55 protein-coding genes and 2 pseudogenes (2 of these 57 cut by a window edge) are annotated in these 57671 nt (G+C 46.5%); 23 read left to right on the forward strand and 34 right to left on the reverse strand.

Annotated features, from left to right (window positions below; all coding sequences use genetic code 11):
• The 4 genes in view from ACY3LV_RS14735 to ACY3LV_RS14750 are tightly spaced (at most 49 nt apart) and all read left to right on the forward strand, a layout consistent with a single transcriptional unit that may run on beyond the window.
• Window positions 1–576, forward strand: partial view of a hypothetical protein gene (locus ACY3LV_RS14735; protein WP_464864055.1) — the 3' end only. Its footprint begins 648 nt before the window's first position; only the last 576 of its 1224 coding nucleotides appear in the window; its start codon lies beyond the left edge, outside the window; the stop codon is at window positions 574–576.
• An 11-nt stretch (window positions 577–587) separates the two neighbouring features.
• The gene (locus ACY3LV_RS14740; protein ID WP_148963633.1) at window positions 588–1361 is read left to right on the forward strand and encodes a hypothetical protein; all 774 of its coding nucleotides are present in this window, start codon (window positions 588–590) and stop codon (window positions 1359–1361) included.
• Window positions 1362–1390: 29 nt separating this feature from the next.
• Complete coding sequence (locus tag ACY3LV_RS14745; protein WP_148963632.1) at window positions 1391–1948, forward strand: YfjD family protein; 558 nt, start codon at window positions 1391–1393, stop codon at window positions 1946–1948.
• Between the two features lie 49 nt (window positions 1949–1997).
• Window positions 1998–2327: a YnfA family protein gene (locus ACY3LV_RS14750; protein ID WP_087992577.1), complete on the forward strand. Its 330-nt coding sequence runs from the start codon at window positions 1998–2000 to the stop codon at window positions 2325–2327.
• A 35-nt stretch (window positions 2328–2362) separates the two neighbouring features.
• Here ACY3LV_RS14750 and ACY3LV_RS14755 read toward each other — a convergent pair whose 3' ends face one another.
• From ACY3LV_RS14755 to rlmD, 11 genes and pseudogenes are all read right to left on the reverse strand, one after another.
• A complete protein-coding gene (locus ACY3LV_RS14755; protein WP_087992576.1) occupies window positions 2363–2542 on the reverse strand; it encodes a small acid-soluble spore protein H in 180 nt (59 codons plus the stop codon).
• Window positions 2543–2594: 52 nt separating this feature from the next.
• Entirely contained in the window at window positions 2595–4412 is a 1818-nt protein-coding gene (locus tag ACY3LV_RS14760; RefSeq protein WP_464864056.1) for a sigma-54-dependent Fis family transcriptional regulator, read from the reverse strand.
• A gap of 116 nt (window positions 4413–4528) precedes the next feature.
• Window positions 4529–5905, reverse strand: coding sequence for an acetoin dehydrogenase complex dihydrolipoyl dehydrogenase (gene acoL, locus ACY3LV_RS14765; protein ID WP_464864057.1), 1377 nt, complete (start codon window positions 5903–5905; stop codon window positions 4529–4531).
• A gap of 20 nt (window positions 5906–5925) precedes the next feature.
• Complete coding sequence (locus tag ACY3LV_RS14770; RefSeq protein ID WP_464864059.1) at window positions 5926–7122, reverse strand: dihydrolipoamide acetyltransferase family protein; 1197 nt, start codon at window positions 7120–7122, stop codon at window positions 5926–5928.
• A gap of 14 nt (window positions 7123–7136) precedes the next feature.
• Window positions 7137–8165 (reverse strand): acetoin:2,6-dichlorophenolindophenol oxidoreductase subunit beta, encoded by a 1029-nt coding sequence (acoB, locus tag ACY3LV_RS14775; protein ID WP_458866821.1) that lies wholly within the window; start codon window positions 8163–8165, stop codon window positions 7137–7139.
• Between the two features lies 1 nt (window position 8166).
• Entirely contained in the window at window positions 8167–9168 is a 1002-nt protein-coding gene (gene acoA / locus ACY3LV_RS14780; protein ID WP_148963627.1) for an acetoin:2,6-dichlorophenolindophenol oxidoreductase subunit alpha, read from the reverse strand.
• Window positions 9169–9394: 226 nt separating this feature from the next.
• Window positions 9395–10082 (reverse strand): annotated as a pseudogene (locus ACY3LV_RS14785) (YfjL-like protein).
• A 28-nt stretch (window positions 10083–10110) separates the two neighbouring features.
• Entirely contained in the window at window positions 10111–10563 is a 453-nt protein-coding gene (locus ACY3LV_RS14790) for a DUF6884 domain-containing protein (protein WP_464864060.1), read from the reverse strand.
• Window positions 10564–10644: 81 nt separating this feature from the next.
• A complete protein-coding gene (locus ACY3LV_RS14795) occupies window positions 10645–11202 on the reverse strand; it encodes a GNAT family N-acetyltransferase (protein ID WP_187441534.1) in 558 nt (185 codons plus the stop codon).
• 263 nt (window positions 11203–11465) lie between these two features.
• On the reverse strand, window positions 11466–12446 hold the full coding sequence (locus ACY3LV_RS14800) for a tRNA dihydrouridine synthase (RefSeq protein ID WP_464864080.1): 981 nt from the start codon (window positions 12444–12446) through the stop codon (window positions 11466–11468).
• 361 nt (window positions 12447–12807) lie between these two features.
• Entirely contained in the window at window positions 12808–14208 is a 1401-nt protein-coding gene (rlmD, locus tag ACY3LV_RS14805; RefSeq protein WP_464864061.1) for a 23S rRNA (uracil(1939)-C(5))-methyltransferase RlmD, read from the reverse strand.
• 188 nt (window positions 14209–14396) lie between these two features.
• Between rlmD and ACY3LV_RS14810 the strand changes: the two genes are divergently transcribed.
• On the forward strand, window positions 14397–15401 hold the full coding sequence (locus tag ACY3LV_RS14810; RefSeq protein ID WP_464864062.1) for a hypothetical protein: 1005 nt from the start codon (window positions 14397–14399) through the stop codon (window positions 15399–15401).
• Between the two features lie 32 nt (window positions 15402–15433).
• Here the strand turns inward: ACY3LV_RS14810 and ACY3LV_RS14815 are convergent, their stop codons facing one another.
• Entirely contained in the window at window positions 15434–16297 is an 864-nt protein-coding gene (locus tag ACY3LV_RS14815; RefSeq protein ID WP_333562149.1) for a DNA-3-methyladenine glycosylase, read from the reverse strand.
• A gap of 116 nt (window positions 16298–16413) precedes the next feature.
• Between ACY3LV_RS14815 and corA the strand changes: the two genes are divergently transcribed.
• Window positions 16414–17373: a magnesium/cobalt transporter CorA gene (gene corA, locus ACY3LV_RS14820; RefSeq protein WP_464864064.1), complete on the forward strand. Its 960-nt coding sequence runs from the start codon at window positions 16414–16416 to the stop codon at window positions 17371–17373.
• A gap of 101 nt (window positions 17374–17474) precedes the next feature.
• Window positions 17475–18335, forward strand: a complete 861-nt coding sequence (locus tag ACY3LV_RS14825) for an NAD(P)-dependent oxidoreductase (protein ID WP_289346692.1) — start codon at window positions 17475–17477, stop codon at window positions 18333–18335.
• Window positions 18336–18370: 35 nt separating this feature from the next.
• On the opposite strand, the gene pdaA is transcribed toward ACY3LV_RS14825, so the two are convergent.
• Both pdaA and ACY3LV_RS14835 read right to left on the reverse strand, forming a co-directional pair.
• Window positions 18371–19162 carry a delta-lactam-biosynthetic de-N-acetylase gene (pdaA, locus tag ACY3LV_RS14830; RefSeq protein WP_464864065.1) on the reverse strand — a complete coding sequence of 264 codons (792 nt, stop codon included), beginning with the start codon at window positions 19160–19162 and terminating at the stop codon, window positions 18371–18373.
• Window positions 19163–19263: 101 nt separating this feature from the next.
• Entirely contained in the window at window positions 19264–19449 is a 186-nt protein-coding gene (locus ACY3LV_RS14835; RefSeq protein ID WP_087992562.1) for an SE1561 family protein, read from the reverse strand.
• A gap of 145 nt (window positions 19450–19594) precedes the next feature.
• On the opposite strand from ACY3LV_RS14835, the gene yfkAB reads away from it, so the two are divergent.
• Together yfkAB and mscC are read left to right on the forward strand one after the other, a co-directional pair.
• Window positions 19595–20716, forward strand: a complete 1122-nt coding sequence (gene yfkAB, locus ACY3LV_RS14840) for a radical SAM/CxCxxxxC motif protein YfkAB (protein ID WP_148963617.1) — start codon at window positions 19595–19597, stop codon at window positions 20714–20716.
• The gene (gene mscC, locus ACY3LV_RS14845; protein ID WP_148963616.1) at window positions 20717–21559 is read left to right on the forward strand and encodes a mechanosensitive ion channel protein MscC; all 843 of its coding nucleotides are present in this window, start codon (window positions 20717–20719) and stop codon (window positions 21557–21559) included. It begins immediately after the preceding gene.
• 42 nt (window positions 21560–21601) lie between these two features.
• On the opposite strand, the gene ACY3LV_RS14850 is transcribed toward mscC, so the two are convergent.
• Together ACY3LV_RS14850 and cax are read right to left on the reverse strand one after the other, a co-directional pair.
• Complete coding sequence (locus ACY3LV_RS14850) at window positions 21602–22396, reverse strand: YfkD famly protein (protein ID WP_202328286.1); 795 nt, start codon at window positions 22394–22396, stop codon at window positions 21602–21604.
• Between the two features lie 70 nt (window positions 22397–22466).
• Window positions 22467–23525 (reverse strand): calcium/proton exchanger, encoded by a 1059-nt coding sequence (cax, locus tag ACY3LV_RS14855; RefSeq protein WP_148963614.1) that lies wholly within the window; start codon window positions 23523–23525, stop codon window positions 22467–22469.
• Window positions 23526–23693: 168 nt separating this feature from the next.
• Here cax and ACY3LV_RS14860 point away from each other — a divergent pair, with 168 nt between their 5' ends.
• Window positions 23694–24869: an MFS transporter gene (locus tag ACY3LV_RS14860; RefSeq protein ID WP_333562106.1), complete on the forward strand. Its 1176-nt coding sequence runs from the start codon at window positions 23694–23696 to the stop codon at window positions 24867–24869.
• A 192-nt stretch (window positions 24870–25061) separates the two neighbouring features.
• Here ACY3LV_RS14860 and ACY3LV_RS14865 read toward each other — a convergent pair whose 3' ends face one another.
• The 3 genes from ACY3LV_RS14865 to yfkJ are packed head-to-tail and all read right to left on the reverse strand — an operon-like array spanning window position 25062 to window position 26721.
• Window positions 25062–25889 carry a YihY family inner membrane protein gene (locus ACY3LV_RS14865; RefSeq protein ID WP_333562105.1) on the reverse strand — a complete coding sequence of 276 codons (828 nt, stop codon included), beginning with the start codon at window positions 25887–25889 and terminating at the stop codon, window positions 25062–25064.
• Between the two features lie 23 nt (window positions 25890–25912).
• The gene (locus tag ACY3LV_RS14870) at window positions 25913–26233 is read right to left on the reverse strand and encodes a hypothetical protein (protein ID WP_087992555.1); all 321 of its coding nucleotides are present in this window, start codon (window positions 26231–26233) and stop codon (window positions 25913–25915) included.
• Between the two features lie 17 nt (window positions 26234–26250).
• Window positions 26251–26721, reverse strand: a complete 471-nt coding sequence (yfkJ, locus tag ACY3LV_RS14875; protein ID WP_148963611.1) for a protein-tyrosine-phosphatase — start codon at window positions 26719–26721, stop codon at window positions 26251–26253.
• A 203-nt stretch (window positions 26722–26924) separates the two neighbouring features.
• Here yfkJ and ACY3LV_RS14880 point away from each other — a divergent pair, with 203 nt between their 5' ends.
• Together ACY3LV_RS14880 and ACY3LV_RS14885 are read left to right on the forward strand one after the other, a co-directional pair.
• Complete coding sequence (locus ACY3LV_RS14880; protein ID WP_010330293.1) at window positions 26925–27140, forward strand: DUF1128 domain-containing protein; 216 nt, start codon at window positions 26925–26927, stop codon at window positions 27138–27140.
• A gap of 234 nt (window positions 27141–27374) precedes the next feature.
• A complete protein-coding gene (locus tag ACY3LV_RS14885) occupies window positions 27375–28577 on the forward strand; it encodes an MFS transporter (protein ID WP_464864066.1) in 1203 nt (400 codons plus the stop codon).
• 37 nt (window positions 28578–28614) lie between these two features.
• On the opposite strand, the gene yfkM is transcribed toward ACY3LV_RS14885, so the two are convergent.
• Entirely contained in the window at window positions 28615–29133 is a 519-nt protein-coding gene (gene yfkM / locus ACY3LV_RS14890) for a general stress protein 18 (RefSeq protein WP_464864067.1), read from the reverse strand.
• 243 nt (window positions 29134–29376) lie between these two features.
• Between yfkM and ACY3LV_RS14895 the strand changes: the two genes are divergently transcribed.
• Complete coding sequence (locus ACY3LV_RS14895) at window positions 29377–33756, forward strand: multifunctional 2',3'-cyclic-nucleotide 2'-phosphodiesterase/3'-nucleotidase/5'-nucleotidase (RefSeq protein WP_464864068.1); 4380 nt, start codon at window positions 29377–29379, stop codon at window positions 33754–33756.
• Between the two features lie 35 nt (window positions 33757–33791).
• Here ACY3LV_RS14895 and ACY3LV_RS14900 read toward each other — a convergent pair whose 3' ends face one another.
• The 4 genes from ACY3LV_RS14900 to treP form a co-directional block, all read right to left on the reverse strand.
• Window positions 33792–34457, reverse strand: coding sequence for an NAD(P)H-dependent oxidoreductase (locus ACY3LV_RS14900; RefSeq protein ID WP_464864069.1), 666 nt, complete (start codon window positions 34455–34457; stop codon window positions 33792–33794).
• Between the two features lie 139 nt (window positions 34458–34596).
• A complete protein-coding gene (gene treR, locus ACY3LV_RS14905) occupies window positions 34597–35313 on the reverse strand; it encodes a trehalose operon repressor (protein WP_464864070.1) in 717 nt (238 codons plus the stop codon).
• 20 nt (window positions 35314–35333) lie between these two features.
• Window positions 35334–37022, reverse strand: a complete 1689-nt coding sequence (gene treC, locus ACY3LV_RS14910; protein ID WP_464864071.1) for an alpha,alpha-phosphotrehalase — start codon at window positions 37020–37022, stop codon at window positions 35334–35336.
• A 71-nt stretch (window positions 37023–37093) separates the two neighbouring features.
• Window positions 37094–38506, reverse strand: a complete 1413-nt coding sequence (gene treP / locus ACY3LV_RS14915) for a PTS system trehalose-specific EIIBC component (protein ID WP_464864072.1) — start codon at window positions 38504–38506, stop codon at window positions 37094–37096.
• A 195-nt stretch (window positions 38507–38701) separates the two neighbouring features.
• Here treP and ACY3LV_RS14920 point away from each other — a divergent pair.
• Both ACY3LV_RS14920 and ACY3LV_RS14925 read left to right on the forward strand, forming a co-directional pair.
• Window positions 38702–39499, forward strand: a pseudogene (locus tag ACY3LV_RS14920) (spore germination protein); the annotation flags it as partial.
• A gap of 15 nt (window positions 39500–39514) precedes the next feature.
• Window positions 39515–39988, forward strand: coding sequence for a GerAB/ArcD/ProY family transporter (locus ACY3LV_RS14925; protein WP_464864081.1), 474 nt, complete (start codon window positions 39515–39517; stop codon window positions 39986–39988).
• Window positions 39989–40277: 289 nt separating this feature from the next.
• On the opposite strand, the gene ACY3LV_RS14930 is transcribed toward ACY3LV_RS14925, so the two are convergent.
• The gene (locus tag ACY3LV_RS14930) at window positions 40278–41693 is read right to left on the reverse strand and encodes an alanine/glycine:cation symporter family protein (protein WP_464864074.1); all 1416 of its coding nucleotides are present in this window, start codon (window positions 41691–41693) and stop codon (window positions 40278–40280) included.
• A 128-nt stretch (window positions 41694–41821) separates the two neighbouring features.
• The gene (locus ACY3LV_RS14935; protein ID WP_148963604.1) at window positions 41822–42214 is read right to left on the reverse strand and encodes a DnaJ family domain-containing protein; all 393 of its coding nucleotides are present in this window, start codon (window positions 42212–42214) and stop codon (window positions 41822–41824) included.
• Window positions 42215–42471: 257 nt separating this feature from the next.
• On the opposite strand from ACY3LV_RS14935, the gene ltaS reads away from it, so the two are divergent.
• Complete coding sequence (ltaS, locus tag ACY3LV_RS14940) at window positions 42472–44421, forward strand: lipoteichoic acid synthase (protein WP_148963603.1); 1950 nt, start codon at window positions 42472–42474, stop codon at window positions 44419–44421.
• A 233-nt stretch (window positions 44422–44654) separates the two neighbouring features.
• Here ltaS and nagE read toward each other — a convergent pair whose 3' ends face one another.
• Window positions 44655–46013 carry an N-acetylglucosamine-specific PTS transporter subunit IIBC gene (gene nagE / locus ACY3LV_RS14945; RefSeq protein WP_087992543.1) on the reverse strand — a complete coding sequence of 453 codons (1359 nt, stop codon included), beginning with the start codon at window positions 46011–46013 and terminating at the stop codon, window positions 44655–44657.
• Between the two features lie 170 nt (window positions 46014–46183).
• Between nagE and map the strand changes: the two genes are divergently transcribed.
• The 4 genes from map (at window position 46184) to ACY3LV_RS14965 (ending at window position 47899) form a co-directional block, all read left to right on the forward strand.
• The gene (gene map, locus ACY3LV_RS14950) at window positions 46184–46933 is read left to right on the forward strand and encodes a type I methionyl aminopeptidase (RefSeq protein WP_087992542.1); all 750 of its coding nucleotides are present in this window, start codon (window positions 46184–46186) and stop codon (window positions 46931–46933) included.
• An 81-nt stretch (window positions 46934–47014) separates the two neighbouring features.
• The gene (locus ACY3LV_RS14955) at window positions 47015–47329 is read left to right on the forward strand and encodes a DUF3243 domain-containing protein (protein WP_148963600.1); all 315 of its coding nucleotides are present in this window, start codon (window positions 47015–47017) and stop codon (window positions 47327–47329) included.
• A gap of 110 nt (window positions 47330–47439) precedes the next feature.
• Window positions 47440–47595: a hypothetical protein gene (locus ACY3LV_RS14960; RefSeq protein ID WP_148963599.1), complete on the forward strand. Its 156-nt coding sequence runs from the start codon at window positions 47440–47442 to the stop codon at window positions 47593–47595.
• Window positions 47596–47767: 172 nt separating this feature from the next.
• Window positions 47768–47899, forward strand: a complete 132-nt coding sequence (locus ACY3LV_RS14965; RefSeq protein ID WP_087992540.1) for a YflJ family protein — start codon at window positions 47768–47770, stop codon at window positions 47897–47899.
• A gap of 46 nt (window positions 47900–47945) precedes the next feature.
• On the opposite strand, the gene ACY3LV_RS14970 is transcribed toward ACY3LV_RS14965, so the two are convergent.
• Window positions 47946–48611, reverse strand: a complete 666-nt coding sequence (locus ACY3LV_RS14970) for an MOSC domain-containing protein (RefSeq protein WP_202328292.1) — start codon at window positions 48609–48611, stop codon at window positions 47946–47948.
• A gap of 66 nt (window positions 48612–48677) precedes the next feature.
• Here ACY3LV_RS14970 and ACY3LV_RS14975 point away from each other — a divergent pair, with 66 nt between their 5' ends.
• On the forward strand, window positions 48678–48953 hold the full coding sequence (locus ACY3LV_RS14975; RefSeq protein WP_087992538.1) for an acylphosphatase: 276 nt from the start codon (window positions 48678–48680) through the stop codon (window positions 48951–48953).
• Here ACY3LV_RS14975 and nosA read toward each other — a convergent pair.
• From nosA to ACY3LV_RS15005, 6 genes are all read right to left on the reverse strand, one after another.
• Window positions 48944–50035, reverse strand: a complete 1092-nt coding sequence (gene nosA, locus ACY3LV_RS14980) for a nitric oxide synthase (RefSeq protein WP_202328293.1) — start codon at window positions 50033–50035, stop codon at window positions 48944–48946. The genes ACY3LV_RS14975 and nosA overlap by 10 nt on opposite strands.
• A gap of 118 nt (window positions 50036–50153) precedes the next feature.
• Window positions 50154–50948 (reverse strand): MBL fold metallo-hydrolase, encoded by a 795-nt coding sequence (locus ACY3LV_RS14985; RefSeq protein ID WP_202328294.1) that lies wholly within the window; start codon window positions 50946–50948, stop codon window positions 50154–50156.
• Window positions 50949–51002: 54 nt separating this feature from the next.
• Window positions 51003–52304, reverse strand: coding sequence for a citrate transporter CitM (citM, locus tag ACY3LV_RS14990; RefSeq protein ID WP_087992535.1), 1302 nt, complete (start codon window positions 52302–52304; stop codon window positions 51003–51005).
• 379 nt (window positions 52305–52683) lie between these two features.
• Window positions 52684–53643: a tripartite tricarboxylate transporter substrate binding protein gene (locus tag ACY3LV_RS14995; RefSeq protein ID WP_087992534.1), complete on the reverse strand. Its 960-nt coding sequence runs from the start codon at window positions 53641–53643 to the stop codon at window positions 52684–52686.
• Between the two features lie 2 nt (window positions 53644–53645).
• The gene (locus ACY3LV_RS15000) at window positions 53646–54326 is read right to left on the reverse strand and encodes a response regulator (protein ID WP_202328295.1); all 681 of its coding nucleotides are present in this window, start codon (window positions 54324–54326) and stop codon (window positions 53646–53648) included.
• The gene (locus ACY3LV_RS15005) at window positions 54298–55926 is read right to left on the reverse strand and encodes a sensor histidine kinase (RefSeq protein WP_202328296.1); all 1629 of its coding nucleotides are present in this window, start codon (window positions 55924–55926) and stop codon (window positions 54298–54300) included. The genes ACY3LV_RS15000 and ACY3LV_RS15005 overlap by 29 nt, the downstream gene beginning before the upstream one ends.
• Window positions 55927–56132: 206 nt before the next feature.
• On the opposite strand from ACY3LV_RS15005, the gene ACY3LV_RS15010 reads away from it, so the two are divergent.
• The gene (locus ACY3LV_RS15010) at window positions 56133–57506 is read left to right on the forward strand and encodes a glycosyltransferase (protein ID WP_464864075.1); all 1374 of its coding nucleotides are present in this window, start codon (window positions 56133–56135) and stop codon (window positions 57504–57506) included.
• Window positions 57503–57671, forward strand: partial view of a tetratricopeptide repeat-containing glycosyltransferase family 2 protein gene (locus tag ACY3LV_RS15015; protein ID WP_464864076.1) — the beginning only. Its footprint extends 938 nt past the window's final position; only the first 169 of its 1107 coding nucleotides appear in the window; it begins with the start codon at window positions 57503–57505; its stop codon lies beyond the right edge, outside the window. Before ACY3LV_RS15010 ends, ACY3LV_RS15015 begins: the two co-directional genes overlap by 4 nt.

The raw sequence follows: 57671 nt of genomic DNA on the forward strand, positions 1-57671 counted from the left end.
GGAAAAACAGGCTTGAAATTCGCAAAAGGAAATGCCATTACCGCCACACTGATCACCGGAGCGACTGAAACGTTCGGAGCAGGCTTGAAAATTGCTGAAAATTACGCGAAATACCAAGACAAACCGGACGTTCTCAAGCGTGAAAACGCCAAGGCTGTCGGGAATGCTGTGAATAACACCATTTTTGTTGCCGGCGGAGCGACAGCAGGCGCTGTCATCGGCGGTGCGCTCGGAAGCTTTGCAGGACCTGTGGGCACTGTTCTTCTTGGGGCAGCCGGTTCATATGTTGGCGGAGTCGTCGGAGAACAAATCGCCAAATATACAGCCGGTTTCGCAGAAAAAGCAGCCTTAACGTTGAAGGAACCCATTCATGCTGTCGTTGATAAAGCCAAGAAAGGGCTGGAATCGGCCGGCAAAGTCGTGAAATCCGTGAATGACGGCATAGATGCTGCGAATGAAACGATACATAAAGGGATAGACAGCGCCAAAAAAGGAATGGAAAAAGCAAAGAAAACAGCGGATTCGCTTATACATGGCGCAACCCATTTCCTTAAAGGGAAATTTTCATTTGGATAGGAGAATAATCAATGAAGCAGTTTACAATCAGCATAGAAGAGCTTTTATTTTGTTTTTACAGCGAAGGATTTTTTGAACAAGGCATGGCCTTGAAGCAAGCCTATTTCCCCGAGATAGAAGATGAACAGCTCGGCGCTTTGTTTGAAGCCGCGTGCCGTTCACTCTTAGCCAAGGATGCGGCGGAATATCGGAATCATCAATATCGGTTGAAGGACGAGTATTGTCCGTTTATCCATGTATTAAACGACGCTGACTTTACAGTAAAGCTTTCTAAATTTGACGGACAAGGCGCCGAACTGAATGTTTCCTGCCATGTATCAAAGTTCGGTACCTACTCTCACGAACTCCTTTTTGACGAACAAGTCCACCGCATCACAAAAATGGAATCAAGTGAAGGACTGATTGCTAAGACCGATGAGTTTTTACGTATAATAGATACAGAGGATAAAAGAGACTCGATTGTGTCATTGACATCAAATGAATTTGAAAAACTCTTGGAGGGCGCTTCGGACAACCCTTCATACCTAAAAGAATTCCTTGAAAAACATGACCACCAAGAGGACGTTACCCGATTTGTAAATGATCTGGCTTTACGAAAAGGGAAAATGGATACACTGATGCGCCTGGCGTATGACAAAGATAACGCTCCTGAAGTAGCTGACATGGCATTTGTTCTGCCCGGAACCCTTCATACTTGGCTTGTTACAGGCATCACCCAGAATGAATTTTCTGTCCTCCCTGCTCATAAGGATGTTGTAAATCAAATCATTTCAAAAAGTGAATAAGAATCTGAATGGACAAAAGGAGAAAAGCATTGAAAAACCAAGAAATCGTTGAAGTCAATAGCAGAATGTTCCTCAGAATATGGGCTTTTGTCGGATCTGCCGGTATGGGATTCGCATGTTTGTGGCTCTTTTATATGGGTATTACCTTTCAAACGAAATATTACCTTTTAGCCATTCCTGCCGGCTTTCTGTTCACCTTGTTTTGTTTATATTTATTTATCATCTTCTTTCCGGCGTTCACCCCGCGGGGAAATACCATCTTCCGCATCAAAACAGGAAAAGATGGAGAGTTGTTCACTGACAAAGTGTCTGTGAAATTCATCGATATAAAGAAAATTGAGATGAGCCGGCATAAATTTAGCCTAAAAGGGCTTTTTCAGGAAGATGTAATGATTCAGACTGTTGATCGGAAAACCATTCGCATTCCCACTTGGAACATTATTCCGAACCCTCTGTTTTTTGAAGCGGTTGAACGCTATATCCTCCCCCATCTGAATGAAGAGGCGAAAAGCAATTGGATCAGCCAGTTTACGGAGATTCAGAGAAACGCGTATTTGAAGGAATTTGAGGATCATCCGAAGCTTTAACAGCACTCCTCCTTTATAATGAAAGAGAAAAGCAAGTTGAGGAGTGCGCGTGATGCTGATGACCATTCTTTTATTTCTCGCGGCGGGGCTTGCCGAAATTGGCGGCGGGTATTTGGTTTGGCTGTGGCTGAGAGAGGCAAAGCCAGTCGGCTACGGGATCGCCGGAGCGCTGATCCTGATTGTCTACGGCATTCTTCCGACGTTTCAGTCCTTCCCTTCCTTCGGCCGTGTATACGCCGCTTATGGCGGGGTATTCATCGTGCTTGCGGTCCTGTGGGGATGGCTTGTCGACCGGAAAACACCTGATCTGTATGACTGGGTCGGCGCATTGATTTGTCTCCTCGGCGTCTGTGTCATTTTATTTGCGCCGCGCGGATAACAAAATGGCCTGCTTATGAAGCGGGCCATTTTTGTTTAATCCTCTTTTAAGTTGGTCAGCTGCACTTCATGCTCCTCTTGCGGTTCATCAAGCGGATAAATTCTCGCTGTTCCGTCTTCTTCATTCACGTGCTGAATGTAAATAGGAACTCCGTTATATGTTACTTTCTTCATGTCGGGAGATTCTACAATTTCTTTCGCCCTTTGAATATTCATTCTAACACCCTCCTTCATACATAACGTTTCCATTTCTTGAAAGAAGTATGCTTTATGATTCAGCAGCCAAGTTGAATTTTTTCAGCCGTTTGTAGAAAGTGCTTCGGGGGATTCCGCTGATTTTGGCGGCTTGAGAGACGTTACCTTTTGCGGATTCAAGCGCTTTGATCATCATATCTTTTTGGATTTGCTCACGAAGGGTCAGCGCACCGGCCGCATCCGGCTTTTTTTCTGCCGGGCTGATCGGCAGTCCAGCGGCTTCCAGTAAAGCGGTGAGCGGCTCATCCCTCAGCCGGCCGTCCGGAAATCTGATGGAAAGACGTTCAAACACATTAAACAGCTCGCGAATATTCCCCGGCCACCTCCATTGTTTCAGCACATCCAACAAAGCAAGGGGAAGTTCGCCAGGCCAATGATTTTTCTGTTTGTAGTACTGAAAGAGGTCCGGAATATCCTCGGGGCGGTCGCGTAAAGGAGGAAGCTCGATTGGATAGACATGAAGGCGGTAAAACAAGTCCTCTCTGATTATCCCGCTTTCAGCAAGCTCGCGCAAATCACAATGTGTGGCGGCAATGACTCTAATATCAACCGGAATTTCTTTCGCCCCGCCGACCGGCGTAATCTTGCGTTCCTGAAGCACCCTTAAAAGCGCAACCTGCATCGAATGGGAGATTTCTCCGATCTCATCTAAAAATAAGGTCCCATGATTCGCTTTTTGAAAGGCGCCTTTGTAGCCGTTTCGTTTCGCTCCCGTAAAAGCGCCCTCCGCATAGCCGAATAGCTCGCTTTCAATCAAGTCAGATGGAATCGCTCCGCAATTGACAGCAACAAACGGGCCGTGCCGCCGCTCGCTGTTCTCATGAAGCGCGCGGGCAGCGACTTCCTTCCCCGTACCCGTTTCGCCCGACAGACAGACCGTTGCATCCGCCGCAGCCGCTCGTTCAAGGTTCTTCAGCATTCCTTGCGATCGGCCGCTTTGCCCGATCACTCCATTGAAACGAAATGCCGGCTTTTTCTTTTGTTCCGAGAGATAAAAACACGTGCCGCCATCTCCCATGGTGACTGCTTTTTCGATTGAAAAGCCCCGTTCTTTCAACTCATACAGGTGCCGGCCCTGCCAATCCGGTATTAAGGTTCGAATCGGTATGCTCGCGCTGATAATGTGCTGTTTGGTATTGCAGAGGACCACTGGCACACGGGATGCAGCCCTATCTCCAAAACGGCTGATCAGCTCCAGCTCTTTCTCGCGGCTTTTAGCTGCCAGTTCCCGTTCCGCGGCATAGGCGATCGCAGTGGCTATACCGAGCATGTGGGGATGCGCGCCTGCCGCCGGACACGATATGTCAATCACACCCGCAAGGCTGCCATCCTCATGGTGAATCGGAGCGGCTGAACAGTTCCAGTGATGGGAAGCGATGGAGTAATGTTCTGATCCTTGTATCGCAACCGGCTCAATCATGTGGAGCGCCGTACCAATCGCATTTGTTCCGACAGCCGTTTCCGTCCAGCATGCGCCCTTGACGAAGTTGATGCGTTTGGCTTCATAGAGCGCGCGGGGATGGCCGTCGAGTGCCTGAACAACACCCTCTGAATCAATTAACAGCGCCATCATTTCCATTTCTTTTATGGCAGGCAGCAGTTTTTCGAGGTAAGGCTGTGCGGTCTTCAGGAAAAATGAATGCTTTTTTGACTGCTGATCCAGCTCCGTTTGCTGTAAAACCTTTGGGCCTTTTTCTAAATATGGATTGACCTCAGCTTTTTTGCAGCGATGCCATGACTCGGCGATCCGTTTTCTTAACCGGGCTTCATCAAGTACACCGTCTTTCACAAAACGTTTCCAGGTTTGCAAATCGTTTGGGATCGAATTCATTTCCTTGATCGCTCCTCCCTTACACGCCGTTTTCATCTATTGTAGGGGAAAAATAAAGCGCTTTCAACAATAAAAAAGCAGGCGTCTTGTATTCCCCGCGCCTGCTTTTTCCCGTGTTATGCATGCACTGCAAGCCCAATTGTGCTTAACAGCGCCTCGTGTAATGTTTCCGACAGTGTCGGATGGGCGGCGATAAAATGCTCCGCCATATCAGCGGTCATCTCACCATTCATGATCGCAGCCGCCTGGCCGATGAGCTCGGTGACATCAGGACCAATCATCGAGACACCGACGATTTCCCCGAATTCAGGTTCCGCCACGATTTTGACCTTTCCTTCCGCTTGCTGTTTAATGAGCGCTTTGCCGTTTGCGGAAAAAGGAAATTCACCAATCTTCACATCCCCGTATTCGCTTCTTGCCTGTTGTTCTGTCATTCCGATACACGCGATTTCCGGTGATGTGTAAATGCAGCGGGGCACATGTTTCTCATTGATTTGGACATCCCTGCCGGAAGCATGAGAAGCAGCGATGATGCCCTCATGGAAAGCCGCATGCGCCAGCTGAATGCCTCCAATTGCGTCTCCGCACGCATAAATATGAGGTACGTTCGTCTGCATGTGCCCGTTCACCGGAATGCCTTTTGGAGAAAAATCTACTCCGGCCTGCTCCAGCTGTAATCCGTCAAGACGAGGTTTTCTGCCAATCGCCACGAGTACATAATCGGCTTTCGTTTTAAACTCCCGCTGCCCGCTTTTCCATATTGCCGTTTTGGCCGTTTGATCCACCCGCTCTAACCTTGATGAAGTATGCACTTCAACACCGTCTTTTTCGAGCTTCTCCTGAAAGAGACGAGCAATCTCTTCATCCTCAGCCGGGATCAGCTGGCCGGCTGTTTCAATGATGGTCACCTTCGATCCCAGTCTGGCAAACAGCCCGGCATACTCGCAGCCGATCACACCGCCGCCGACAATGACAAGTGAAGACGGAATCTCAGAAAGAGAAAGCGCGTCCTTGCTGTCGATGATCCATTCGCCGTCAAACGGGGCGAATGGCAGCTCGATCGGCTCTGATCCGGATGCAATCAATACTTGGTCCGCCTCTCTGATTTCTTTTCCATTCTCTCCTTCGATCAAGAGCTTTCTGTCAGAAAGAAAGGAGGCCGTCCCCTTCACAACCTGTATTTGATTTTTCTTCATCAAGTATTGAACGCCTTGGACAAGCTGACTGACAACCTGTTGTTTTCGGTTCTGCATTTTGCTCCAATCAACCGATATCGCACCGGGCGGAAGTTCGATTCCAAAGTGGCCGGCATGCTTGATTTTATCAAGAACGTTTGCGTTTTCTAATAAAGACTTTGTCGGGATGCAGCCTTCATTCAGGCAGGTTCCCCCAAGCGGGCCTTTGTCAATCAGCAGCACGTTTCTGCCCTGCTGTGCCGCGGAGACTGCAGCCGCATAGCCTGCAGGTCCGCCGCCGATAATGGCTAGTGTCATGTCGTTTTCACCTGCTTTTCCTATAAAATTAATGCTGCCGGTTCTTCTAAATATGTTTTAATCGCCTTCAGAAATGCAGCGGCAGGAGCGCCGTCACAAGCCCTGTGATCAAATGTCAGGCTAAGCGGCAGGATCGTGCTTCTCACAATCTCTTCCCCTTGATACACGGGCGTGTCATAGCTTGCTCCGATGCCGAGAATGCCTGTTTCCGGCGGATTTAATATCGGTGTGAAATGCTCGATTCCGAAAGCGCCAAGGTTTGTAATGGAGAAGGTTGAGCCTTGCAGTTCTTCGCTTCCCGCACGTCCCTCGCGCGCTTTTTTGGCATGTTCTGAGATGGATTGGGCCAGTTCAACCAGCGATTGCTTTTCAGCGTGGCGAATCACAGGCACAACTAATCCATTTTCCAAGGCCACAGCCATTCCGAGGTGCACATAAGGATGGGTGATGATGCGCTCATTTTGATAAAAGCTGTTCAGCATAGGATGAGCTTGCAGGGCGAGAACGGCGGCTCTCGACACAAAATGAGTCATCGTCAGCTTGGTGCCGTACCGTTCTTCCGCCGTGGGTGACAGCTGTTTTTGAAGGGCGGCCAGCTTGGTGATATCAGCCTTCAGCGTAATCGTCAGCTGCGCGCTGTTTGTCAGGCTTTCCTGCATTCGGGCCGCGATGACTTTTCTCATGCCTGTCACCGGTGTTTCTTGCGCCTTCTGCTCAGAAACCGGCTCTGGCCGATCTTTTTTCTGTTCAGCAAGCGCCTTTGTTACGTCGTCTTTTACGATTCGCCCGCCTGGCCCTGTGCCTTTCAGCTGTTTCAGGTCTAATCCCGCTTTTTCCGCTATTTTTCTGGCGACTGGAGATATTTTGATACGTTCTTTTTTGACGGCTCCGGTTTTGTTTTCGTATTTTACGGGCTGGGCGGCTGGCGGCTCACTGTCTTCTGCAGCAGGCGCTTTCGCCTCTTCCTGCGCCGATTCATTGGCATCCCCGATGTAGCAGATCGCTGTGCCGGGCGGAACCCCTTCTCCCTCTTTGACTTTGATATCGATCAGCGTTCCTTTTTGCGGCGCCTCAACATCCATTTCAATTTTCTCCGATTGAATGCTGGCAATGCTTTCTCCTTTTTCAACCGGATCGCCTACTTTTTTATTCCATATCGATACTTCCCCTTGTTTCATGGCCATTCCCAATTTTGGCATCACTACTTTTACCGCCATTTGTGTCCCCCCCATTAATTCATTGCCGGCTCGCCAAGCAATTCTAGCGTGACGCTGACAATTTGATCTGCTGTCGGCAAATATTGATCTTCAAGCACTGGTGAAAACGGCACCGGTGTATGCGGCGCTGTAATTCGTTTAATCGGCGCATCAAGCAAATCAAAGCCCTTGTCGGCTACTATCGCAGCAATATCCGTGGCAATGCTGCAGCGCGGATTGGCTTCGTCAATGATGATCAGCCGGTTTGTTTTTTCCAACGATGTGAAAATCGCTTCCTCATCCAGAGGAGACAGACTGCGGGGATCAAGCACCTCGGCTTCGATGCCTTTCTCTGAAAGCTGTGCAGCCGCTTCAAGTGCGGTATTTACCTGCTTGCCGACCGCAAACAGCGTGATATCGCCGCCTTCGCGTTTGATGTCCGCCTTTCCGAGCGGGATTGTATAATAATCTTCCGGCACCTCGCCCTTCATGTTGTAGGACGTTTTGTCTTCAAAAAAGAACACCGGATCATTGTCTTCGATTGCTGCAAGCAGCAGTCCTTTAGCGTCATACGGATTGGACGGAACAACCGTCTTCAGTCCCGGAATGCTGGTGAAAAGGCCATACAGCGTCTGTGAATGCTGGGCAGCGGCCCGAAAACCCGCTCCATATGTGGTGCGGACGGTAATCGGCACTTGCGCTTTTCCGCCGAACATATAGCGGAATTTCGCGCCTTGGTTGATGACCTGGTCAAAGCACGTGCCGATAAAATCATTAAACATCAGCTCGGCAATCGGTCTCAGCCCGGTTGATGCCGCAGCCATAGCCGCACCCATGTAGCCCGCCTCAGAAATCGGTGTATCCAGCACTCTTGTGCGCCCGAATTCCTGTACGAGCCCCTTTGTGACCCCTAATACACCGCCCCAAGCTTCATCATCCTGCAAATGATCGACCGCCGCTCCCCCGGCGACATCCTCGCCGATCAAAAGCACATTTTCGTCTCTTCTCATCGCAAGCTTCATTGCTTCATTGATCGCGTCTGACATGCTTATGACTCTCGCCATCTCACATTCCCCCTTTTTCATATGACACGTAGACGTCTGTCAGCAGTTCTGACTCTTTTGGATAAGGACTGTCTTCGCTGAACGAGACGGCTTTTTCAATTGATTCATTGACACGCTTTTCAATGTCTGACAGTTTATTGGCATCAGTTTCTTTTAAAAGGTAGTTTTTAAAGCCTTGAATGGCATCCTTTTCTTCAAGATGCTCAGCTCTTTCATTCTTCGTTTTATACGTTTGGGCATCCCCTTCGAAATGGCCGTAATTTCTGTAGGTCATACATTCAATCAAAGACGGGCCTCCGCCGTTTCTTGCTCTTTCTATCGCTTCCTCGGCTGCCTGGTAAACTGCTAAAATATCTTTTCCGTCCACCGTGACCCCAGGCATATTATAGGCAGCCGCCCGATCAGCGATTGAATTACAGGCCGACGCGTATTCAAATGGGGTGGCTTCGCCGTAGCCGTTGTTTTCATTGATAAACACGACAGGAAGGTTCCATACTGCCGCTAAGTTCAGCCCTTCATGGAAGGTGCCTTGGTTGTTTGCTCCATCTCCGAAAAAGCAAACGCTTACATTATTAGTCTGTTTATATTTAGCGGTGAGCGCTGATCCGCATGCGAGCGTAAATCCGCCCCCGACGATTCCATTTGCTCCTAACATGCCTTTATCGAGATCCGCAATGTGCATAGAACCGCCCTTGCCTTTGCACAGTCCTGTCGCTTTCCCGAAAATTTCCGCCATCATGCCGTCCAGATCACAGCCTTTGGCGATACAATGTCCATGTCCCCTGTGCGTGCTTGTAATGCTGTCGCCATTATCTAAATGAGCGCACACGCCTACCGCTACCGCTTCTTCACCGGCATACAAATGGACGAATCCGGGAAGCACTCCCTGTGCGAACAGTTCATGCACTTTGTCTTCAAAGCCCCTGATTTCCAGCATCTTTTGGTACATCCATAGCGCTTTCTCCTCAGTTAATGACAAGCCTTCTCGTTTTAACAATTCCATTTTGTGCGCCTCCTTCTATTTAGGGTTCACATTTATAAATGCAAGAAGTGTGCCAGTCTTTGATACCCGTAAAATCAGTCTTTTCATTTTTACACTAGAGACAGTTTGAGACAGGTGTCTCATTTTGTCTCGTTCTGATCCATTTGTCTCGTTTTATGGCATGCAAAAAAGACCGGGCACCCCGGTCTTTGACAATGATCGACGTATTTATTTCCTCGGAAATCTTTTAACTGCCTAATTCCTCTGCATCGCTTGGCTGAATAGCTGTTTCCGGAAGAAAATCAATTGAATATTTGACATATCCGATACCGCCGTCTCCATCCTCCTGCATACAGTCTATCACGCCGTTTGAGTATGTATATCCCTTTTCATTAAGTGTTTTTCTGACCGTTTCCGCCATCTTTGCAGCATCTGTTTTTGATAATCCGCTGGCATCTAACTGAATCGTCATGTTCATAGACACTTTTTCAGCCAGCTGCTTGTTCCATTTTGTATCTAATGTGAACTGGCCGTTTTCAATGATCAAAGCAGCGTCAGCTTTTATGATTTGCGGCACCTCTTTTTTCAGATCTGCTTCGATTTCCTTCGATGCTTCTTCATTTAAGTGTTGCTACTGATTCGGTATACGCTTCTTCAATTCCATCGCACGTGACTTTCGGATGGAGAAATCCCTTCGTACACATTGGATAGCGATGAGATTGGATGTTTGCTTGGAACACATATTCAGTGGTTTTAGCGCTATATACCCCATTCGTGATGTTGATTTCTTTTTTAGGATAGGTCTGTTTCACATATGATGTGAGCTTTTGCTCTGCGGCATTTTTCGAAAAAGGATCACCGAATAAAACATGATAGATATATAAGCCACATCCCAATACAGCAATGGCAAGGAAGCCGAACACAATTCTTTTCATTTTCACACTCTTTTCCGAAAATATACTTTTACAGTTCATGCTTTTCTTCAACCGCTCTGTTCAGTGCCTGAAGCATGTAGCCAATGCCTTTGTACGGTGACAGCGGCCAGCTGATGTGCTGGTGTTCACTGATGACGGCGTTAAGGACACTGCGATATTTTTTCCCGCCGAGCATGACGACCTCTTCTTTTTCGAAAAAGCCCTTTTCGCGAAATTGGCGGCTCAGCTCCTCCGCTGTCATGATCTCCGGATGACCGGTTCCAAAAGCCACATCGTAATTTTCGGGTACGATATCATCTGGGCGAAGGAATCCGTGCTTTGCAGACAAAATGACCCACTCGTCAAAAAACGCTTTTGCATACCGCTCGCACGCCTGATGAAACGGGCTGAGATAAGCGTCTTCCGCCCTTGTTGGACCCGCGTCAGGCCGGACGTCCCATATTTTTTCCTTGCCGCAGGGGATGATGCATAGTCGTTTCATTTTTCTCTTCCCCCTGTTTCATTTTTCATATCCCGGGCAGTTAGTTCCTCCCATTATTGTGAAAGAGGCATTAGTTAAAATTCATTTTCCCAAACCAGATGTAAAATCTTCTTTGATCATTGAATACATATATAAATCTTCAAATGTACCACAAGCAAATTCATAATGTCTCAGCAAGCCCTCTCTGCTAAAACCTTGTTTTTCCACTAGTTTTATCGATGAAATATTAGAAGGTTCAATAAGAGCTTCAATTCTTTCCAGCTGCAAGTGGTTATATCCATATTTGACAACAGCCTCTAGTGCTTCACTGACGATTCCTTTTCGCCAGTAATCTTTGCTTAATTCATACCCAACTTCAGCTCGATAATGTTTTGCAAGTCTATTAAGAAATCCACAGCTTCCTATGACGATGCCAGAATCTTTAAGTGTAATGCCCCATCTGATACCTGTACCTTTTTCATATATGGATTTATACCACCTAATCTCTTCCCAAACATCACTAGTTGTTTCAAAGGGTTCTAACCCCATCGGCTTAACAACATCTTGATCTGAAAGATATGTTAGCATATCTTTGGCATCTTCAAAGTTTACTTCTCTTAACAATAATCTTTTTGTTTCAATTATAGGAAATTCTTTCACCATAAACTCCCCCTTCTTTGTATCCGCACCATCTCCTGTTATTACCATGTATTTTATCTTATCCTTTTAGATAAAAAAAGATAGCAAGGACAATTATCCCTGCTATCTTGATTCTTATCATACGTCAACAGCTTATCGGCAGAATGTCTTCCCGCATATCAAATTTTTCAAATGATGACAATTGGCAGGAATAATCGGGTTCAATACCGCTTCCACCAGTTTAACGTCCCACTTCGCTTTACCCTTGAATTGGGATCCTTCTGCTATTGCTCCGCCCCATTAAGATACTTTCTCTCAAATTCATCGAGCAATGCACGCACTTCATCTGTTGACTTTGTGTTCATGCATTGATTTCTTAATTCACTTGCCCCGCGGAATCCACGGAGATATATCTTAAAAAAGCGAGGAAGAGGCTTATATGCTCGAGCTTCTGTTTTTGAATATTCATCATGGAGATCCAGATGCAGTCTCAAAAGATCAATCAATTCCTTACTGCTATGCTCTTTCGGCTCTTTTTCAAAAGCAAAAGGATTTGTAAAAATACCGCGTCCAATCATTATCCCGTCAACGCCGTATTGTTCAGCAAGTTTCAGGCCAGTTTCACGGTCAGGAATATCTCCATTGATCGTCAAAAGTGTATCTGGTGCCACCTCGTCACGAAGTTTCTTAATTTCCGGAATCAGTTCCCAATGCGCATCTGCTTTGCTCATTTCCGCTCTTGTACGCAGATGGATGGAAAGATTCGCAATGTCTTGCTTCAGTACGTGTGTCAGCCAGTCGCGCCATTCGTCCACATCCGTGTAACCCAGCCTTGTCTTCACACTCACAGGCAATCCTCCTGCTTTTGCTGCTTGTATTAATTCTGCTGCAACTTCAGGACGGCAAATAAGGCCGCTTCCCTTTCCATTCCCCGTCACATTAGGTACAGGACAGCCCATATTGATATCTAGACCCTTAAACCCTAATTCCGCCATGCCAATACTCATTTGCCGGAAGTTTTCAGGCTTATCTCCCCATATATGCGCCACCATTGGCTGTTCATCCTCAGTAAAGGTCAAACGGCCCCGCACACTATCCTTTCCATCTGGATGACAATAGCTCTCCGAGTTTGTAAACTCCGTAAAGAACACATCAGGTCTGCCTGCTTCACTCACGACATGGCGAAAAACAACATCAGTCACATCTTCCATTGGTGCCAGCACAAAAAATGGTCGTGGCAATTCACGCCAGAAATTATCTATCATAACAAATTCAAATCCTTTCATTATGGATACCAGGCCAAACGTAATTAAGCAAAAATGTTCTTTTACACTTATAGCATGCTGAAGCGCTTCTTATCAAACGATAGTAAATTTTGAACATTTAAACCTTTACTCATAACACATAAATAGCGATAAAGTACACCGATCACAGGGTTAGGCACATGACCCGGGTTTCTGCTCTATGGCTCTGACATTATTCTTATCAATAGCTGGGGGCTTATCACATATTGTTTCTTTGGCCCTAGTTACATAAAAGACAGCAGGGCGACGCTGGCGCATGAAAAAGACCCGGAAATCGGCAGTGTTCTCTCCGAAATCCAGATCTGATTAGGAATCGTTTCTTTTAATTAGACGATTTTAATACAAGCTTCGCCACGGCTTCCACATGAGCCGTCTGCGGAAACATGTCCACAGGCTGAATATATTCCACACGATAGTCCTTCGAGAGCGCCTGCAAGTCCTTCGCAAGCGTGGATGGATTGCAGGAAACGTAGACAAAGCGCTTCGGTTTGACTTTTTTGATCGTGTCCAGGAATGTGCTGTCACAGCCGGTTCTTGGCGGGTCAACGATGACGACGTCCGGGCGGAAGCCTTCTTTCGTCCATTTCGGAAGCCAGTGCTCGGCTGTTCCTGTTACGTATGTGGCATTTGCCATGCCGTGTTTTTTGGCGTTTTTCTTGGCATCGTCAATCGATTCTTTGATAACGTCCATGCCGCGGACTTCCTTCGCTCCGTCCGCTACCCACATGCCGATGGTGCCGACGCCGCAATACGCGTCAACGACTTTTTCTTTTCCGGTCAGCTGCGCCGCTTTTTTCACTTCGCCGTACAGCTTGACGGTTTGCTCCGGATTGAGCTGGAAGAAAGCGCGGGCGCTCAGTTCAAATGATACGTCGCCGAGCACCTCTTGGATCACTGTATGACCGGCGAGCGGTTTTGTTTTCTCACCGAAAATGACAGAGGTTTTCGCGCCGTTTACATTTTGGATAATGGATTTGACCTCAGGCAGGCGCTTTTGGATCGCTTTGACGATTTCTTCCTTGTGCGGAAGCGTTTCTTTTGCTGTCACTAGCACGACCTGCACCTCGCCTGTTTCAAAACCGACTCTCGTCACAATGGTGCGAACGTCGCCTTTTCGTTTCCGTTCATTATAAACAGACACATTGAAGTCCTCTAAAATACGGCGTACGATGCCTGTTGTTTTGTTGGTTGCCGGATGCTGGACGATGCAATCTTTGATCGGCACGATGTCATGAGAATCAAGGCCGTATAAGCCGGCGATGATGTTGCCGCTTTGCGAGCGCCCGATCTGGAATTGGCTTTTGTTGCGATAATTCCACGGGTTGTCCATGCCGATCGTTTCTTTGATGTCCATGTTTTCCACTTTAAACTTCGTATGGCGTTCAAGAGACTGAATGACGATGTCGCGTTTTTCACGAAGCTGCTGGCTGTATGCAAGGTGCTGAAGCTGACAGCCGCCGCACTCTTCGTATACAGGGCAAGGCGGTGCCACGCGGTGCTCCGACGCCTTGCGGATCTTCTTCACGCGGCCTTCGGAAAACTTCGGCTGAACCTTTGTGGCTTGCACGACAACCTCTTCACCGGGAAGCGCGCCGGGCACGAAGACGACTTTTTTCTTAAAGTAGCCGACACCTTCTCCGTTAATGCCAAGACGCTTAATCGTCAGGGGAAAGGTTTGTCCGACTTTCAGTTCAACGGGCGCCTGTTTTTTTTGTTGGTTCACATTGTTCTCTCCGTTTCTATATAGAGCTTTCTGCAAAATGCAGAAAGTGAAATGTTTTTTTCACATCTTTCTAGTATAACACGCTTGCCTAGATTCCTTCATATTTTTCAAAAACATTTCCAATTTTACTCAATTATTTAACAGGACAGCCGATACAAGTTATGACTATTACATAAAAGAGGGATAAAATGAAGAAATTTCTAACCGCCGCCTGCGCATTAGGGTTACTATTCAGCGCAGCAGGATGCGGAAACGACAGCACCGCGACTTCTGCAAAAACAGAAAAAACAGCAGAAGACGAAAGCAAAAATCTGGATTTGTTAAAAAAAGACTTTAACAGTATTACCAAAGAAGATTGGGATAAAATCCATATTTCCAAAAAGGATTTAAACGGCGCATTTGAAAAAATGACAGAAGCCAATTCCGATGGAGAAAAAGTGGTTAAAAAAGTGGAAATAAAAAACAATACGGTTGTTGTCACCTTCAACAACTCAGACGGAATAGGGATGGGAAACGGTCTCTTGGCCATAGTCTTTGACCAATTTCTTCGCGCATTGTATAAGCATTCGTCATACTATGACGGCAACGAACCGACCATTCGATTTGTCGATCTTGACAATCAGCTGATTCAGGAAAGCGATAAGCCGTTGGATACCGACAATGAAACAGAGGATTCAAGCCAAGACAGCGACAGCGGGCATAAAATTCTTTCCAAGCCCGGTGAAACATCCACCGAGGACAATGGAGAAATTGTTACATTAGACAAAATTGCTGATGTCCAGAAACAGACAGCAATGAAACCCTTAACGATTACTGTCGACCAAGTCAAATTGCTGTCGCGTACCAATATCAGCCCTTTACAGCTGAAACTCTTTAAAAAAATGACAGACCAAAAAGTGTCTGAGCCGCTTCGATACATTCAAATCACTTATAAAGCTGAGAATACCGAAGACACACAAATGGATTGGAACGGCATTGAATCTGTTGAAACAGATGACGGCCAAAAGCTGACAGTTGCAGATAATAATATCCTAAAAGGCAATGAACATCGTATCGCGCCGCACACAGAAAACGAAGGTGTGATAGGAGCGGTATATAGCGGAAAAGCGGAAGATCTTCACCAATTAAAAATCACGTTTTCACCAGTTAAAAGTGGCGCTTCTGGCCAAAGCATGACAGTGAAGCTTGATTAATCTGAGCGGCTGCCGAAAAGGCAGCCGTTTTTCTATTCGATACTCCTCCACAAATACAAAGACGCATAGCTTAAATAAGGCTCCCACTCCTTGCTCATTGCCAGCATGACATCCTTTGCCGGCTTATCGTCCAGTTGAAAATGGCGTTTGATCGCATTTTGGAGTCCAATATCGGCAAGCGGGAACAAATTAGGTCGCCCAAGCCCGAACATGAGGACGTTTTGCACGGTCCACGGGCCGATGCCCCTGATTTTGACCAGTTTCTTCATGATGTCTTCATCTGTCATCTGCGGCAGCTTCGACAAGTCGAGTGTGCCTTCAGCGATCATCCTTGACGTATCAATGGCGTATTCTGCTTTCCTCATGCTGAATTGCAGATCGCGCAGATCCTGATAATCGAGTTCCGCAATCGTTTCCGGCGTTGGATAGCACCACACGCCGTCCTTCTGTTCGCCAAACGCATGAACAAACCGTTCGGTTAACGTATAAGCGAAGGAAAGATTCAGCTGCTGGTGGATGATGCATTTCATGATGCAGTTGTACACGCTGTAGTCCAGTACAAGCGGCGTGCCTGCATGCTCTTCAAAAATGGCGGACAGACTCGTTTTCGAAAAATGATCGAGAACGTGCTGCAGATCATGTTCCCATTGAAAAATCCGCTTGATTTCCTTCATCATCTCTTCCTGATCCGTTTCCCCGCTGACGAGAAACCCAGGCTCATCCGCATGGCCCAACGCCTGTACCTTCACAATGCACACGTCTCCCGCTTGGTTTCTGATCGGCACGCGTATTTCCCGCGCTTCTTTATCCGCCGCATTGAGAGGGTCTAAAGACAGTCTGTCCAACACGCGGTCAAAATGGTACGGAGGCGTGACAGATACGTTTTCCTTCCACATGCAATCCACCCTTTTTCCGTTTTTTGTCCAGTATAACACGCCGCTTGAAATAGGCAGAACACCGTATACTTTTCTCATAAAGGCCGCATGATATAATGGCAGGTGGAGGGTTGTTTATGATCAACATTACGGCAATTACAACAGAGCATCAGCTGCTGAAAAATATACCGATCGAACGAGTGGAACAGCCTGATATTGCGTGGTACTGGGTTGATTTATACGGCCCGGAGGATACAGAAACGGCATTATTGAGAGATTTTTTTCATTTTCATCCGCTTGCCATTGAGGATTGCTTCCAGCATATGCAGCGGCCGAAGCTTGATCATTATGACGGCTATCGCTTTTACGTGATTCATGCGCTGAATAAAGAAACGCTGGAGACGGAGGAAGTGGATATCTTTCAAGGCGAAAGATTTGTCGTCACCTTTCATTTACACGAAACGCCCGGGATCGCCAAAGTCCGGGAGCGTTTGTATGCTTCACCAGACCTATTCAAAAAAGGACCTGGGCATATCTCTTATATGATCATGGATCAGCTTGTTGATGAATATTTTCCTCTCGTATACAAAATTGAAGACCGGCTGAACGAGATTGAAGAAAGCCGGCCCCACAAAACATATGGAACACTGATGAATGAGGTGTTTGATCTGAGGACGGATCTTTTGCATCTGAGACGGACGGTTATTCCGATGCGTGATTTGCTCTATCGGATTTTAACCCTTGATCATGTGAAAGAGCATCAGGAAACGAAAGCCTATTTCAGCGACATATACGATCATTTGTTAAAATTATCTGAGATTGTGGAATCCAACCGTGACATGACGTCCGACTTGCGCGACAGCTATGTGACACTGAATACAAACCGGATGAATGCGATTATGATGACACTGACGATCGTGTCGACCATTTTTATCCCGCTCACCTTTATTGCCGGTGTGTACGGGATGAACTTCGACTACATGCCCGAGCTTCATTGGGATTACGGATATTTCGTCGTGCTCGGCCTGATGGCTGCGCTTGTGATCGGGATGCTGATATGGTTTGTACATAAAGGATGGTTCAACATATTTAAATGAGGACAGCGTAAAGCTGTTCTTTTTTATATTGGCAAGCCGCTTTTCATGCATATGATGTTCAATTTGTTTATAATGGAAAAAATGTTCAGGGAGAGATCAGATTGAAAATTGCTGTTATCGGACTCGGCAATATGGGACAGCCCATTGCCCGAAACGTGCTTCAGGAAGGCTATGAATTGACTGTTTATAATCGGACGAAACAAAAGACGAAGGAATTTGTAACAGAAGGTGCACAGGCAGCTGACACGCCGCGACAGGCGGCAGAGTCCGCTGATATTGTCATAACGATGCTTTCAGATGACGATTCTGTCAGCGCCGTGACATTCGGAGAAGACGGGCTGATTGCCGGATTAGCAGAGAACGGCATCCACATTTCAATGAGCACAATCAGTGTCGAGTTCTCTGAAAAGCTCGCAGCGGCTCATGCGGAAAAAGGACAATCCTTCCTCGCCGCTCCAGTACTCGGAAGACCGGATGCGGCCGCCAAAGCCGCGCTCCGCATCATAACAGCCGGGCCGGCGGAAGCGAAGCAAACCGCCAAGCCTCTGCTTGACAGCCTGAGCCAGCAGGTATTTGACGTTGGCGAAGAAAGCAAGACGGCAAACGCGGCCAAAATCAGCATCAATTTCTTGCTCGTGTCTATGCTGGAGGCGTTATCTGAATCATTCTTAATGATGGAGAAGTACGGCTTAGAACAAAAACAATTTTTAGAAATCGCCAGCGCTCTCTTTGGCTCTCCTGTCTATCAAAATTACGGAACCATCATGGCTGAGCAGAAATTTGAGCCTGCCGGTTTCAAAATGTCTTTAGGACTGAAGGATACCAACCTGGCACTTGCCGCCGCTGAACAGGTTTCTGCACACCTCCCTCTCGCTGAGCTGGCCAAGAGCCATTTTGAAAGCGGGATTGAAAAAGGCTTTGGAGATCTGGATTGGGCCGCACTTATTAAATGTATCAAATAAGAAGAAGCCTCTCCGTTCATGGAGAGGCTTTCTCGTTACAAGGACGGCAGCTTCATTTCTTTCTCAAACATCAAATCATCAATACTTTTAAATGTGTAGCCTTGTTTTTTCAGGTCTGTGATCGCATCATCCAGTGCTTCGGCATTGTCCTTCGATACGGTGTGAAGCAGGTAAATGGCCCCTGGGTGCGCCTGCTTGATCATATGATCGTAGGCATATTTCTTCCCCTTTTGGTTTTTGATTTTCCAATCAACAAAAGCGACCGACCAGAAAATGGTTTGATAACCTAGGCGTTTCGTTTCTTTCAGCACGTATTCACTGAACACGCCGCGCGGCGGACGCAGATACAGGTTGTCCTGCTTTCCCGTAATTTTATAGACCTCTTCGTTGACTGAATCGAGTTCGTCCTGAATCTGGTCAGCTGTTTTTTTCGTCATATCCGGATGGTGAAACGAATGGTTGCCGATAATATGCCCTTCATCTGACATGCGCTTAATCAGCTCAGGCTGATCTTTTACGAAATGCCCTGTGACAAAAAATGTTCCTGTTACGCGGTGTTTTTTTAAGACATCAAGCACTTTTGGCGTATAGCCATTTTCGTAGCCATTATCAAACGTTAAGTAAATCGTTTTTTCCTTTGTATTGCCTAAATAAAACGCGTCATATTTTTCAATTAAACGGTTCAGCTGCTCCCCGGCATCAGACGGCTGATGATTGACACTTCGTTTAAAGCCCCAGTTAATCGGGTCATTCGGCACCGCTCTCGCCTGTACTGCTCCCCCGGCAAGCAAGACGGCGGCGCAGCATATTGAACACATCCACTTCATGGTCAGCGCTCCTTCTGCATTTTTTTATATTTTACAGAAAGGCGCTTCGTTTTATACTGACGCTTTATGTCAAAATAAAAAACCGCAGCGTGCGCGCGGTTTTATTCCCAGTCTTTTTTAAAGCGTTCGTATTTCGCTTCCAGGTCATCAAGCATGCTGATGAGTCTGTCTATATCTTCAACGTCAGTTGCTTCAGGGTCTAATGAATCAACGACGTTCATAAACATGTCGAGTCTGTTCTTTAAATAATCAAGCTGCTGATCCTTATTATTTACGGCGTTTCCCATTCTGTTCCTCCATTCATTTTTTATTATGGTAGCTCATTTTTTGCCGTTTTTCAATCGCTGCGCTACTTGCGATCTTGACAAATCAGGTCTAAAATTAACTGTTGGCAGCATTAGTATGCCCCATTTATAAAGGAGTTAGATAGTCATGACACAAAACACGAAGCTGCGCCCGATCACACCCGAGTTTGATCCTTGGGAAGCCTATATGGATGTTGAACAGTATGGAGACATGCAGCTGACAAACGTTGAATTCACAACAACGACACTGTGCAATATGAGATGCGAGCATTGCGCTGTAGGCTATACATTGCAGCCTAAAGACCCGAATGCTCTGCCAATAGACCTCCTGTTAAAACGGCTGGAGGAAATTCCGCGTCTGAGATCCATCAGCATTACAGGCGGAGAGCCGATGCTTTCATTAAAATCAGTAAAGGAATATGTTGTTCCGTTATTAAAATACGCCCATGAGCGGGGCGTGCGGACGCAGATCAATTCCAACCTGACCCTTGATATTGATCGATACGAATGGATTATTCCGTATCTTGATGTCCTGCATATTTCGCATAACTGGGGTACAGTTGAAGATTTTGCTGAGATCGGCTTTGCCATGATGGACAGAAAACCGACCTTCGAACAGCGCGCGCGTTATTTTGAAAAAATGATCGAAAACAGCCGCACGCTCGTGGATGCTGGGGTTATGGTTTCTGCGGAAACGATGCTGAACAAACGCACACTTCCGCATATTGAGCATATTCACCGCCAAATCACAGAAGATATGAAATGTCAGCGTCACGAAGTCCATCCAATGTACCCGAGCGATTTCGCAAGCGCTCTTGAATCTCTCAGCCTGAAAGAGATGAGACAGTCCATTCACCGTTTGCTGGACATTCGTGATGAAAATACATGGATGCTGTTCGGGACACTGCCGTTTTATGCCTGCAGTTCGAACGAAGAGGATCAAAAGCTGCTTCACCGGCTTCGCGCCGCGAAAAACGTCACGGTGAGAAACGACCCTGACGGCCGTTCCCGCCTGAATGTGAACATTTTCGACGGAAACATTATCGTAACAGATTTCGGCGATACACCGCCGCTTGGCAATATCCAGACGGACAGCCTCCCTTCCGCCTATGAAAAATGGAGAGAGACCAAGCTTGCCAAAGAGCTGAATTGCCACTGCCCGAATGTCCGATGCCTCGGGCCGAATGTTCTCGTCAAAAACAGTTATTATCAGGATGCAGACTTCACAAAACGTCAAGCCAGGAGTTAGATGCGAATGGAAGAAACACTTACAGAGATTTTCCAGAATAAAATCGTCGATATTCTTCTCGTTGCTGTCATTCTGTGGATCGGTGTTTTTATCATCAACCGGCTGGTCCAGCTATTTTTTAAACGGACGGACTTCATTGAAGAAAGAAAAGAAAAAACAATTGAAAGCCTTATCCGTTCTGTCACCCAGTACACAGCGACAATCGCTTTTATCTTTTATGTTATGTCTTTATTTGTGCATGATTTCGGCAACATTTTAGCCGGGGCGGGTGTAGCCGGTATCGTCATCGGTTTTGGCGCCCAATCACTGATTAAGGATGTGCTGGCAGGTGTGTTTTTGATTTATGAACGTCAGCTGCACAAAGGCGATTATGTCACCGTCAACAATTTGTTTAACGGAACTGTTGAGGAAATCGGCCTTCGCTCGCTGCAAATCCGGGAATGGAGCGGGAAGCTGCTCACCATCAGCAACGGCGAAGTCAGGCAGATAGAGAACTATAATATTGATTTTATGCGGATTACCGAATCCTTTCTCATCAGCTTTAAAGAAGATCCGGACCGCGTGTATAGTGTATTAGAAGAGGCATGCGACACGCTGAATGAAGAGCTTCGGGATTCATTGAAGCTGAATGAATTCGGCAATCCGGCAGAACCCTTTCAAATACACGGGATCACCGCATTGAATCATATCAATCGCGGCGTCGAATTTACGGTAAAAGGCATGGTCAAAGATGACGATTATTTCAGCGCCAGCCTTGCAGCCAGACGGATTCTCGTTCGCCAGCTGTACCAAAACAATGTGCAAATGCTTGAAGAAGCGGTCAGAATCGAGAGAAAACAATAAACAAAAAAACTGATTCCACCTGAATGGAATCAGTTTTTTATTTTATCTTGGCTGCGAGGAAAGCTGAAAGCCAAATGTGACGTGGTCTTGAACCGGAATCCAAGCACCGATTCCCTGTGATGTAACATTTTTCACGACAAGTTTTCGTTTATTCCCTTTTAGCACTAAGTATACTTCTCCGTAAGTCACTTTTCCTTTTTCATTCACAGCCGGCGCATATGCGTTTAAATATCCAAGTTTCTTAGGAGCGACTTTATAAATTTGATCCCGCTTTGTACCCGCTCCGACGACCGTATCAAATGCCAGCGGAAGGTTCGTTTTCTTCATTGCTTTCAGCATCATCATGCTTTTAACATCTTCAGCATTTGGAACCTTAGCTGTCAGGCCGCCCTTCACTTTGTATTGCTGTTCCTGGGCATAGTGCATTTCAGCCGTTTCTTTTCCGCCGCGGTTATCAGCACGATTTGTATTGATTTTTTTATATTCCCAATTTGCGACTGTTTCGTTTGATTCATAGCCGAGCGCCCATTTCCCGAGAAAGATTGTCGCCCGGTAGCCGACCGCAAGCGGTGTGCCGGATATGTTGGATTCATTCAGCATTTTGATGAGGTGCGGGTTTTCAATCTTCACATCAGAATGATCGAGCAATTCCTTTGCAAGCTTGCTCGGCTGAAGCATCGGCTGATCCTGTGAAGCATTCGGATACGTGTTTTCCTTCGAGATGCTTGCGACAGAGTCAGGAACCTTAAACTGCTTTTTCGCGTGGATGGGCTGAACGCCGAAAAAACTAAAGAATAACAGCACAATAAGTGTGGAATGAAATAGCTTTTTCATCATATCACTCTTTCTATGGCATTTTCCCTTAGTCTTTTCAACCCGCTTTGTTGTTATCCATCATTTTTTCAAGTTAAAGAAGGAAAAAGCCGATTGCCATAATGACATAGGCGGCAAGCAGTGTCGCCCCTTCAAACCAGTTGGAATCGCCGTCATTCGAAATCGCGATCATCAAGAGAACCGATGATACCATCGCAACGAGCTCCGGCAATGTAAACACAAGCGGCATGCTTACCGGGAAAAAGATGGAACAGATCACAAGAACCGGTGCAACAAACATAGCAATCTGCAGCGTCGAACCAACCGCGATTTCAACCGCAACGTCCATTTTATTTTTATAGGCCATGATAATGGCTGATGCGTGCTCCGCGGCATTACCGACTATTGCCACGATGATAACCCCGATAAACAGCTCGCTCCAGCCGAACTGCTCAGCTACCGAGTGGAACGTGTGCACCAGGTTTTCGGATATGTATGCCACAGCAATCGTTGCCGCAAACAAGACAATTGTGGCAATTTTGCCCGACCATTCCGGCTCTTCCTCTTCCACATGCTGGGCGGAATTGTTCTTCGGCTGATAAACACCGCGGTGTGTGACAAGTTTAAAGTACAGAGCCGCCACATATAACAGCATCAAAATGATGCTGATGCCGATGCTTAAATTGAGCTTGCCCACGTTACCCATACCAACGGAAAATACCTCCGGAATCACAAAAGCGACAATAATGGCAAAAATCAAAAGACCGGAGTTATGGCGCGCATCATGAATATTAAACTCCTGCCGCTTATATTTTAAACCGCCGACAAAAAACGATAGCCCCGCCACCAGCAGCAGGTTCCCCAGCACTGAACCGGTTAAAGAGGCAAGCACGATTCCCGTCAAGCCTTCCTTCAGTGCAAATAAAGAGATGATTAACTCAACCGCATTCCCAAATGTGGCGTTCAACAAACCGCCGATCCGCGGGCCTGCGATGATGGACAATGATTCTGTCGCCCTTCCCATATAGCTAGCAAGCGCAATAATCGTTACGCAATACAAAGCAAAGAGAATAACAGAAGGCCAATGCATCAAACTGCCGATCACAGAAAGCGGAACACCCGCCGCCACTAAAATAAAAAAGATACGATTCATGGTGAATTGGCTCCTTTTATATGACTTGTTTTATTTGTATTCTTCACAAAAATCATCATGATTACACGAGGTCGCATGTTCACATGTGATATAGGCTTTTTTCAGGTTGCCCGCTTTTGGAAAACATTGTACGATCAACATAGATTCCACATAAGGAGAACAGACAAAATGTCACGATTTCATTTCTTTATCCTTGTCTTGCTCGTTTCCATTTCCGGGTTTTCCCAAGGCATGCTGCTGCCTGTCATCTCGATCATCTTTGAAACAAATGGTGAATCGGCCGCTATCAACGGCCTGCACGCCACGGGACTGTACATCGGCGTGCTTTTGGCTTCACCGTTTATGGAAGCGCCGCTCAGAAAGCTCGGATTTAAGCCGCTGATCGTCATTGGCGGAAGCATTGTCATTTTAAGCTTATTTGGATTTATATGGCTTCAGTCGGTTTGGATCTGGTTCCTGCTCCGCCTGTTTATCGGAATCGGTGACCACATGCTTCACTTTTCTACGCAAACGTGGGTGACTTCCATGTCATCAAAAGAAAATCGCGGAAGGAACCTGTCTGTTTACGGACTTTCCTTCGGCCTTGGCTTTGCCGCGGGTCCGTTCATGGTTCCGCTTGTCAAGCTGAGCCCGGCGCTGCCTTTTATCGTGTCCGGCTGCTTCAGCCTGTTTGCGTGGCTTTTTGTTTTCTTTCTACAAAATGCATACCCGCAAACCAGTCCTTACGAAACCAAATCAGACAATAGTTTCAGGCGGTTTTATCAAGCGATCCTGTTTGGATGGGTTGCCTTTATGCCCACATTCGGTTACGGCTTTCTCGAGACGGCGCTAAACGGAAGCTTTCCGGTATACGCGCTCCGGCTGGGGATCTCTGTGGACGCAGTGGCGCTGATCCTGCCCGCATTTGCGATCGGAAGCATTATTTTTCAGTTTCCGCTCGGCATCCTCAGCGATAAATACGGGCGGCGGAATGTCCTGCTTGTGATTTTGCTGACAGGGGCGCTTTGCTTTTTGATCGCCGGCGTATTCCCTTTGCCTTACGTGATCGGATGCTGCTTTTTTATGGCGGGAATGGCAGTTGGCTCAACCTTTACACTTGGCATCAGCTATATGACAGATCTTCTTCCGTCCCACCTGCTGCCGGCAGGGAACCTGCTTTGCGGCATTACATTCAGCCTCGGCAGCATCCTCGGCCCGATTGCCGGCGGCTGGTATATGCAGACATTTGATAGCGCAAACTTGTTTTATTTTATTACCCTCACGCTTAGCTGTGTCTGGCTTGCTCTTGTGCTGGGCAAACCGAAAAGCTGGTCGCCAGCCGAAACCTATTCTTCATCTTCTTAATCAAAAAGCCTCCTGACATGGTGTCAGGAGGCTTTTATGCTAATGATAGCCGTTTTGCCCGTTGGCGCTTCCGCTTGTTTTATGGCTCGGTTTGCTTTTCGAATTTTGTTTGTTATGGCTTCCGCCTTTTTGCTTGCTCATCACGTTGGCCCCCCTATATCTTTTTGAACCGAAGTTCATTTATAGGATGCGCTAATGATAGGGATTTTCATCAGGAAGCTTTTTACGTTTATGTAAAAGAGCGTTGATTTCTCCCCCTAAGATAATTAAAATGCCGCTCAAGTAAAACCAAATCATCAGGACGATGATTCCCCCGATACTCCCATACGTGGCGCTGAAGTTCGCAAACGTGCTGACGTAAAATGAAAACAGGGTGCTGACAACGATCCAGCCAATGGCCGCAAACACCGCACCCGGCATGACAAACCGGAGGGACAGTTTTTTGTTCGGCGCGATGATATACAGGGCGGAAAAAACGATCAGCAGCACAAGCGGACTGACACCCCAGCGCACTGCAGACCAAACGGATAAAAACAGATCCGACGCGCCGACGAAGTCTGAAGCGAGCACCCCGATCTGCCGGCCGAATACCGGCAGAAGCAAGGCCACTAAAATCGTAAATACCATGGCAATCGTCAAAAAAATTGAGGTTAGACGAACGATGATAAAAGAGCGGTTTTCATCCACTTCATACGCGTGGTTTAGCGATCGGACGATGGCGTTCATTCCATTAGACGCAGACCACAAAGCCGCGATAATCCCGAATGACAGCAAACCGCCATTTCGGTTGTTTAAGGTTTGTTGGGTAATGGATTCAACGAGGGACATCGCACTGGCGGGTGCATATTGTTTGACAACTCCCAGAACATCATCGGTAGAAATCGGAAGATACGCGGTGAGCGTCAGCATAAAAATCAAAAACGGAAACAATGACAAAAGAAAAAAATACGCCAGCTCCGCTGATTTGCTCGGCCCCTCATGAAGGGTGTATCTGCTGAAAAGCTCTTTCAAAAAATTCATGTCGCCTCACCTCGCATATTTGATCATTTTTTTGTAAAATGCTCTTTCGTTTCTTGCACAAGCTCCATCACTTGCGGCGTTGTTTTCTTCAGCTCTTTCACCTGCTGATTGACAAACCCGACTTCATTTGACAAGGATTGGGCCAGCTTTTTGGCCTCATCCATCTTTGTGCTGACCGTGTTTTTCAACAGCTCCGGATTGCTTTTGTACAGTGAAAGCTTATGCTTGCATGTCAGCCATCTCATGCCGCATGCCTGTCTTGTCGGCTTATGGAGCAGCGATAACGCCGCGCCTGCCGCAGCTCCGAGAAAAATACCTTTCAGCATTAAACGTTCGTTGTTCATGCAAATTCTCCTTTCACTCACAATTGTTTTTCTTTTTGAATGGATGCAAGCAGCTGCTCACAGCCCGACTTGATTAATTGGCAGACCTCTTCAAAATTTCCTGTGTAGTAAGGATCGGGAACATCGGCAAGATCTGAATCTTCAACGTAGTCCAAGAGCCTTTTGATATGCGAGGTGTTCTTAAAACCCGCCATGCTTCTGAGGCTCCCGATATTTTCTGCGTCCATCGCAATGATGTAATCAAAATCGGCCAAATCCTGTTCGCTGACTTGACGTGCAAGCATGCCCTCAAAGTTGATTCCTTCTCTCTGCAATATCTCCTGTGTTCCTTCATGCGGCGGATTGCCGATGTGCCAGCCGCCGATACCGGCTGAGTCCGTCTTGATTTTCTCCTCAAATCCTTTTTTAGCTGCCAGGTCCCGAAAAATCGCTTCTGCCATCGGAGACCGGCAAATATTTCCTAAACAAACAAATAACACGCTTATCATGTTGTGCAACCTCCCTATTCTTTGCCCATATTTCTCTAAAAAAAAACCTTCATGAATATCTTAGTAGGATGTTCATTTTCTTTTCAACTGATGACTTCACTTTTTTGAAATCAAAAGCTTGCTCTTAGAAGAGGGTTTTTTTCTGATTGAATTCTGTTAGAATAAAACATACCGAATATCGCATAAAGAAAGGATGGAACCATTTGTCCAGCCCAAATACAGAAACATTGACTCAAATGATTGAAGAGATTTCCCAAAAACTGAACATGCTGAACGTCGGCGTGATCAAAGCGGAGGATTTCAGTGATGAAAAGATAGAAGACCTCACGTACCTTCACAGCATGGTGATGAAAAAAGAATCATTCAGCCCTAGTGAAATGCAGGCGATAGCTCAAGAACTCGCCTCGCTTCGTAAATAATTGAGACTGGCCGGAAACCCGGCGAGTCTTTTTTATCATTGGCGAACACAGCTGATCGGATGATTGCAGCACCGAGCGGTTAAAAAGCAGGTTATAAGGACTTGGGCCTGATCAAAGCGGGTGAAGAAGGCTGCCACATGATGAACACAGCCGGCATGCCGGCTGTTCGCTTTCCTCGGTAAAGAAATCCATATTAATGAAAGTGTTCGAATAAGATTTGAAGGAGTACAAGCCATGAAAACGACATCTATCAAAACAGCCTCCGGAATGTATATCAACTACTTCTTTCTGGGAATGGTCAACATTATTCTCGCATCCAATATGTCCTCCTTAACAAAACAGTGGAATACCGACCCGACCGGCATTAGTTATGTCATTGCCGCTATCGGGTTCGGCAAGCTGCTGACCTACGGCATTTCCGGCGTGTTATCAGATAAAATCGGCAGAAAGCCGCTTGTTGTCGCTTCCGCGGGAATCATGGCCGTCTTTTTAGTCGGTATTCCTTTATCACCGAGCTATGAACTGGCGTTTGTGTTCGCCTTATTAGCCGGAGTCGCAAATTCAGCGATGGATGCCGGAACATATCCGGCCCTGACCGAGCTCTTCCCGGCTGCTCCCGGCTCGGCAAATGTTCTGGTCAAAGCCTTTATGTCTCTGGGGGCCGCACTTTTGCCGCTTTTGATCACATTTTTAGCAGACCACCGCATGTCTTACGGATTTACTTTTTATCTCCCGGCTGCCGTCTATGTACTGAATATCGTTTATTTATCAACGCTTTCGTTTCCTAAGAAACAGAAAAAACCAAATAACAGCGGCCAACAGGAAGCTCCCGCTTTCTTGTCTGAACCCGTTTTTCGGAAAGAAGGCACCGCCCTGATTATGATCGGTTTTACATCAACAGCTTTATTTACGGTTTCTCAAATCTGGCTTCCGAGCTACGCGCAAAAAGCAGCCGGTTTAGCTGAATCAGCTTCCGTGCAATTGCTGAGCTATTATAGTGTTGGATCTCTGGCATCCGTTTTATTATTAGCCCTTTTGCTGAACAGATGGGTAAAGCCAGTCATGATTACGCTCTTGTATCCGGTTATTACTTTATGTACGCTTGCGGTCATGCTGACGGTTCATGTGCCGGTTGTGCTGGACATCACCGCCTTTTTCTTAGGCTTTTCAACAGCGGGTGTGTTTCAAATCACCATTACATTAATGACAGAGCTTTTCTGGAAGCGAAAAGGAACCGTTACCGGAATTGTAGCGAGCGCTTCAAGCCTCGCGTCGATTTTGCTGCCGATTGCCACAGGGCTTATCGCAAAAGCGGGAGGCATCGCCCATATCTTTATGTTCGACTTCTGTATTGCGGTTATCGGAACAGCAGCAGCCTCCTTCTTGTATTACAGATACAAGAAACTGACGGGCGCTTCGGCAGCTGCCAAGCTGTAATCAACAAAAAACGGACGCCCGCAGGCGTCCGTTTTTCTTATTTCTCAAGCAATGCCAACGATTCACGATTAAATGCCGGAATATCATCCGGTGTGCGGCTAGTGACCAATTGCCCTTGGCAAACAACCACTTCCTTGTCCACAACGTCGGCACCCGCGTTTTCCATGTCAACAAGAATGGACGTATAGCCTGTCGCTTTTCGGCCATCGAGCGCTTTCGCGTTGATTAAGAGCTGCGGGCCGTGGCAAATGGCGAATACCGGTTTTTTGTCAGTCATAAACGATTTCGTAAACTGAACGAAACGGTCATCGGCGCGAAGCTGATCTGGTGAAAATCCTCCTGGAATCAACAGCGCGTCAAAGTCTGAAGGGTTTACGTCATCAATGGACGCGTCAACTGCCACTTCCGCGTTCCCCTGCTTGCCTTTTACGGTTTTGCCTTTTTCATTTTCGATGACAGTCAGTTCATGTCCCGCATCTTTAAAGGCTTTCGCAGGTTCATTGTATTCGCTGTCCTCAAAATAATCTGTCAAAACAACTGCAATTTTTTTCCCCATTTTCATAACCTCCCGTTTAATCTGTCTACATAAAACACTCTTCCCCAGCCACACTAAAATAAACATTTTCTCAAGACCCGACAAACAATAAGCATAAATACCCGGCATTTGTCGTTTGACGATATTACATAATACTCATTTTTCTCCCTTTTACAATAATCATAAAGAAACACCTACAAATGATTACAAAATATTCTTACAATAGTAGTTGTAACACAAATTTCGTTGAAAGGTGGAGAACTGGTGAGAATACAGAAAAGACGAACATACGTCGGTAACATTCTCCGTATTCTTTTGCCCCCTATTATGATACTTAGCCTAATCCTCCCAACACCACCCATTCATGCAGAAGAAAGCGCGGCTCCTCAGGTACAACTGAGTATTTTGGCCACGACTGATATTCATGCCAACATGATGGATTACGATTACTACAGCGACAAAGAAACGACGGATTTCGGGCTGGCAAGAACGGCACAGCTGATCCAAAAGCACCGCCAGCAAAACCCCAATACCCTGCTTGTGGATAACGGAGACTTGATTCAAGGGAATCCGCTTGGAGAATACGCGGTGAAGTATGAAAAAGACGACATTATTTCCGGCGCGAAAACCCACCCGATTATCAGTGTCATGAATGCGCTGGAATATGACGCCGGCACACTGGGCAATCATGAATTCAACTACGGGCTCGACTTTCTCGACGGCACGATGAAAGGAGCCGATTTCCCGATTGTAAATGCAAATGTCAAAACAACAAGCGGGGAAAACCGTTATACGCCGTATGTCATTACAGATAAAACCGTCACTGACGAAAACGGCCAGGAGCAAAAAATAAAGGTCGGCTACATAGGCTTCGTTCCGCCGCAAATTATGACATGGGACAAAAAGCATCTCGAAGGTCAGGTGCAAGTGCAGGATATCGTAGAATCCGCCAATGAAACGATCCCGAAAATGAAGGCGGAAGGCGCGGATGTCATTATCGCCCTCGCCCACAGCGGCATTGAAAAGCAAGCCCAATCGTCAGGCGCGGAAAATGCTGTATTTGACCTAGCCACCAAAACAAAAGGCATTGACGCGATCATCTCCGGCCATCAGCATGGACTCTTCCCTTCCGCCGAGTATGCAGGCGCTGCCCAATTCGATGTTGAAAAAGGCACAATCAACGGCATTCCAGTCGTCATGCCAAGCAGCTGGGGCAAATACTTGGGCATAATTGACCTTAAACTCAAAAAGACGGACGGCTCATGGAAGGTAGCAGATTCGAAGGCCAGTGTTGAATCTATCGCAAGCACCGTCACATCCGGAAATGAAACCGTCACAAACACCATCAAGCAAACGCATCAAAACACACTGGAGTATGTTAGAAAACCAGTCGGCAAAACAGAAGCCGATATTAACAGCTTCTTCGCTCAGGTCAAAGATGACCCTTCCATTCAGATCGTGACAGACGCGCAAAAATGGTACGCCGAAAAAGAAATGAAGGATACCGAGTACAAAGACCTCCCGGTTTTATCCGCTGGAGCGCCGTTTAAAGCAGGCGGCAGAAACGGAGCCAATTACTATACGAATATTCCGGCCGGAGATCTCGCCATTAAAAACGTCGGTGATTTGTATCTTTACGATAATACCGTTCAGATCGTCAAGCTGACAGGAAACGAGGTCAAGGACTGGCTTGAGATGTCAGCAGGCCAATTCAATCTGATTGATCCGTCAAAAGGCGGCGATCAAGCCTTACTGAATGAGAATTTCCGCTCTTATAATTTTGACGTGATTGACGGCGTCACATATCAGGTCGATGTCACAAAACCAGCGAAATACGATGAGAACGGAAAAGTTATCAACGCGGGCTCGTCCCGAATCATCAACCTTTCCTATGAAGGCAAGCCCATCAGCACGAATCAGGAATTTCTCGTCGTCACCAATAATTATCGTGCGTCCGGAGGCGGCGGTTTCCCTCACCTGACAAGCGATAAAATCGTCCACGGCTCCGCGGTTGAAAACAGGCAGGTGCTGATGGATTACATTATTGAACAGAAAACAGTCAATCCAAAAGCGGACAACAATTGGTCAATCGCGGCTGTTTCCGGCACGAATTTGACGTTTGAGTCCTCACTTTTGGCCAAACCATTTGCGGATAAAGCAGACGATGTCGCTTATGTAGGCGAGTCTGCGAATGAAGGCTATGGTGTATACAAGCTGCAATTCGACGATGATTCAAATCCCGAGCCCCCTAAGGACGGACTGTGGGATCTGACTGTGATGCACACCAATGATACGCATGCCCACCTCGATGACGCGGCGAGACGAATGACGAAAATCAACGAAGTGCGAAACGAAACAGACCGCAATATTCTCCTTGATGCGGGAGATGTGTTTTCCGGCGATCTGTATTTCACAAAATGGAACGGTTTAGCCGATTTGAAATTGATGAACATGATGGGCTATGACGCCATGACCTTTGGAAACCATGAATTTGATAAAGGCCCGACAGTGCTTTCTGATTTTCTCAGCGGAAACAGCGCAACAGTCGATCCGGCGAACCGCTATCACTTTGAAGCGCCTGAATTTCCGGTCGTCAGCGCAAACGTAGATGTGTCAAACGAACCTAAGCTGACTTCATATGTCAAAAAGCCTCAAACCTTTACGGCAGGTGAAAAGAAAGAGCCCGGCATCCACCCTTACATTCTGTTAGATGTTGACGGTGAGAAAGTCGCTGTATTCGGACTGACAACGGAAGATACAGCCACTACATCAAGTCCGGGCAAAAGCATCGTATTTCATGACGCGTTTGAAACAGCGCAAAACACTGTCAAAACGATTCAGGAAGAAGAAAAAGCAAATAAAATTATCGCTTTAACCCATATCGGGCATAACCGTGATCTTGAGCTGGCCAAAAAAGTAAAAGGCATTGACTTGATCATCGGCGGACACACCCACACCCTCGTAGACAAAATGGAAGTCGTGAACAATGAAGAGCCGACGATCGTGGCGCAGGCAAAAGAATACGGTGAATATTTGGGACGCGTCGATGTCGTGTTTGATGAAAACGGCGTTGTGCAAACAGACAAATCAAATCTGAGCGTGTTGCCAATTGATGAACATACAGAAGAAAACGCAGAGGCAAAAAAAGAGCTTGATCAGTTCAAACATGAATTAGAGGACATCAAAAAGGAAAAAGTCGGCTACACGGATGTAGCGCTTGACGGCCAGCGTGAGCATGTGCGCACAAAGGAAACGAACCTCGGAAACTTCATCGCGGACGGCATGCTGGCAAAAGCGAAAGAAGCAGCTGGCGCCAGAATAGCGATCACAAATGGCGGCGGCATCAGAGCTGGCATTGACAAAGGCGATATCACACTCGGCGAGGTGCTGAACGTCATGCCGTTCGGCAACACGCTTTACGTGGCCGACTTAACCGGAAAACAAATTAAAGAAGCCCTTGAACAAGGATTGAGCAATGTGGAAAACGGAGGCGGCGCCTTCCCTCAGGTGGCCGGAATCCAATATACGTTTACATTAAACAAGGAACCCGGACACCGAGTTCTTGAAGTCAAACTCGAATTACCTAACGGAGACACGGTTAATCTCGATTCCGATAAGACCTACCGCGTGGCAACGAATAATTTTGTCGGCGCCGGAGGAGACGGATACTCTGTCTTTACGAAAGCATCCCATGGTGAGGACCTTGGTTACGTAGATTATGAGATTTTCACTGAACAGCTGAAAAAACTAGGAAACAAGGTATCTCCTAAAATCGAAGGACGAATCAAAGAAGTATTCCTGCCGACAAAACAGAAGGATGGCAGCTGGACACTCGATGAAGACAAATTTTCGATATATGCCAAAAATGCCAACACGCCGTTTGTCTATTATGAAACATCAGAAGGATCTCGGGAGAAGCCTATCAATCTTAAAGTAAAAGAAGATCAGGTCAAACTTTTGAAAGAAAGAGAGTCAGATCCTTCATTGACGGTATTCAACTATTGGTACAGCATGAAGCTGCCAATGGCGAACCTCAACACCGCAGACACTGCAATCGGCATCAAGTCAACGGGAGAATTGAATGTTTCACTTGCAGATGTATATGACTTTACAGTGAAACAAAAAGGAAAAGAAATAAAATCATTCAAGGAACCTGTTCAGCTATCGCTTCGCATGTTTGACATTGAAGAAGCCCATAACCCTGCTATTTACCACGTTGACCGGAAAAAGAAAACGTTCACCAAGACTGAAAAGGGTTCAGTCGACGATGATATCGTGACAGGATATACAACCCACTTCAGCGAATACACGATCTTAAATTCCGGTGCGAACAACAAACCGCCGGCATTCCCGTCCGATCAGCCGACAGGCGGTGATGACGGCAGCAATGGCGGAGGCTCTGACAAACCAGGCGGAAAACAGCCGCCTGACGGAAACGGAGGACATGATACACCTCCCGGCACTGACCCGACAAACGGATCAGGAGGAAACGGATCAGGTACGGACGGCCCGGCTGGCGGCCTGCTTCCGGACACAGCCACATCCATGTACTCGATCCTCTTGGCCGGATTTCTGATCAGCGCACTCGGAACAGCATTGTATTTACACCAGAGGAGAAAACAGAATAGAGCGAATCAGGCATAAAAAAAGAGCTGCTCGTCATCGAGCAGCTTTCTTTATTACACCCACTTCACAACATCTTCAACAGCCGATCTTGTTTTCGGGCGAGGGTCTCTTACGCGGTAGCCGAACGCCACCATCACAGAAATGTCGAAGCTTCCGTTTTCCAGAAGGCCTTCTTCTTCAAGAATACGGTGAATGTGATCATATTGGAAGCCTTCCACAGGGCAGGAATCAACACCGATTTGCGCAGCCGCAGTCATCATGTTGCCAAGTGCAATATACGTTTGTTTTGATGCCCAGTCAAACAGCGTTCTGTCACTTTCAAGCAAGTGCAAATCGTTTTTCTGGAACTCTTCCGTTTTGCTGAGATAGCCTTCGTACATGTCCTGAGGCATGTGTTTCACTTCTTGTAAATGCTGTTTGATGTAATCTGCATCATATTTGATATCCTTCGCTGTACGCGCAAGAATCAGGACGAAATGGCTTGCTGTCGGAAGCTGCTTTTGCGCGCCCCATGTGTATTCGCAAAGTTTCTCGCGGAATTCAGGATTTTGGACGACGACAAATTTCCAAGGCTCAAGGCCGAGTGAGCTCGGAGACAGTCTTCCTGTTTCTAAAATAAATTCAAAATCGCTGTCTGATACTTTTTTATTCGGGTCAAATTCCTTTGTCGCATGTCTGAAATTGTACGCATCCAGAATTTGTTTCTTTACATCTGCCATGTCAAACATCTCTCCTTTTGGTTACTCTCAACTCTATTGTAGCTGTTATTGCAAAAAGTAAAAGTACGCACATTTTTGTTGGATAGTATCAATTTTGATACCAAACAAAAAAGCGCGCTGCCGCAGGCAGGCGCCTTTCTCATTTTCCCCGCCGCGCAAAATCGATAAACCGGAATTTGTCCAGGCGGTGTCTGCTTTCCGTATATTGAAAGAGACTTGTATCCTCCAAAAAGACGTAGTTTCTCACCACGACCATATGGTCATAACCTCGTAAATCAAGCAGCTCCCTGTCCTCATCCGTACACGGCTCGGCTACAATTTCTTTTTGCGCATAACTGATCGAAAGACCGAGCTCTCCTTCTATATATTCATATATAGAGTTCTCGCATATTTCTTTCGTTAGGTGAGGCACATGCTTTCTGAAAAAGTAATCCTTGTCCAAAATCACATGTTCTCCGTCAATCTTTCTTGATCTGATGACTTCCCAGATGTCCTCATCCGAGTTAGCACGGAGCTGTTTTTGGATCAGCTCTGACGGAGGCCCCAGCCCGAATTTGTGTACAGTTGTTTTCGTTTCTTTGCCAAGCGTTTGCGCGAGCTCCTTGAAACTGACAAGGCCCGAGACGGGAAACTGCATTTTTTCGCGGTTGAGAACGACGGAGCCCTTCCCTCTGATTTTCTGGATATAGCCGTTTTGCGCAAGCATGTGAAGCGCCTTTCGGACCGTTTCTCTCGATGTATCGTACTGTGCGGTCAACTCATGTTCAGACGGAAGAATCTCCTCCGCTTTCCACCGGCCGCCTTCAATTTGCTGTGCGATGTCTTTATAAATTGTAATAAATTTATTCGCCTTCATTATGGACCACCCAGCTTAGTTTAACACGGTTTCGTTAAACGATAAACAATGGACTCATACGGACGGAGCGTCATGTTCTGCAGTCCTTCCCTCACATCATCGTTGGTCAACAGCACCTCTGCCTTCCACTCGCCAGGCACTAAAGAGTCCGGCATTGTAAAGGCTGCCTCAATCCCGTAAAAGTTATTGATCACGAGCAGCTTTTCATTGCTGCCGTGTCTGAGATATGCAAAAATGTTCGGATCATCCTTTGCGATTAACTCATACGTCCCCTCTGTCACAATGTCATACGTTTTTCGAATCTGGATCAGTTTTTGATAATGATAGAACACTGAGTTCTGATCCTTCAGCGCCGCTTCGGCATTGATTTCATGATAATTTCCGGCGACCGGTATCCATGGCGCGCCCGTTGTAAAACCGCCATTCGGCGTATCATCCCACTGGACAGGCGTTCTGGAGTTGTCTCGGGATTTCGCCTGTAAAATCGCTGTGATCTCTTGATCAGCCATCCCTTTTTCCTTAAAAGCGTGATACATGTTCAGTGATTCGACATCCCGATAGGAGCTGATGTCCGTAAACTTCGGATTCGTCATTCCCAGCTCCTCGCCCTGATAAATATAAGGCGTGCCCTGCATCATATGAATGGCGGCAGCGAGCATTTTCGCCGATTTCACCCTGTACGCGCCGTCATTTCCATATCTGGATACAACGCGCGGCTGATCGTGATTGCACCAGAACAGAGCGTTCCATCCCCCTCCAGCGTGCATCCCCGTCTGCCACTCGGATAAGATTTTCTTCAGCTTCAAAAAGTCAAACGGCGCCAAGGCCCATTTTTCACCGTTTGGATAGTCGACCTTGAGATGATGGAAGCTGAACGTCATATCAAGTTCTTTATTGGCAGGATTTGTATACCGGATGCAATGGTCTACGGTCGTTGAAGACATCTCGCCGACCGTCATACTGTCATAATGCGAAAACACCTTTTCGTTCATTTCATGCAGATATTCGTGCACCCGCGGCCCGTCAGTGTAAAAGGAACGGCCATCGCCGCCGCCTTCCGCATTCGGAAAGCGCTGATCTTTAGAGATCAGGTTAATGACATCAAGCCTGAAGCCGTCTATTCCCTTTTCAAACCAAAAATGCATCATGTCATAGATATGCTTTCTGACCTCTTCATTTTCCCAATTCAAATCAGCCTGCGTCACATCAAACAGGTGCAAATAGTATTGGCCCGATGCTTCATCAAGCTCCCATGCGGAGCCGCCGAATTTCGATTCCCAGTTTGTCGGAACAGAACCGTTTTCCTGCGGGGTTTTCCATATATAAAAATCACGGTACGGGCTGTCTTTTGACGAAATCGCCTCTTGAAACCATTTGTGCTCTGTTGATGTATGATTGACGACAAGATCCATGACGACTTTCAGGCCCCTTTGATGGGCTTCGGACAGTAACCGCTCAAAATCCTCCATCGTCCCATATTCAGGATAAATCGAGTAATAATCACGTATATCGTACCCATTATCATGCTGCGGGGAATCATAAATCGGTGTCAGCCAAAGCACATCCACCTGAAGTGTTTTTAAGTAATCAAGCTTTTCAATAATGCCGTTCAGATCGCCGACACCGTTCCCCGTCGTATCGTTAAAGCTTTTCGGATAAATTTGATAGACCACAGCTTTTTTCCACCATGTTGTTTGTTCTGTTTTCATCTGTCTCCACCACCGTTTTATAGAATAAAAACGGGAAAAGGGAACGTTAAAACACATCCCGCTCCCATTCGTTATTTATGTTTGAATCTTGCATACGCGTATGTTCCGGCAAACGGCACGATCAATACCATCGCCATCCCGATTGCAAACGCGCCCCAGTACTGGCTCATGATTGAGAAAATCCCCGGCACGCCGCCGACACCGACGGAGCTTGCCAGCACCCCTTGAGTAGAAATATACATACCGGCGATCCCGGAGCTGATCATCGCAATGATAAACGGGAATCTGTATCGCAAATTCACCCCGAAGATGGCAGGTTCTGTAATGCCGAGATAAGCAGAAATCCCTGATGTGAGGGATAGGCCTTTTTGTTTCTCATCCTTCACGATAAACATCATAGCCAGCGCAGCCGAACCTTGTGCGACATTAGAAAGCGCTAACATCGGCCATAAAAATGTACCTCCGAGTTTTGAGCCGATGAGCTGCAGGTCGACTGCAAGGAACGTGTGATGCATGCCGGTAATTACGAGCGCCGAGTAGAAACCGCCATATAACAAACCGCCCACTGCGGCAAAAGAGCCGAACACCGAGATAAGCCCTGAAGTCAGCACGTTTCCGATCGCAAATGTAACCGGGCCGATGATGATAAAAGAGGCAAAACCTGTGACGAGAAGCGTAATCGGCGCGACAACGAGCAGCTGTATGCCTTCAGGTGTCCTTTTTGTTAAAAACACCTCGATTTTCGCCAGCATATAAGAAGCAAGCAAAATCGGGAGCACCTGTCCCTGATAGCCGACTTTCTGCACCTCAAGGCCGAACAAATTCCATACCGGAATCTTTCCGCTTTGTTCTGCAGCGCCATATCCCCACGCATTCAACAAATCAGGATGTACGAGCATCACGCCGAGCACAATGCCAAGCAGCGGGTTGCCGCCGAACCGTTTGACCGCTGACCAGCCGATTAACGCAGGCAGAAACGTAAAGGCCGTTCCCGCAATCAGGTTAATCATATTAGCAAGATCCGCCCACTGCGGATAGACCTGCACAATCGATTTTGTGCTGAAGAAAATGCCTTGCGCCGTTAAAATGTTATTGATCCCCATCAAGAGACCAGCCGTGACAATCGCAGGCAATATCGGAATGAAAATATCTGCAAGCGTTTTCACAGCACGCTGCAAAGGATTCATATTGTTTTCTGAAGCCTTCTTCACTTCGTCCTTTGTTGATTCGCCAATCCCCGTTTCCTTGACCAATTCTGCATATACTTTGTTGACCGTTCCCTGGCCGATCACGACCTGAAATTGCCCGTTTGTTGAAAACGATCCCTTTACAATGTCAATTTGATCAAGCACTTCTTGGTCAACTTTGCTTTCATCTATCAATGCAAAACGCAAACGTGTAACACAATGAGTTGCCGCTGCAATATTTTCGGCGCCGCCGACTGCTTCGACAATCTGCCGTGTCGATGTGTTCAGTTCCCCCATGCCAACCCCTCCGTATCCGTTTTTTATAACTTGTATATACAACTTATGATTATATTGTATTCCTGTATATACATGTAGTCAACAACTTTTTATAGCGCTTTCATCCCAGACTGAGAATATCTGAAACAGACAAGGTTACCCTAAAAGTCACAAGCACTTGTTGAATTAGACATTGAAAAAGCAGGGTGAGCCTCTATGAATAAACGCGAAAAAGCGCTTCAGCTCATCAAAGAGCTTGAAGACAATCAGGACAGACCGGTCTCTCCGAATTTGAAGGAAAACCTCGATCATCTGGCCTTATGAACAGAAGGCTGCTCAGACATCGTAATTAGGCAATTTGACTTCGAAAACGGGCTGTGCGGGTTTATTGTTTATATTGAAGGAATTGTAAAATCTGAACAAATACAGGACAACGCCCTCCGTCCTTTCTTGAGGCATCTGACAGATCAAATAGATGAACATGAGGAAGCGCTGCAAAACACTCTATCGATATCAAACGTAGCGGCAGAAACGAGTGTAAGCAAAGTGGCTGAATCCATCATTGAGGGAAACGCGGTTTTGTTTGCAGACGGGCATTCAAAATGCCTGATCTTAAAAATAAAAGGCGGTCAAAGAAGAAGCATTGAGGAACCGATCACAGAATCGATCATCAGAGGATTAAGAGAGGGCTTCACTGAAAGCCTCAGGGTCAGTACCGCTCTTGTGCGCTTTCGCGTCAAAACGCTTCAGCTAAAAATGATCTCTTTTAAAATCATTGCCTTGGCCTATATTGACGGGATTGCTGATCCAAAGGTCATTGACAAAGTGAAAAAAAAGAATCAAAAACATCAAGATTGATGCCGTGTTAGAAAGCGGATATATTGAAGAGTTTATCAAAGACGACACGTACTCGCCTTTCCACAGCTGCAATACACAGAAAGACCCGATACCGTCGCCGCCCAGCTTCTAGAAGGCCGATTTATCATTTTTCTGTTTTCTTTCTATTTCCTGTTAATCAACGCTCATGATATGCGTTTTTTCATCAATCTGATTCATATTTTATTTCTCCCGAACACCATGGCCGTTCTTGGCGGCGTCATTATTTTTGCAGCGATCTGTATTGCCAGAGAAGGAAAAGAAACGTTGACCAGAATGGCGCAGATTTTTTTAGTCCCATTCGGCACCTTGGCCTTGTTCCTTCCGTTTACGCTTGCCGCACAAATTGAGCTGCAAAATGTACCACCGGTCTTTGAAGGACCGATCCAATACCTCCAATCAGGTTTTGATGCCTTTGGGACGATGGAGGTATTGATCATCCTTCCGCTTCTCTTCTCAAGCCGAAGCATCCCGCTAAAACACACCATTATCGCCATGCTGTTGGGGGCTTTATTGCTAGCGGCGATGTTACTTTCTTCAATTTCCGTCTTCGGTCCGAACTTGATATCGTCCTTTTTTGATCCGGCGTATATGGTATCAAGCAGATCCGCATCACAGATTTTTTAGACCGTTCAGATCTCATCATCGCAGCCTTGCGGATCCCCATCATTATGGTGAAAATCGCAGGTAGTATACGGGCTTTCCTTCTTACATTCAACAATTGAGGTAAAAGCTATGTACACACCGACCGGCATGTTTCTTTAGTGTGCAGCTTTTGGTTTTTCCAAAACACAAATCATCTGATCGACTTTAACAGAGTCAAACCGGTCATCAATGTGTTCATTTCCATTTTGCTGCCTTTGCTCATTTATCTATTTGTCAAAACGAAATCGCTGGCCGGTGCGAGGGCAAAACACTAAGAGTTTTTGGTTTCTTTTGTCTGATAAACAGCATTCTGTTTCGTTTTTCCTCTGTCTTTCAGGTAGTACTGTTCAGATGTGAAAAACTCGGTATATAGCGCTTTTACCTTTCTGCTCAATAACAGCAGCGCAATCACATTCGGAACGACAATAAAAACTAATGCTAAGTCCAGAAATCCCCAGATGGCTTTTGCTCCGCCTGCGGCCCCTATGATAATAGCCGCTAAATATACGATTTTGATCACATGCCCTGCCAGCTGTCCGAACAGAAATTCAGCTTGCTTAACGCCGTAAAAAATAACAACCATAATGGTCGATATCACAAAGAAGACTAGGGCAATCGAGACGAAGTACCCTCCGCCGGAACCGAAATAGTGCTGAAACGCAGCCGTTGTCAGTGCTGCCGGGTCATTTGAGGCATTTCCTCCTGTCCAAACACCGGATGTAATGACGATAAAAGCCGTGGTGGTGCAGATGATCAAGGTGTCAATGACAATGCCGATCACAGACCAGAACCCTTGCCTCACAGGGTGATCGGTCATGGCCGCCGCATGTGCAATCGGCGCTGTTCCCATTCCGGCTTCATTAGAATACAGCCCGCGGGCAAAGCCCCAGCGAACGGTTTCAGCCAGCGCAGCACCTGCGAACCCTCCAACTGCTGAAGTTGAGGTAAACGCATTCGAAAAGATAAGAGAGAAAAACGCCGGCACCGCTGAAAGATTCGTGAAAAAAATCAGGAGACCGGCCCCAACATATGCCCCTGCCATAAGAGGCACGATGAACTCTGTTACTTTTCCAATCCGCTTTACCCCTCCTATCACCACTAATCCAATCAAAAACGCAATGCCGATTCCCGCGTATATTTTATTGAAAGAAAACGTTTGGGCAAGAGAGACTGAAACCGAATTCCCCTGAACCATAATGCTCGGGATCAGCTCCACGATCAGCGCTACAGAGAAAAATACGCCGAGCCATTTCATGCGCAGCCCTTTTGTTATGTAATACATCGGTCCCCCGACAAATTCCCCCTGCTCATTTTTTTCTCTGTAATGAACAGCAAGCACACTTTCAGAAAACTTAATCGCCATGGCAAATAAGGCAATAAACCACATCCAAAAAACCGCTCCGGGACCGCCAAACATAATAGCGGCAGGCACGCCGACAATGTTCGCCGCACCGATTGTTGAGCTGAGGGCTGACGTCAATGCCTGAAGCGGTGTGACTGTGCCCTCTCCCTTAGGCTTCTTTCCTACGCTGCCGATCGTTTGCTTAAAAATATATAAAGGATAGCGAAATTGAAAACATTTCAGCAAAATGGTGAAATACAATCCCGTACCCGTCAACAAGATGATTAGCGGCGGCCCCCACAGCCAATCAGATATACGTTCTATCCATTCTAATAGTCGTTCCATCCCATCACCCTTTTTTCGTTTATGAGTCATTTCCCCCACGACGGATAAACATAAACATTTTAGACAGAGACCATTGGAACATAAAGAGGATGGCTTTTATCAATCACCATCCTTTTAGACAAGACAAATCAGCTGGAAGAAGGTCTGTTTCGTCCAAGCCGGTCATATACTTTATTCTTATAAAAAGCGGATACTGGCTTTGAAAACATGCCTTTTTTGCCGACAAGCTTATCAAGCATCATCTGCTTTTCAGTTTTTTTTCTGATTAATTGTTCCCGTTCTTTTTCGTCAAGGCACTTTGCGATTAAATGGTCGATGGTCATGAGTTCTTTTTTGAGCGCGCCCTCGTCCTCTGCCATCCCCGCATTTTTTAACATACGGTAGCTCATGCGGAGCGATTCCGGCAAGTGTGCCGCGTCATCCTTCGGCAGCGGTTTTCCCATTCCCGGCAGGTTTTCAAATTCTCCGTCTTTGATGGCGCGCTTTATTTTATCTTCAGACACAATATGGGAAAAATCCATCCTTTCACCTCTTTTCAGCATTTTCTCTATTTTATCATACAGCAGCCATAGTTCCATTTTATTCCTTCGTTTCCACAAAGAAACCTTTTTTATATTAGGGCACTATGTAAAGAAAAACATTGATTCGACAGCGTTTTTCGCCACTTTTTCCACCAGACGATTTTCACTTTTCTAATCTGCTGATTCGTGTTATATTTGATACGTTCGTTTTTTCTATCGTTTCGCTCGAACTGTGATCGGAAAAAAGGAGTGTAACAATGAAAACATTTATAAAAGAAAGAGGACTGGCCTTCTTCTTAATCGCGGTCGTCCTATTATGGATCAAAACGTATGTCGGTTATGTCCTGAATTTCAACTTAGGAATAGACAACACGATACAAAAAATATTGCTTTTTGTGAATCCTCTCAGCTCAAGCTTGTTCTTTCTTGGCTTTGGACTTTTGTTCAAGAAAAAATTACAGCAGACAGCCATCATAGTGATTCATTTTTTAATGTCTTTTTTACTGTACGCAAACATTGTGTACTACAGATTTTTCAATGATTTTATTACAATTCCGGTCATTATGCAGGCTAAAACAAACGGCGGCCAACTCGGCGACAGCGCATTTTCGCTGATGAGCCCGGCTGACGTCTTTTACTTTATCGATACGATCATTCTGATCATCTTGGCGATCAAAGTGAACAAGCCTGTAGAAACGTCGAGCAAAAAATCGTTCCGAATCGTTCTTGCGTCTTCGATTCTTGTTTTCCTTATCAACCTGGCAGTTGCGGAATCAGACCGCCCTGAATTGCTGACAAGATCATTCGACCGAAACTATCTGGTGAAATACTTAGGCACATACAATTTCACGATTTATGATGCTGTCCAGAACATCAAGTCCAACAGTCAGCGCGCGCTTGCCGATTCCAGCGACGTGACGGAAGTGGAAAACTACATGAAAGCCAATTACGACGTGCCGAATAACGTGTATTTCGGCAAAGCGGAAGGAAAAAACGTCATTTATGTTTCACTTGAATCTCTGCAGTCCTTTATCATTGACTATAAAATTGACGGCAAAGAAGTCACACCGTTCTTAAATAAACTGGCACATGATAACGAAACGTTCTACTTTGATAACTTTTTCCACCAAACGGGACAGGGTAAAACATCCGATGCGGAATTTATGATGGAAAACTCTCTGTACCCGCTGGCTCAAGGTTCCGTTTTCGTAAACAAAGCGCAAAACACGCTTCAATCCGTTCCGGCGATTCTGAAGTCTAAGGATTACACATCTGCTTCGTTCCACGGAAACACGCAGACGTTCTGGAACCGTAACGAAATGTACAAAGCGGAAGGCATTGATAAGTTCTTCGATTCTGCCTACTATGACATGAACGAAGAAAACACGAAAAACTACGGCATGAAAGACAAACCGTTCTTTAAAGAATCAATGCCGCTGTTAGAAAGCCTGCCGCAGCCATTCTATACGAAGTTTATTACCCTGTCTAACCACTTCCCATTCGGAATGGATGAGGGGGATACAGACTTCCCGGCTGGAGACTTTGGTGACTCTGTCGTCAACAACTACTTCCAGTCAGCCCATTACCTTGATCAGTCTATTGAACAATTTTTCAATGACCTGAAAAAAGACGGGCTATATGACCAATCGATTATCGTGATGTACGGAGACCATTACGGCATCTCTGAAAACCACAATAAAGCGATGGCCAAAGTGCTTGACAAAGATGAAATTACCGATTATGACAACGCCCAGCTTCAACGGGTTCCGCTCTTTATCCACGCTGCCGGCGTGAAGGGCGAGAGAGTTCATAAATATGCCGGAGACGTCGATGTGGCTCCTACCATTCTGCATTTGCTCGGAGTGGATACGAAAGACTATCTGATGTCCGGTTCTGATATTTTATCTAAAGAACACCGTGAAGTGATTCCGTTCCGTAACGGAGATTTTGTTTCACCGAAGTACACGAAAGTATCCGGAAAGTATTACGATACAAAAACCGGAAAAGAGCTTGAGGAATCTGAAGTCGACAAGTCAGAAGACTCCCTCGTCAAGAAAGAACTTGAAATGTCCGATAAAATCATAAACGGAGACCTGCTGCGTTTCTACGAGCCGAAAGGTTTTACGAAGGTGAATCCTTCTGATTATGATTACACAAAACGTGACGAAGATTCTTCCGAAACGTCAACGGAAGATGCAGATCAATAAGAAAAAGCGGAGAGGATGCCCTCTCCGCTTCATATTGTTGACAAAATCCTAAAACGGTTAAGTTTTAGGATTTTGTCATCTTTTCAGCGTGATTGAAAACCCTTGAATTCTAGGAAGGACGAGCATCGAAGCACAGCGAATGTCGGAATTCGTGAGCATCGACGCGCAGGACTGACAACGAATGCGAAGGTTTGTCGACACGCTGAAGCGGAGAGGATGCCCTCTCCGCTTTTTTATTTTACCGCAGCTCTCAATTCCTCCGCCGCAAATTCCACATTTGGGCCAATGATGACTTGAACCGATTGTCCGCCTGATTTGACAACCCCTTTTGCGCCTGCTTTCTTTAGCAGCGCTTCATCCACTAAAGCGGTATTCTTCACAGTCAGCCGCAGCCTTGTGGCGCAATGATCAATGGTTTGAAGGTTTTCTTTTCCGCCGAGCCCTTTGAGCATGATGTTTTCATTCACATCCTGAACGGTATTTTCATCCAGCACTTCATCCACATCATCATCTTCCCGTCCCGGCGTTTTTAAATTCAATGCCTTAATCAGCACATAAAACACAATAAAGTATACAGCCGCATAGCATATGCCTACCAGAAGCAGAAGCAGCGGCTTTTCTGCAATTCCGTAGCTGAGCACATAATCGATGGCTCCTGCTGAAAAAGAGAAGCCTGAGCGGATGCCGAGCAAGTTGACGATAAATAAAGACAGCCCGGTTAAGACCGCGTGAACAGCGTATAATAGCGGAGACAAAAACATAAACGCAAACTCAATCGGCTCCGTAATCCCTGTGATAAACGCAGTCAAGGCAAATCCGATCATCATTCCCGCCGTTGCTTTCCGTTTTGACGGCTTTGCAGTCACAACCATAGCCAGACACGCCGCCGGAAGACCGAACATCATGATTGGGAAGAAACCGGTCATATATGTGCCCGCAGTCGGATCTTTCGCGAAAAAGCGCGCCAGGTCTCCCGTCACTCCGTTATATTCTCCGAATTGGAACCAGAAAATATTGTTCAACACGTGGTGAAGACCAAGCGGTATTAACAGCCTGTTGAACAGGCCGAATATGCCAGCCCCGATGCCGCCGAGCCCCAGCATCCATTCTCCAAACGTATTAATCCCTGATTGAATCGGCGGCCAGACGGTTCCGAAGATGCCGGCTAAAATAATCGTAATAATGGCTGTTACAATCGGCACAAGCCGCCTGCCGCTGAAGAATCCCAGATATTCAGGCAGCTTTGTATCCTTGAAGCGGTTATAGGTGTAACCGGCAATTAAACCGGCAATGATTCCCCCAAACACCGCCATGTTGTTTGTTTTATCAATTGTCTTTGTCGCTGCGTCCAGCATCAGATATGAAATCGCGCCTGATAAACCCGCGGCCCCATTGCTGTCCTTTGAAATGCCGATGGCAATTCCGATCGCGAAAATGAGCGGCAGATGATCAAAAATCGCCGCCCCCGCTTGATAGACAAACGGGATATTCAATAAATCCTCTCTGCCAAGCGCAAGGATAATTCCAACCGCAGGAAGAACCGCAATCGGAAGCATAAATGACTTCCCGAGTTTTTGTAAAAATGAAAGCATACCCATCCCCCTCATACCCTTTTTTTTCAAATATACCATATAGGATATCTAGTGATCTATACCAATTTTCCCGGGGTGTTTCTTTTTTCCCAGGTCCGTGTGTTTCCTATTTTTAAGGCAGTTGTGGTAAGCTTAAAATAGATTATTTAAAAAGAAAGCGGGAATGACAGATGATTGTAACAAACGATCAAGAATTAGAAGGCCTGAAAAAAATCGGAAGAATCGTAGCGCTGGCGCGTGAAGAAATGAAACGGAAAGCAGAGCCCGGCATGAGCACAAAAGACCTTGACCTTATCGGAAAAGCGGTTCTTGATGAGCACGGTGCAGTTTCAGCTCCTGAGAAGGAATACGATTTTCCGGGTGTGACATGCATCAGCGTAAATGATGAAGTGGCTCACGGCATACCAAGCACTTCCAAAATTTTAAAAGCGGGAGATCTTGTGAACATTGACATCTCCGCTGAATTCGGCGGTTTTTATTCCGACACAGGCATCTCATTTGTGCTCGGCGAAGGAGAAGAACGCCTTCATAAGCTTTGCCAATGCGCGGAAGACGCTTTCCAAAAAGGGCTGCAGCAGGCAAAAGCAGGCAAGCGCCAAAACCAAATCGGAAGAGCCGTTTATCATGAAGCACGCTCTAAAGGCTTTACCGTCATCAAAACCCTGACCGGACACGGAATCGGCAGAAGCCTGCATGAAGCGCCGAACCACATCATGAATTATTATGATCCGTTTGATAACGCGCTTTTCAAAAACGGCACAGTTATCGCGCTTGAACCGTTTATTTCAACGAAAGCGGAAACGATTGTTGAAGCTGGAGACGGCTGGACGTTCAAGACGCCTGATCAAAGCATGGTTGCCCAAGTTGAACACACCATCGTTATCACAAAAGATGAACCGATTATCCTGACAAAACTGTAAAACACATCCCGGGCTGCCGGAAGGTTTAACCTCCTCCAATTGCAGGTAAATCATCACTATTCTGCAGGAGGAGGTATTGCAATGAACAGAGATCCAGAAAAAATCAAAATTGAAAATGAAATGAATGCGATGCATGGCGCAACAAAAGAAGACATTTTAAAAGACTTTGAGGAATTTAAAGGCTACCTGAGTAAACAAGTGAACCGAGGCAAAAAGCTGGGATTGGATGACGGCAAGCTTGTGAAAAGCGCCGCGATCCTGGGAGACTACCTCGCGAAGCATGAAGAGCCGCACAACAGTGAAGAAATGCTCCTGCAAGAGCTTTGGAGTGTTGCGGACGAAGACGAGAAAAAACATTTGGCACAGCTGCTGGTCAAATTGGTTGATAAGCAATAAAAAACAAGAGCCGGGCGCATATGCTGCCCGGCTTTCTTGATATTGTCACAGCCCGGCTCTTCCAGATATGCTACACTACTATTATGTCTGCGAAAGGAGCCTTTATCTGCATGTGGTTTATTATTTTCGGCATCATTTTTTTCATTGAAGGTATTATTATGACCGTTTATGGCGTGAAGAAAAAAAACGGGATGCTCACATATATCGGCATTGTTTTCAGCATTATGACATTGGGCGTTGTCATCATCAAACTGACCGGCCATTAAATCATACTCAGCCTTTTCTCCGCATATACATACAGAAGAAGATTCTTACAGCTAGTGCAAAAGGCTCAGTTTTTCCCGCACCTCTTTTCAGCATCTTTCCATAGATGTTACAATGCCAATCGCTTGGTAAAATCCTCTCCAGCGGGAGAGATAGGGAAAGGAGTTTTCTGACATGCATTACGGCAGTAAAGGCTGGTATGTGGCAGAATTAAAAAAGCAGGGGATCACGCACTATGAAGGAAGAAAGCTTCAAAGCTATAAAACCTATTTTCTTGCCAACCTGCTTGAAACAAAGAAAAATTGATCTTAAGAATAGTAAAGCCGCGCACGTTGTATGCGCGGCTTTTTTTCTATTCAGCCGGCTGCAGCCTGTCCCTTTTTTTCATAAAGGACGCTCTCCAGCTTTCCGACAGTGTGTCTTCACTTAAAATCCGTTCAATGGCGGCGAGGTTTTTCGCATCATGGTATTTGATACGGTTTGCGAATTGAACGGATATGTCTTTCTCGCCTCTGGACAGCAATTCAAGTTTGGCGCCGGGAGACACTCTGCCCGCTTCCAGCACGCGAAAATAAAATCCGGTATAGCCGGTTTCTTGAACCTTCATCACCATATCCTTTACGCCAAACTTTTTCGCCAGCTTTACACACGGCTGGCGCGGCTGGCTGACCTGGACAACAGCTTCATCAAGCTTGTACACATCCCCGATGCAAACGTTCTCCTCGGTCAGGCCCTTGACGGTCAGATTTTCACCAAACGCAGCGCTTGGCAGCGGTCTTGAGAGGAACTCTTCCCAAAACGGATAGTGCTCTGCCGGATAGACACAGACCGCCTTATCAGGTCCCCCATGATTGATGAGATCCGCCTGTCCGTCTCCATCAAAATTCTCCCGATACAGCATGACAGCGGAATCAGCCGGCTGCTTCATGATGCCGGTTTCGATTTTCTTTCCGTCATATTCAAGCGTCTGCGGCTTCCCGAGATTAAGAGAAAGAACTGAATAGTGCGGTGGTTTCATACGAACACATCCCCTTTACAGGTTGTAAAATGATTGATTATCATAAAAAGAAAAGGTGGTTTTTCCATGCTTCAATATCGAATCGTTGCAGACGGCCGGGTTCAAGGTGTGGGCTTTCGCTATTTTGTTCAAATGGAAGCTGACAAGCGAAAACTGGCAGGCTGGGTCAAAAACCGTGATGACGGCCGTGTCGAGATTTTGGCGGAAGGCCCGGAAAACACGTTACAATCGTTTCTTGAGGCTGTAAAAAAAGGCAGTCCTTTCTCAAAGGTTACCGACCTCTCAGTCACTGAATCCAGCAGCCTTGAAGGCCATCAACGATTTTCCATTGTTTATTCGTAAGGCTTATCCTGATAAAAGTAATTCGGCTTAACGATTGCGTTGTCATAGGAACGGTGGAAGATATGAGTGGCAGCGGATGAAATCGGCGGAATCAGCCACGTCCAGTCTCCCGTCAGCTCTCTGCCCGCTTCTTCCTCCTGTTCTTCAAACCGTTTAAACTGGCTTGCTGCCGTATGATGGTCAACGATGCTGACACCTTGCTTTTTATACGAGTGCAGCACAGCTTTATTCAATTCAACAAGCGCTTGATCCTTCCATAAATCCGTATTGTAATCAGAGGAAATGCCAATAACGGACGCCACTTTTTTGAGCTTGTTGTACCGCTTTTCATCTGCCAGGTTTCTTGCCCCGATCTCCGTGCCCATATACCAGCCGTTAAACGGCGCGGCATTATAATGAATCCCCCCGACCTCAAGCTTCATATCAGAAATAATTGGCACGCCGTACCATTTCAGATCCAGATCAGAAAACGCTTCGATGTCCGGATGTGTGATTGGAACCTCGATGACAAGTGAACGCGGCAGTTCATACCAGACCGGCTGTTCATCGCCTTTCATGCGAAAAATGAGCGGCAGCAAGTCAAAATCGGTTTGCTCTCCGCGCCAGCCAAGCTGCTCGCAGGCTGCGGTAAGGGAACGGGAAGCCGGGTCGCCGATTCTTTCTCCGCCTGACTCATAACCAGCATACCGTATCAGCTGATGATTCCAAATCTCGACTTGCTTTTCACCCTTCTCTTCCGGAGGAAAAATCGTAATGGTCGGCCTGATTTTCCCGTTATTTGTGGCGGTTTCAATGTGATGAAAAAGGGCGCCCCGCACATCCTCCTTCGTACGGACGTCACGCCTGTCGATGACATTCAGAGAATTCCAGAACAATCTGCCGATGCAGCGATTGCTGTTTCTCCAAGCCATTTTCGCTCCGTGAGCAAGCTCTTCCTTCGTATGTGTATAGCTCCCGGTCCGGTCAATTTCACTTTTTATGCTATCGAGACGGTCTTTCACTTCCTCTTCCTTTCCCAACTCCTGATAGCATGCTGCAATAAACGCTTTCGCTTCGTTCCAGAGTATTTCTTTTTCTTTCAACAAACTCTCTCCTTCAAATCGCATTCATGCTTCTCATTGTATCGTTTTTAAGCGGGAAGACAAATGGTTTCCCTGCATCTTCTTGGAAAAACAATAAAAACACCCGCGTGTGCGGGTGTCAAAGAGACGATAGGCGATTTGCCAATTCAGTTAAGTCGCTGCGAAAGTTTTTGCCGGTCATCGGTATGCCGTGCCCGGTCAGCAGCGCTTCCGGTTCAAGGCCGGCAAGCTTCTGAATGGATTCTGCTGCCGTCTCTGTATCAGGCGTAAAATAAGCCGGCGGCCCATGAAGCTCCTGTTTTTGAATCAAGACGTCCGCCATTTTCTCCTGTTCCACTGTAATGACAGCATCTCCTGCCACAAGCACGCGTCCATCCTCGCGGAATAACGAAATATGGCCGGGTGTGTGACCCGGGGTCGCGATCCACACCCACTCCTCAAGAAACGGAACAGAGCCGTCTTCCGGCAGTGCCTGTACTTGTGACGAAATATCGATAGAGTGCCGCGGAAACAGCGGCGAAAGCTTGGCAACCAGCCCGCTTTTGCTGTCAGGACGAGCCTGAGGATAATCCTCTTTACCTGTTACATAAGGCATTTCCCGAGAATGGACATAAACAGGAACATCCCAATGCTCAAGAAGCTCTTCGATTGCCCCGATATGATCAAAGTGCCCGTGTGTAAGGATAATCGCCTTGAGCTGAAAATCATCGCCAAATCGTTGTTTAGCTTCATTGACTATCATGTCGGCTGATTGAGGCATGCCGGCATCAATTAAAACAAATGAGTGAGGTTCAGAAGGCAGCTGAATAAAATAAACATTCGCAATTTGCACAGTTACGCCGTGCACTCCTTTTGCCGCTTCAAACCCCGTTCCGCTTCTGACTGAAGTCAGCGGCATATAAGGATCACTCATGAAGACACCTCCGGTATGTTGATGCCGTTAGTGTATGTCATTACGCCTGAATTATCATACGGAAATAGAGATGGTGCCTATCAATAGAGCAACAGCCGTCATGACGATGACTGCGAGAACCGCCCACTTCAATGCAAATTTTTGATGATCGTCAATAGAAACCCCGACAAGTCCGACAAGCAAATGAGTGGACGGGACAAGCGGGCTCAGCATATGAATGGGCTGGCCGATGATAGAAGCTCTGGCAATTTCCACTTTATCCACACCGTATGCGACAGCCGTTTCTGATAAAATCGGCAACACCCCGTAGAAATACGCGTCATTCGGCATCAGGAATGTGAAAATGCCGCTTGTTAAGGCCACAATCGCCGGGATCAGCCCGCCCATTTGTTCTGGAATCATAGACACGAGCGAAATCGCCATTTCATCAACCATTTTGGTGCCTGTCAAAATCCCCGTAAAAACCCCCGCAGCAAAAATCATCGAGCCAATCGCAAGCACGTTGGCGGAATGCGCCGAAATGCGCTGTCTCTGGTGCTCAAGGTTTGGATAATTCACAATCAGTGCGATGCAGAACGCAATGACAAACAGTACGGTTAAACTGACTTTCCCCGATACTAAACATCCTATCAAAGAAAGCGTTAACAATAAATTGAACCACCATAGCTTCGGCCGCTTCCACTCATCTTCAACCGCAGCTGCCGGTTCATTGGCATTGGCCGGCTGTTTCAGTTCAATGACGCCAAGGCGTTTTCGTTCTGCTTTTCCAAGCACATACGCAACCGCAACCATACAAAGCATCCCGCTTGCGATGACAGGAATCATCGGCCCTGTTAGCTCAGCCGGATCAACCCCCAGCGCACTCGCCGCCCGCGGCGTCGCGCCTCCCCACGGAATCGTGTTCATGATCCCCATGCCGACACCCGCGATGCCCGCCAGGATAATCGGCCGGATGCCGAGCAGCAGATAGAGAGGAAGCATCGCGCTTGTCGTAATCATATAAGTGGTCGAACCATCCCCGTCCAAGGCGACGAGCATCGTGAGAACCGCGGTCCCGACAACAATTTTTAACGGGTCGCCTTTGACCATGCTTAAGATTTTCCCAACCACAGGATCAAACAGTCCTGTATCAATCATAATTCCAAAATATAAAATCGCAAACATTATCATGACCGCAGTCGGCGCTACCTGCTGAATCCCAGAAATCATCATGTCCCCGACTTCAGTAAATCCAAATCCGGCGATGAGCGCAAACACAATCGGCGTCAAAACTAACGCTGTCAGTACAGAGAGCCGTTTTGTCATGATCAATGCCATAAACACGAGCATCATGAGAAAGCCTAAGATTGCTAACACATCCATTCCCCCTTAAATGAATCCGCTTACATTTCTTCTCCCTTACTCCCCTTTTTGTCTTGCCTTTTTGCCATCGTATGGGAAAACCAATCACAAGTAAATAATTTGGTTTTTTTGTATTTTTAAATTTTAAAAACCGTTATGTTCTTTTTGATCATTTCTGGGCACATAAAAAGATAGCGTGATTGATACCCTTTGAAGTCTAGGAAAGGCGAGCATTGGAGCAGACTTTCACAGGATGTGATGACGGTGGCGTTTATGCAGGACGCCCGAGCGATTAGCCGCCGTTCCTTTCATAACTGGTGAGCACCGACGCGCAGACTTGACAATGAATGCGAGGGTTTTTCGACACGAAAAAAATCCCGGACATGCCGGGATCTTAATTTCCTGTCATAATGCTTTGATAAAAAGCGGATTGCTGTTCAAGAAACCGTTTCGTTTCCCTGCTGTTCAAATAAAAGCTTTCCCAGTCCTGTTCGTTTATTTTCCGCTTCCACTCGGGCGAAGATGTGACCTTCTTTAGCGCTTGATCCCAGTAAGAAATCTCTTCCTCCGACATGTTTTTCGGGCCCAAAATCCCTCTCCAATGAGAAAACACAAATGGGATCCCCTGCTCCTTCCACGTCGGTACGTCTGGGAAACCGGAAAGTCTTTTATCAGACGTTACAGCAGCTAACGTGATATCTCCGTGCCGCTCATATGGTTTCGCTTCAGAAAGTGTCATTGAAGCCGCTTCTATCTCATGTCTGATCAGCGCCTGAATGAGCTGTTCACTGCTTTCATACTGCAAAAATTGAATATTAAAAGGGTCAATGCCGTACATATCTGCCGCTCTGACGAACGAAAGCTGATCATCATTTCCAAACCCCGGCGCAAAGCCGATTTTTACCTTACCGGGATTCATCTTAATCTTATTCAGCAAATCCTTGCCGTTTGCTATCGCCGATCCTTTTGGCAATGCAACCGTATGCCATTCCTTAGAGAGAATGGCAAGCAGAGTAAAATCGCCCGTTTTTAATTTGCTCTGCCCGAGAAGATCATTGCTCAGGATTAAACTGGACGTCATGCTGATGGTCTGTTTACTGCTTTTGTTGACATACTTCCAGCCTTTATCTCCCCCGCCGCCCGGTTTATAGACGATATGAACTTCACCCTTTACGATCTGCTTCTGCCGCAGAACGGATTGGATCGCCTGCGCTGTGACATCCCAGCCGCCAGAAGGCTCGGCGGGGACGACAATTTCAACCGGCCCGTCCGGCAGGCGCGGCGCAGCCGCCTGCCGGATGTCACCCTGCATAAAAAGCAATAGCGCAATCAATAGAATCATACATTTTTTCATATCTAATCCGCCGCCAAATAATATTTTCTCTCCGGCCTGCCGATAATCCCGTACTCAAGCTCGGCTCGTGCTTCTTCCTTTGACACAAGGTACTCTGCATAACGGCGGGCAGTCGTTCGTGACGCCCCCATTTTTTCCCCAAGCTCTTCCGCTGTCAATCCTTCTAACGCATTCCGAAGCGCTTCCTTAATTTTTCGCAGTGTAATCGAATTAATGCCTGTCGGCAACTCCTCTGCCGGCAAAGATGTCTTCACACCGTTCCCGAATATATGATCGATTAAAGATTGGCTGACCTCCGGCTGAGACAAAAGCAGCTTCCTTTTTTCTTTATACTGAAGCAGCACCTGTCTGAACTTGTCAGCCGTTACGGGTTTGATCAAATAGTGGGCTATCCCGGCCCGGAGTGCTTCTTGTAAATGCCGGGTTTCTGTTGCCGCTGTGATAATCATAATATCCACTTCGGGAAAACGCCTTCGTATCTCAGGTATCAATGTGGTCCCAAGCTCGTCCGGCATATAAATATCCAGCAGAAGCAAATCAGCCCTTTGTTTCTCCAAAAGCGCCATTGTTTCTTTAGCGTTTGCCGCCTTGCCGATAACCTTGAATCCATCAAGCTGTTCAATCAATCTCTCATGGATTTGCGCAACCCGAAAATCATCCTCCGCAATCGCGATGTGAATCAAATGGATTCCCCCTTTGTTTCTCCTTCGGTATAAATACAGTGAATACCGCACCGCCAGTTTTTTGATTCGCCAGTTCAATCCAGCCGCCCAGTTCATGCACTGAGTCTTTGACATTGGCCAGACCGTAGCCTCTCTTCATCCCCTTTGAAGAAAAGCCTCTTTGAAACACAGCTTCCATCTTATCGGGCGGCACACCGGGCCCTGTGTCCGATACTTCGATGACAATGTCATGCCCTATATCCGTGATGAAAAACAATACCTCCTTCACGCTTTGATCGACTACAGCTTCGAAAGCGTTATCAATTAGGTTCCCGATAATCGTAATGAGATGGGATAAGCCGATATGTGCAGGAAGAGGCGCGAGCGAGCTGTTATCATCGATAGCCAGCTTGACCTTTTTTTCCGAAGCTTTGCCCATTTTCCCCAGCAAAATCGCCTGTACCTGCTGTGAATCGATGTTCTGGAATAATATATCATGCTGTTCATTTTGTATCGTGTATTCTTCTTTAATCAGATCAACGGCTTCATCATACTCCCCAAGCTCAAGCAGCCCTAAGATCGCGTAAAGCTTATTTGAAAATTCATGGGTCTGAGCCCTAAGATCCTCTGAATATTTGCGGACCTCTGTCAGTTTGTCGATCAGTTTTTTCAGCTCTGTTTTCTCCCGGAAACTGACGACAATCCCATACGCCTGCCCGCCTTGAGTCATCACTTTCGTATTGATAATAAAGACTTGATCGTTGACACTTACCTCCTGGTTCGGCAGCATCTCTCCTTGCTCAAGCACATTCTTCAGCCCGGCGCCCGGCATGACATCATCAATAGGAAGATGGATCACAGGCTCGGGAAGCTTCAGCATCTCAGCAGCCGACACGTTCATCATCGTGACGACGCCTTCCCGATTGGTAGCAATAACCCCTTCTCGAATCGCGAAAAGCATTGCATTCCTCTCCCGATAAAGAGACGCGATCTCATGCGGCTCAAGGCCAAGCGTATCCTTCCTGATGCTTTTCGCCAGCGCGGCGGCACCGGCAAATCCAAGCAGCAGCACAAGCACAGCGATCACACTCAAATTTCTCAAATGTTTTTTGATGCTTTGCTCTGTCTCCGTTTGCAGAAAATCAACAGATACGCTGCCGATCACTTGGCTGTATCCCTTCTGTTCTTTCATAATCGGGGCGCTCCCTCTGATCACCCGCCGTTCATCCGCTTTTGTTTCAGAAACGTGTGAGCCGCCAAACAAAATTTCTCTGCTGCGCTCCAGCTTCTTTTGGCCGTTTTTGCCCGAGGCGCTCCGAATGCCTCCTTTTTCATCTAAAATATAAATAGCATAAGCGCCAGTCTGTTCTTTCATTTGTTCAATGACCTCTTGCGCCTCTGCCGCATGTCCGCCTTTTCTCTCAATAAGCTCTTTAGCCGGCGGCATATAGGAAATGGTTCTCGCCGTCTGAACCGCAAGCTGCTCAGCCTGTCTTCGTTCTTCCTGTGTATGCTGAACGGCTAACGTAATGGTCAGCACACCAATGACAAAAACCAGCAGAGCCGCAATCAGCCCCATTATTTTTGTTTGCAGAGAAAAATGGAACCGCTTTTTCACCACAGCACCAGCCGTCCTTTCTACCTAGATCATACCATTTTTCATAGCTAATTTTCTTATTTTTCAAAATCCATTATAATTAGGCACTCATGTTCAAAACAACATTTCCCTTATTAAGCCGCATCAGCCTTTTTTCAGGAAGAAATCATTCCGTCTCAACATTGCGATATACATATAGTAATCGAATGATATAGTGAAGGGCGGAGGTTGTGGTGAAAACGAGTATTATTGTGCTGACTTATAATCAATTGGCGTTAACAAAACAATGCTTGGAAAGCATATGGAAACATACGGATCATGACTATATAGAAGTAATTGTTGTAGATAACGGCTCTCATGACGGTACACGTGACTACCTCAAACAAATATCTTCGATTAAGACGATTTTTAATAAAACAAATGTAGGCTTCGCGAGAGGCTGCAATCAGGGTTTTGAAGCAGCTTCTGGGAACAATATTCTTTTTTTAAACAATGATACTGTTGTAACAAACCAATGGCTAGAGCCAATGATCAAGCTGCTTTACCATGATGAAAAAACAGGCATGGTCGGACCCGTAAGCAATTATGTTAGCGGGACCCAGCAAATTCCGGTTGATTACACCGACTTAGAAGAAATAGAGCATTTTTCTCAGCGCTACTGCATTCAACATCAAGGTGAATCAAGAGCTGTTTTAAGACTCGTTGGCTTTTGCCTTCTAGTCAAAAAAGAAGTGCTGGACAAAATTGGCGGCTTCGACGAACGTTTTGAAAGCGGGTCATTTGAAGATGATGATTTATGTCTTCGCGCTCTGCAGGCAGGATATCAACTGAAAATTGCTCTAGATTCGTTTGTCCACCATCACGGTCATGCCACGTTTACAGGCAATCCGGATTTAAACATCAGTCGATTATACGAAGAAAACAGGCAGCGATTCATCGATAAATGGAAGGTGGATGTGTCAGCATTCTTTGATGCCCAGCCCCAGCTGACAGCGCTTGTGCCGGCGGAAGCCGGTTCTATCTTACATATCGGCTGCGGTTCGGGAGCTGCGGGAGCTGAGCTTTTGAACCGACAAACTTGTACATTGTATGGAATTGAAGAGGATGCGTTGTTACAGACCATTGCAAAAGCCTATTACGAACAAGTCATTTCAGCAGATGTGGAAACATGCGATATCCCTTACCCTGAGGCTTTTTTCGATGTAATTTTGATCGGAGACCTTTTGAACTTCTCGATGAATCCCAGGCATACGATTGAGACTTTTGCCGTTTATCTAAAGCCTTCAGGCTCATTAATTTGCAGCATCCCGAATACAGCTTATGCAGATAGACTTTTTTCTTTATTAAGCGGAACATCGACGCACACACTTTTCATCACACCTCGAAACGTAAACACACTATTTCCTGAATATCTTTATAACATCAAATCAATCACCTCCCATTCCCACAATACTAAATCGAACATACAGCTCTTTTTACAAGAACTTCAATTGCTCGCCGGACAATTTGATTTGTCTTTGGATCACTTGTCAAAACATACTCATATTGATTACATGCTTGTCCATGCGATGAAGCAAAAACAAGAATCGGAGGTGGGCATGTGATTTCTATTAGTTTATGTATGATCGTAAAAAATGAAGAAGCCGTTATCGGCCGCTGCTTAGATTCTATACGAGGGATAGCTGATGAGATTAACATTGTTGATACCGGATCAGTTGACCAGACGAAAGAAATTGCTGCCCGATACACAGACCGGCTTTTTGATTTTG

It is taken from the genome of Bacillus sp. 11C, assembly GCF_055486375.1.

Excerpts from the sequence above, each read along its gene's own strand:
- acoB (WP_458866821.1), bottom strand. The coding sequence starts at position 8,165 with ATGGCGAGAGTCATAAGCATGTCAGACGCGATCAATGAAGCAATGAAG.
- ACY3LV_RS14925 (WP_464864081.1), top strand. The coding sequence starts at position 39,515 with ATGCGTTTTTTCATCAATCTGATTCATATTTTATTTCTCCCGAACACC.
- ACY3LV_RS14860 (WP_333562106.1), top strand. The coding sequence starts at position 23,694 with ATGTCACGATTTCATTTCTTTATCCTTGTCTTGCTCGTTTCCATTTCC.
- yfkM (WP_464864067.1), bottom strand. The coding sequence starts at position 29,133 with ATGGGGAAAAAAATTGCAGTTGTTTTGACAGATTATTTTGAGGACAGC.
- ACY3LV_RS14835 (WP_087992562.1), bottom strand. The coding sequence starts at position 19,449 with ATGGGAAACGCCGTAAATAATAAGGATCAGCAGCTTGATTATTTAAAG.
- cax (WP_148963614.1), bottom strand. The coding sequence starts at position 23,525 with ATGAATCGTATCTTTTTTATTTTAGTGGCGGCGGGTGTTCCGCTTTCT.
- ACY3LV_RS14900 (WP_464864069.1), bottom strand. The coding sequence starts at position 34,457 with ATGGCAGATGTAAAGAAACAAATTCTGGATGCGTACAATTTCAGACAT.
- yfkJ (WP_148963611.1), bottom strand. The coding sequence starts at position 26,721 with ATGATAAGCGTGTTATTTGTTTGTTTAGGAAATATTTGCCGGTCTCCG.
- ACY3LV_RS14965 (WP_087992540.1), top strand. The coding sequence starts at position 47,768 with ATGCATTACGGCAGTAAAGGCTGGTATGTGGCAGAATTAAAAAAGCAG.
- ACY3LV_RS14755 (WP_087992576.1), bottom strand. The coding sequence starts at position 2,542 with ATGAATATTCAAAGGGCGAAAGAAATTGTAGAATCTCCCGACATGAAG.
- ACY3LV_RS14870 (WP_087992555.1), bottom strand. The coding sequence starts at position 26,233 with ATGAACAACGAACGTTTAATGCTGAAAGGTATTTTTCTCGGAGCTGCG.
- ACY3LV_RS14975 (WP_087992538.1), top strand. The coding sequence starts at position 48,678 with ATGCTTCAATATCGAATCGTTGCAGACGGCCGGGTTCAAGGTGTGGGC.
- ACY3LV_RS14930 (WP_464864074.1), bottom strand. The coding sequence starts at position 41,693 with ATGGAACGACTATTAGAATGGATAGAACGTATATCTGATTGGCTGTGG.
- ACY3LV_RS14790 (WP_464864060.1), bottom strand. The coding sequence starts at position 10,563 with ATGAAACGACTATGCATCATCCCCTGCGGCAAGGAAAAAATATGGGAC.
- ACY3LV_RS14865 (WP_333562105.1), bottom strand. The coding sequence starts at position 25,889 with ATGAATTTTTTGAAAGAGCTTTTCAGCAGATACACCCTTCATGAGGGG.
- treR (WP_464864070.1), bottom strand. The coding sequence starts at position 35,313 with ATGAAGGCGAATAAATTTATTACAATTTATAAAGACATCGCACAGCAA.
- ACY3LV_RS14850 (WP_202328286.1), bottom strand. The coding sequence starts at position 22,396 with ATGATGAAAAAGCTATTTCATTCCACACTTATTGTGCTGTTATTCTTT.
- yfkAB (WP_148963617.1), top strand. The coding sequence starts at position 19,595 with ATGACACAAAACACGAAGCTGCGCCCGATCACACCCGAGTTTGATCCT.
- ACY3LV_RS14815 (WP_333562149.1), bottom strand. The coding sequence starts at position 16,297 with ATGTGGAAGGAAAACGTATCTGTCACGCCTCCGTACCATTTTGACCGC.
- ltaS (WP_148963603.1), top strand. The coding sequence starts at position 42,472 with ATGAAAACATTTATAAAAGAAAGAGGACTGGCCTTCTTCTTAATCGCG.
- map (WP_087992542.1), top strand. The coding sequence starts at position 46,184 with ATGATTGTAACAAACGATCAAGAATTAGAAGGCCTGAAAAAAATCGGA.
- pdaA (WP_464864065.1), bottom strand. The coding sequence starts at position 19,162 with ATGAAGTGGATGTGTTCAATATGCTGCGCCGCCGTCTTGCTTGCCGGG.
- ACY3LV_RS14995 (WP_087992534.1), bottom strand. The coding sequence starts at position 53,643 with ATGAAAAAATGTATGATTCTATTGATTGCGCTATTGCTTTTTATGCAG.
- ACY3LV_RS14770 (WP_464864059.1), bottom strand. The coding sequence starts at position 7,122 with ATGGCGGTAAAAGTAGTGATGCCAAAATTGGGAATGGCCATGAAACAA.
- ACY3LV_RS14955 (WP_148963600.1), top strand. The coding sequence starts at position 47,015 with ATGAACAGAGATCCAGAAAAAATCAAAATTGAAAATGAAATGAATGCG.
- ACY3LV_RS14960 (WP_148963599.1), top strand. The coding sequence starts at position 47,440 with ATGTGGTTTATTATTTTCGGCATCATTTTTTTCATTGAAGGTATTATT.
- treC (WP_464864071.1), bottom strand. The coding sequence starts at position 37,022 with ATGAAAACAGAACAAACAACATGGTGGAAAAAAGCTGTGGTCTATCAA.
- ACY3LV_RS14935 (WP_148963604.1), bottom strand. The coding sequence starts at position 42,214 with ATGGATTTTTCCCATATTGTGTCTGAAGATAAAATAAAGCGCGCCATC.
- ACY3LV_RS14810 (WP_464864062.1), top strand. The coding sequence starts at position 14,397 with ATGAAGAAATTTCTAACCGCCGCCTGCGCATTAGGGTTACTATTCAGC.
- ACY3LV_RS14885 (WP_464864066.1), top strand. The coding sequence starts at position 27,375 with ATGAAAACGACATCTATCAAAACAGCCTCCGGAATGTATATCAACTAC.
- ACY3LV_RS14760 (WP_464864056.1), bottom strand. The coding sequence starts at position 4,412 with ATGAATTCGATCCCAAACGATTTGCAAACCTGGAAACGTTTTGTGAAA.
- treP (WP_464864072.1), bottom strand. The coding sequence starts at position 38,506 with ATGGGGGAACTGAACACATCGACACGGCAGATTGTCGAAGCAGTCGGC.
- ACY3LV_RS14970 (WP_202328292.1), bottom strand. The coding sequence starts at position 48,611 with ATGAAACCACCGCACTATTCAGTTCTTTCTCTTAATCTCGGGAAGCCG.
- mscC (WP_148963616.1), top strand. The coding sequence starts at position 20,717 with ATGCGAATGGAAGAAACACTTACAGAGATTTTCCAGAATAAAATCGTC.
- ACY3LV_RS14800 (WP_464864080.1), bottom strand. The coding sequence starts at position 12,446 with ATGATAGATAATTTCTGGCGTGAATTGCCACGACCATTTTTTGTGCTG.
- acoL (WP_464864057.1), bottom strand. The coding sequence starts at position 5,905 with ATGACACTAGCCATTATCGGCGGCGGACCTGCAGGCTATGCGGCTGCA.
- nagE (WP_087992543.1), bottom strand. The coding sequence starts at position 46,013 with ATGCTTTCATTTTTACAAAAACTCGGGAAGTCATTTATGCTTCCGATT.
- ACY3LV_RS14740 (WP_148963633.1), top strand. The coding sequence starts at position 588 with ATGAAGCAGTTTACAATCAGCATAGAAGAGCTTTTATTTTGTTTTTAC.
- ACY3LV_RS14985 (WP_202328294.1), bottom strand. The coding sequence starts at position 50,948 with ATGAGTGATCCTTATATGCCGCTGACTTCAGTCAGAAGCGGAACGGGG.
- corA (WP_464864064.1), top strand. The coding sequence starts at position 16,414 with ATGATCAACATTACGGCAATTACAACAGAGCATCAGCTGCTGAAAAAT.
- acoA (WP_148963627.1), bottom strand. The coding sequence starts at position 9,168 with ATGGAATTGTTAAAACGAGAAGGCTTGTCATTAACTGAGGAGAAAGCG.